Genomic DNA, 43,324 nt, shown 5'->3' with positions numbered 1-43,324 from the left:
TTGGGGCCAGGCCCGATTTTGCCTCTTGACAATGTCCTGCTCATATTAAAAGGGACAGGTTTATTTCGACAGGTTTTATCTGGGCAAACGCCATTTCCACCACAAAGGGGCCAGGCACCTTTGTGGTGGATTTTGCTTTAGTAGATGTGTGGGACATGCCTTACAATCTACCAAGTAGTTCATACTGAGCGAAAAACGGAGAGAAGGGTCCTGATGCCTCCTTAATGTTTCATGCGGATAGATTGATTTGACAGACGGTGGCGAATACCCACCGCCCGTATTCGTATGAAACAAGGAGTCTCCATGCTCGCATCTCTTCTCTCAAAACCTCAACCTTCGCTGTCCATGCAGGCCAAGCGCCTGGTAGCGATGCGCTTTCTCATCTACACCGGGTTTCAGACCAGCTACTTTATCGGCGTCATCGGAACGCTTACCTATGCGGACGATGCCTCGGTCGTCGCGACATCGCTGGCCGTCCTGTTCATGAACGTTTTCGTGATCCTGGGATCCTTTGCGGGCGGCGCTGCGCTCGACGCATGGGGTCCGCGCCGCCATTTCTTGCTGAGCATCATCGGCGCTCTCGCAACTGGCACGGCAATCATCGCCTTTGGCAGCGCGACCGGCGTCGTCCTACTCGGCGCGGTGTTTCTGGGCTTTGTGATGGGATTCGCCCAGCCCATCGCCACATCCTATCCGGCTTACCTCACCGACGATCCTGTCGAGCTCAAAGACATCAACTCCGCCATCGCCATGTTTTCAAACGTGAGTATCATCGTTGGCCCCACGCTGGGCGGCTTTGTCGCGGCGGCTGCGTCGTCGCGCGCGGTGTTTGTGCTCATGATGCTCTTTACCGTGCTGGCGCTCGTCGCCGGTTGGGGCTTTAGGCCGCAGACCAGCCATGTCGCCGGGCATGCGGATGCCGATTCGGCAGAGGAAGGGGAGCGTGCGGGACAAAGCTCCAACCCCAGCGCATCCTCCCGTGCCACCTTCGCAGCCAGCATCAAGACAGTCTTCACCAACAGCGTTCTCGCCCTGCTGTTTTGCATCATCTTCCTCTCGAACTTTGGCTACGGTGCCTTCGATCCGCTCGAGTCGTTTTTCTATCGCGATGTTCTGCACGTTGGCGTTGAGTGGATGGGCTGGCTCTCGTCTGCCTGCGGTGTCGGCGCGGTGCTGGGTGCCGTGCTCGCGCTCCGCTTGCCGCCGCACCTGGTCAACCTTAAAACGCTGCTCGTGGCGCTTATGTCCGTGGGCCTGGGAAGTCTGCTCTATGTGGGGACACCGTACGTGGGCGTGGCCCTTGTCGGCCAGATCGCCCTGGGTATAGCTTGGGGTGTCGTCAACCCGCTCCACAACACCATTGTGCAGACGACGGCTCCGCTCGAGCAGCTTGGTCGCGTCAATTCGGTCATGGGCTTTGGCAATATGTTCGCTGGTGTGGCCCCTCTGGCGATTGCCCCGTGGCTGGCGGCAACATTTGGCGTACAACGGACACTCGTGGGGGCAGGCATGGTCGTGACGGCGGTTCCCGCGGCACTGCTGCTGTTTGGACGCAATCACTTGGAACGTGCCGTAAAGCAGTAAGAAACCATCACAACATTCGGTAAAAATCGCGATTTTGCCGAAAAACGTCGAATGTTGTGATGGTTTGGCCCGTAGACGCCGCGATCACCACAAAGGGGCCAGGCGCCTTTGTGGTGGTTTTTGCTTTGACAGGCCGCGCCTGCGCCTTGGTATACCATGTACACCATTTCTGACCTCATCCAGCACCGCCGCACAACCCAGAAAGGCCCCCATGGACACCACCTTCAGCCATATCAAAGCCGTGTTCTGCGATATCGACGGCACGCTGCTCACGAGCCAGCACACGGTGTCCCCGCGCACCGTGGCGGCGATCCGCTCCCTGCGCGAGCGCGGCGTGCTCTTTGGCCTGTGCACCGGGCGCGACGCCCACGCGACCGAGGCCATGTACGAGCTCTGGGGCATTGAAGGCCTGGTGGCCGTGCTGGTGGGCTGCGGTGGCGCCGAGGTCATCGACCGTGCGCACGGCATCAACGAGCTGAGCTACCCGCTGCCGGGCGAGACCATCGCGCGCATCTGCAAGCACATGGCGGGCCTGCCGGCAACGCCCGTCTGCCCCCGAAACGGCGTGCTCTATGTGCCCGAGAGCAACGCGTGCGTCGAGCACCTGTCGCGCGTCGACGGCGTGCCCTACCAGGTGGTCGATTTTGCCGAGTTTTTGCGCGATCCGCAGCCCAAGGTGATGTTTACCATGGCGCCCGAGGTAATGCCGCGGGTGATTGAGCGGGCGTCGACGTTTGCCGATGACACTGTTAAGGCGGCAGCTCTGCAAACCACGCAGCGGCTCTACGAGTTCATGGATCCGCGCGTGTCCAAGACGCGCGGTCTTGTGCGCGTGGCAGAGCTCAACGACATGGAGCTCCAGGACATCTGCGTGTTTGGCGATGCCGATAACGACACCTGCATGGTGGCTGACGTCGGCGTGGGCGTGGCCATGGCAAACGGCAGCGCCGCCACCCGCGCCGCCGCCGATTTTGTAACCGCCAGCAACGACAAAGACGGCATCGCGATCTTTATCGAGGAGCATCTGCTGTAGCGCAGGGGGAGAACCACCACAGGGAGGCAGGCACCTTTGTGGTAGTCTCAGGCGATTTAGGCGAATTGATGCCTAAAATCTGCGCGTAAATTCAAATATGGTTGTCTGAGCATTACGCTTCTAACCACCGATGAGTTAAAGATATTCCCATCAATTTGGTAGTCTATTCCTCCCGGTTAATGACCTACCGCTCACGGTCGATTATCGACCGTTCACAGGATGTTTGCTCTTGAGCAAAATGTTGTGCAAATAAATCTAATGCCATTAAAAAATAATACGCAACTAAATTACCAGCAGAAACAACAAATAGATAGCGAATAAACGAAGGCAAATCTGAGAAAATGTCAAGAGAATTAAGAACTTGCACAAAAATGTCGGTTTTGCTGCTCAGATGTTTAAACAATCGTTATAATTGCATCACTTAGCGAGCGCAATTACAGATTGCGCAGATACGTTTGATAGTGAAAGAGCAAGATCGCGGTCTCTTGGGGAGGAGACATCGATGACAGCAAATTCAGACAAATCTAAGCAGAGTAATAAAGCGACGCGCCGTGTACTGGCAGGCGTTAAGTGCGGGGCCTCCGTTTTGAGCCTGGTACTGTCGCTCGTCATGCCTCCGATCTCGCAGGCCATTGCCAATGATGCCCAGACGGTTTCTACCGAGGAAACTGTGATGGGGGGGGGTTCCTCAAGTGAGTCTACTGATGTAGACAGCGCCAACAACGGGGATACCGAAAACAAGAATAGTGACGAGACCGAGGACGGCGCGAGCGAAGACGCCGCTGCTGCGGGCTCGACTGCCGATAGCGTGGAGGCCAAGGGTGTCGTGCAGCCTTCCGACGCACAGCTTGCGGATGATGAGAATAACGATGAAAACGCGAACGCTCCCGCCACCGTCAGTGACGATGGCTATACCGAGGTAAGCAACGATGTTGCTAGGGCATTTACCAATGGCGGCAAGTTCCGACTGACGGGTTCTGTCTATTCGAATCAGCAGATTACCATCAAGAAAGACACCACCATTAATCTTGCGGGAAACATGCTCTACAACCGCTCCGGCGGCTTAGACTCCTTCTTTGTGGTCGAAAACGGAGCCACGCTCACTATCGAGAACACTATCGAGGACTCAGATAGTACAAAAGACGAAAAGACTCCGGTCAACAATGCGCCGGCGGGTCAGCCTGCGATTATGACATGGGAAAGGGGAGACGAGTCTAGCTCTAATGGCGCCGCACCCAAGAGTCTTACTTACTATGAGACTAAGAGCACGCCCAATACAGATAGACTTTGCACCACCGAGACTACGTACAAGCATGACGTTACGGGCTTTGGCGCTATCGTTGCGGCATCGGTCAGCGGTTCCGTAAAGCAAGTGGTCACCGTTAATGAGGGCGGCACGCTCGATCTCAAGGGCGGCATGATTACCACGGCCGCCAATCTGAGCGATAACGGCCATGTGATTCTTTCTATGGGTAAGGTCAAAATCGAAGGCGGTTACGTCACCAACGGCAACCGCGGTGGCTGGGGCGGTGGTCTGTGCATAACGGGCGCGAAAGCCAGCCTCGAAATGACAGACGGTGTGGTCGCGGGAAACAAGGCAGCTTCTGGCGGCGGCGTCTATGCTGACAACGGAGCCACCTTGAAGCTTACGGGTGGAATCATCTCTGGCAACGCTACGTACGGCGAGGCGGATGGTCTCGGTGGCGGCATCTTGGCTTCGGGCGGTAGTGTGACCGTTTCTGGTGGCTACATCACTAACAATAAATACGCCAAGTTTTGCGGCCGCGATGGCTGGGGTTGTCATGGCGGCGCTGGTCTTGCTGCCAATAACGGCGCCCATGTTGCCATTTCCGGTGGCCAGATTACCGGCAACTACTCCGAGGAAGCCGGCGGTGGCGTTTATGTCACGGATGTCAACCGTAATAACCAATCCCGTACGGGTATGGCGTGGCTGAATATCACGGGAGGAATTATTGCCTCTAACGTGAGCTACCGATCTGAAGGTGCTGGCATTCGAGTGGGCCAGATGGTTGACGCGATGATAAATGGATTGTCAAACGATAGCCCAGTCTACATCACAAATAATCACTGCATGTCTCGCTTTGACTGGGGCGGTGGCGGTATCTTCGTCCAGGGAAACTCGAATGAGGGTATGGAAAAGACCGCTGGTAGATTATTTGTATACAACTCGTACATTAGCAGCAATACCGCTGGTGGCTATGGTGGTGGCGTTGCAGTCTGCCCGACGGGCAAGACGTTGGTAACGAACACTAAGGGCACGGCAATCTTTGGCAATAAGTCTGCTGGCAGTGAGCAAAAAGCCACCGGGTACAATTCGGCAGAAAACAAGGGTAATGATGGTACGCCCCATCTTTCAGCTGGTGGTGCTGATGGTTTTGATAAGACTGAAGATCAAGATGCATACAAATCGGAGGTGTTTCGCAAGTACGGTCATGCCGATTTCTTCCTCGCAGCGCGGGGTCACAATACGCCGGTCGCAGTGGTAACCGGTAAGATGCTTGGCGGTGGAGACGCCCGGTACTCGGGAAGCATCGAACTTAAAAAAGCTATCACCATTCCCGTCAACGGTGCTGTTGGGGTAGAAAATAGCATCGGCCTGACCTCGGGTGTTAAGGACGGGGATGAGGCGGCGATTGATGCGCGGAATCGTGCGCAGAATGAAGCGACAACTTTCATCACGGGCAACTATTCCTGGGACCATGGTGGCGGCATCATGTCGAATGGCGACTTGTACCTAGGCGTGCCTGCGGATACGTACGTCTATCCAAGCCTTAAGTTGAAGGCAACCAAGGAGCTGGCCGGCCGCGACCTCAAAGATGGGGAATTCAGGTTTACGGTTTATCGTAAGAACTCGGATACTGCGAAGGCGCCTTCTTGGGAGAATGATAAATTCGACAATGGTGGCTGCGGGTTTGTCGAATCTGCCCAAAATGGCGCTGACGGCCACATCGCCTTTGACCTTAGCGAGAAGCTCGAGCGGCTTCTTAACGACAAACAGCTTCGCGAGCAGTTATTAGCGAATGGTACTGGCGAAATTACATACTACTTGGTCGAAGATACGGGCAATCTTCCTGGTGTCATATACGATCATGCTGTATACGAGATTAAGGTGACAGTCAAATGCACGCCGACTGTACTTATGTCTGTTCCGACACAGGGAAACCCGCATGATACTAAAGATCTTAAGGTCTATAACTTCACGATTGATAGGGTGGACGTGACTAAGAATCCCGGGGGTTCAGCTAACTCGCCGAGGACTGCGTCAGCAGATGCTAATGGGTATTATTCGATCGTCGACTCCAACAGCGCAACCTCCACCAACAAGGCAACCTTCACCAACACGTACGACTCTGAGGTTTCCTGGACTCCTAAGGCGACTAAGGTCGTTAAGGGTGGCGAGATGAAGGAGTTTACACTTCAGCTTGCGAAAGACAGCAAATTTCAACATATCATCGGTACTGCCGTGACCACCTCTGGTAAAGGTACGAAGCAGACGCTTTCGTTTAAGGGCACCGCTGATAAAGAGGTTGAGCTCAAGTATTCGCTCTCTGATATCAGGGATAATCCCGACGACTCGGGCGACTCCGCGGGTGGCCTTTTCAAGACCTTTACGTACTATGTGCGCGAGAAAACCGACGGTTCGCAGTTCTCGCACTACACGTACGACCACTCGGTCTATAAGATTGCGGCCAAGGCAACTGTTCAGCCTGATAAGACTATCAAATGTGAAGTGACCTACAAGAAGGGAACCGTTGACTCCGATGGCAACTGGAAAGCTGACGTCGGTGCCGAAGAACTGAACCTCACCGACGACTCCACCCCCACCTTCACCAACACCTACTCCACCACTCTGCCCCTTTCTGGTATGTCGGGCGTCACTCTGACGTACCTTGCCGGCGCGGCGGTGCTTTGCGCTGCTGCGGTCTGGATGCACATTCGTCGCAAGGCGAATGCGAAGGGAGGCGAGCGTCGTGAATAAGAAAGTTTGCTCCTTCCCGATCTTGTTTGCGCTGCTTGCCCTCCTGATCGGCACCTGCGCGGTTGTGTTCCCCGCTTCCGCGCAGGCCGCGCCGACTTCGACCGGTTCCATCACGGTGAGCGGCACCGTGGCGAGCAGCTACGATGCCTACCAGATCTTTAGCGCCAACGTCGTCGACGGCGACAGCGACGCCAAGACCTTCACCGACCTTGTCTGGGCAAGCGACGCCGTGCGCGACGCCGCGCTGCCTGTGCTGCACAGCGCCGGCATGCCCAATTCCCAGACCACCGCGCAGAAAGCTGCCGAGTGGCTCAACACCGATTCCCACCTTACGGGCGCGCTGAGCGCACAGCTCGCTCGTTCCCTCCAGAGCTCTGGCGCCGTGTCCGTGGCCCTTAACGCGGGCACGGCGGCCAAGCTGCCTAGCGGCTACTGGCTCATCGTCGCCGACGACGACGCCATCGCCCAGGGCGAGGTCGGCACCGCGCCGATCATGGCCCTGGTGGGCGGCGGCGCCGTCACTGTCAAGCCCAAGGCCGCGACCCCCAAGGTGTCCAAGCATGTGCTGGAGGACAGCACCGCCGCCTGGCAGAAGGCCGCCGACGCCACGGTCGCAGACGACCTGTACTGGCGTCTCTCTGCCACGGTCCCGGCCGGGCTCACCGCCTACGACACCTATGCGGTGCGGTTCGTCGACACCATGGGCGCGGGGCTCGACCCCTCCAAGGTGGCCGCGAGCATGCGCGTGTACGTGGCGGCGGGCGCGGACGGCGGCTTCGACGCCGTCTCGGCCGACAAGGACGGCCGCGTCGGCACCGAGCCCGCGAAGGGTTGGACCGACATCACGGCCCAGTGCGCCACCAAGATAGCGGCGGACGGAACCTTCACCGTGCGCACCGGCGACCTGATCGCCGCGCTCGGCGGGGCCGACGCCTTCACCGCGGGCGCCCGCGTGGTCGCCGTGTACAACGCGCCGCTCAACAGCGCATGCAACCACGGCATCGCGAAGGGCAACCCCAACGAGGCCTACCTGTGCTACCCGCGCTCTCCCTTTGCCGACCAGTCCGGCGACGCCGGCTTCACCCGCACGCCGAGCGACGACGCGTGCGCCTACACCTGGGATCTCGCGCTCACCAAGCGCAGCAGCGACGGCGACAAGCCGCTTGCCGGGGCGGTCCTGAGCATCGCCGACGACCGCGGTCGCACGCTGGCGGCCGACGGCACGTGGGATGCGGAGGGCAAGGCCACCGTCACCACGGGCGAGGACGGCCGCGTGACCGTCTCGGGCGTGGACTCGGGCAAGCTGGAGGTCTGCGAGCTCAAGGCGCCCAAGGGCTACACCGCCTTCGAGGGCACGCGCTGCGTGACGGTCAAGGCCGAGAGCCTGGACGTCGACCAGGTGGCCGCCGCCAAGCCCAAACTCACCATTACGGCCGAGTCGCCCCTGCGCGCCGACAGCGCGGACGGGTCGACGGGCAGCCTGGAGGCGTCGCTCATCAACACGCCCACCGGCACACCCCCTAGCATTACCACCGGAGGCTTTATGCCCTCGACTGGCGATATGGCAATGTACGCCGCGGCCGCTGCAGCGGTCGCCGGAGCTGCACTGATCGTGGTCGCGCTCCTGGTCAAGCGGGGAGGTGGCAGCCATAAAGAGTAGCTGGCAGCCCCACAGAGAGCGGGGCGAGACGTAGCGAAGTAGATGCTAAGACACAGACAGATGATGATCGATCGAATGAGAATCAAACGGAAAACGGAGGAAAAGAAGATGAGCATGAGCAAGAACATCGCACGCCTGGCAGTAACCGCCGGCCTCACGGCAGCGCTGAGCTTCGGCGGAGTTATGGCGCCGGTGACCATGGCGTTTGCGGCTGCGGGCGGCGCGGGCAGTATCACGATCAGCCAAGTTGAGGGTAACGCGAATACTACGTTCAAGGCGTACCAGATCTTTAAGGCCACGGTGACCGATACGAATGGAGTTAAGACTGCTCAGGACATTACGTGGGCGAGTAGTTCGGTTGGCCAGAAGGTAATTACAGCCATTAGGAATGACTGGAAGGCTTATAACAGTTTAAGTGATTCTGAAAAGCTTCCTGCGAAGCCTACGCCTCAGGAAGTCGCGGATTTCATCACTGCGCATGCGGGAGTCTGCACCGCGGGGTCGGAATCGACCAAAGGAACACGAATTGCGACCGATAATATTCTCTATGCAGTTGCGAATGCCATTAGGGGTGAGGAGCCGGTCAAGTCGGATATCGTCGCTGGCACCGCTTGGACTCCCGAAACTTCGAACGGTAGCGGTTATTACCTGTTTGTGACCAATGCTCTCAGCGATTCGTCCAAGAAGGATACCGGCACGTCCCCGATTTTTGCTGTTGTTGGCGGTAATGCTGTAACTGTAACTGAGAAGACCAGTATCCCTACCGTCGGCAAGCAGGTACTTGCTTCGGCGCCGAATGATCCCACGAGCGCAACTGGTTGGGCTGGCGTTATCGACTCCCAAATCGGCCAGGAAGTGACCTACAAGCTTACCGGATCGGTCGCCGATAACTATGCCACCTACGATTCCTATGCATATAAGTTTACGGATACTCTTTCGAGCGGCCTCGAATACGTAGATGGTTCGCTTAAGGTCTATGCGGTGAACAATGGCGCTTATACGCCCATCAATAGCGGCTATGACGTTACTTTTCCAAATGAGAGCAGCCGCGTTTTGACAGTTAACTTTGCCGTTGACAAGGACAACAACAAAAAGGGCCTCAAGGATATCCAGAGCGTAGACGCCAACACCCAGATCGTTGTCTTCTATAAGGCGAAGCTCAACAAGAATGCCGTTACCGGTAACGGAAATGGGGAGAAGAAGGGTAATTTCAATACTGTTAAGCTCGAGTACTCCAACAACCCCTATGTCGAGGGAACGGGAACGTCCGTCGAGGGCAGTGCCGGAGACTTTACTTTCCAGCTCAACATTAACAAGGTCGATCAGGGCACCGAGAAGGGCCTTGGGGGTGCCGTCTTTACCATCAAGTCTAACAACAAATATGTTGCTTCAAAAGACGGGAATGGTTTTGTCGCAGGCGAACTTGTGGACGCTGCCGATAACAGCGACCTTCCCGAGTATGTAAAGTTCGCGTCTACGGACGAGGGCAAGATCGCTGTGAAAGGTCTCGATGCCGGTACCTACACAGTGACTGAGATTGAGGCACCGAACGACAAATATACCGTCGCTAATCCCTTCACATTTACTATCGAGGCAAAGTATAAGGATAATGCGGCGGAGCTTGAGAAGATTACGGTTAGTCCTTCTCAGAATGACGAGCGTCGTTCCGATGTCGCCCTCGGCACCCTTAACAACACTCCGGGTGATAATACGCTGACCGCTACGGATAATACCGCTGCCAATGTCCAAACTGGTGAAGTCAACATCACCATCGGCAACACCAAGCAGGTTGGCCTCCCGCTGACCGGTCTTAACGGCGTGACCTTCACCTGGATCGCTGGTGGCGCGGTGCTGTGCATCGGCGTGGCGCACCTCATCCGCAGCCGTAAGCAGGCTGAGGAGTCCGAGCAGGAGTAACGCTCGCTCACCCATCCCTTTGGCAGGTGGGATGTGATGGCCATGAGACTTGCGGACACTTTTCTCGTCCATCCACGTTCTTGCTTTGCCATTCTCTTTTCGGGGCAGACTCCGCACTGGAGTCTGCCCCGTTTTTTTTGGACATAGCAGCCGGGGCGCCGTTGCTTGCCGGATCGAGCGTATGATTAGCGAACAGATGTTTGCAAATATTGCGTTTACCAGCTGTGGGTGCATACGCTCGCAGTAAAATGGCTTTGCGACGCATCCCGTGCGCGGGCGGCCGACGACTCGATCGGAGGTCCCCAAATGCTGAAATTCCTTAACGCGCTCGCCGCCCTCGCGGCGGTGGGCACGTTCGTCATCGCGTTTCTTGACTCGTATGAGGTTCGGTTTAAGGTCCGTAGGCGCACGCGCGGTGCGGACGGTAGAAGGCATTTGCGCCGCAAGCGCAAATAAGAATGCCCGGGGTTCGGAGCCCGGGCATTTAACAAAAGCTGAAAACTAGGCCGCCCGCGCTCCCAAACATTTACGCGGGGTGCGTCGTTTTCCATTGATATTGTATCCCGAATCGCCCCGCCGATCCGGGACATTTTGAAAACTCAAATGCTGGCTTATCCTCGACTGGACGGTGCAGTCTAACTGCGTTGTCCGGCGCAGGGGCTCGCTAATCGGCTATTATTTGTTTAGACAACTTGAGTTGTAGAGGAGTGACCGGCGATGGTGCAGGGCGCCAAACATATGAAGAGCAATAACGCCGCGGACAACGGCGGCTCAAGCCCTCAGCCCAAACCTCAACCAAAGCCCAAACGGCGTCGCAAGCGACTGCCGCGCTGGGCCGACCGGCTCATCACCATCGTCATCATCCTTATTGGCGTGGGCCTTATGACCTGGCCGTGGATCTTGGACCGGCTCGAAGCCTCGGGCGTGTTCAACCAGATCAGCACGGTGTCCAGCACCGTGGACGCGCTGTCTGCCGAGGAGCGCGAGCGCATCCTGCTCCAGGCGCGCTCCTTTAACGAGCAACTTGCCGGCGAGGTCACCGAGCTTCCCGCCGACCAGATCGAGCCCTACGCTCAGCAGCTCATCTTTGACCGCGACCCCATGATGAGCTGGGTCGAGATCCCCTCCATCGACGTGAGCATGCCCATCTACCACGGCACGAGCGAGGAAGTCCTTATGGCAGGCGTCGGCCACCTGGAGGGCACGAGCCTGCCGGTGGGCGGCACCTCGACGCATTGCGTGCTCACCGCGCACTCGGGCATGCGCAACCTGAGCATGTTCGACGACATCCATTCGCTGGAGCCCGGCGACCTGGTGCTGCTGCACACCATGAACAAGACGCTCGCCTACAAGATGGTGGACTCCGAGGTGGTTCTGCCCGAAGAGATGGAGTCGCTGACCATTGAGCCCGGCGCCGACAAGGTGACGCTCGTTACCTGCACGCCCTACGGCGTGAACGACCATCGTCTGCTGGTGCATTGCATGCGCACCAAGTACAGCAAGAAGGACGTCGACAAGCAAAAGTCGCTGGCCGGCCGCCACTGGGGCAAGCGCGAGTTTGCCGTGCTCATTGTGGTCGTAGCCATTGTGCTGTTGCTGCTGGACATCGTGATCCACGCGGTCCGCAGGCGCCGCAAGGCCAAGGCCTCGGCATAAGACATTCTTCAGAACCACCACAAAGGGGACAGGCACCTTTGTGGTGGTCGGGGCTTCCAAACCATCACAACATTCGATGAAAATCGCGATTTTGGCGATAAGCGTCGAATGTTGTGATGGTCTTCGTTGTGGGCGGGACGGTTTTCGTTTCGGGCGAGATGCTTTTCGTTGTGGGCAGTACGGTTTTCGCTATGGACGGTGCGGTTTCGCTGCAGAATCGCCAGCCCGCCGCCTGCCAGCCGCCGTCCTCGTTACGTTTTCGCTGCATTTGGGTAAAGCACCTGCTCCAAGCGGCGTTGCCTTGTATACTAGAGCGGTTTATCTGTTATGCGGAAGGGAGCGCCTATGGCACTCAGCGAGAAAGACGTGCGCGGCATCGGCGAGTACGCAAAGATCGCACTGACCGATGACGAGCTCACCCAGATGACGTCCTATATGAACGACGCCGTCCAGATGCTCGAGCCCGTCTTGCAATATGACTTGCCCGACGTGGAGCCCACGTTCCATCCCATCGGAAGCCTGTCCAACGTGATGGGTGACGACCTGCGCGAGCCCGAGCGCGATCTGCCGCTCGACGTCGCGCTCGAAAACGCCGGCAGCGCGCGCGACCGCTACTTCCGCGTGCCGTCCATTTTGGGAGAGGGGGAGAGCGAGTAATGAAGCTCAATCTCGATCGATTCACGGCCGCGCAGCTGGCCGAGCACGTTGCCGCCGGCGATTTCTCTGCCACCGAGGTCGCGCAGGCCTCGCTCGAGGCCATCGAGGCGCGCGAGGGCGGAGTCCAGGCATTTCTGCAGGTAGCGCCCGAGCTCGCGCTTGAGGCCGCTGCCAAAATCGACGCCCGCCGCGCCGCTGGCGAGGCTCTGCCCCCGCTCGCGGGCGTGCCGCTGGCCATCAAGGACAACATGAACCTCGTGGGTACGCGCACCACCTGCGCTTCCCGCATGCTCGAGAACTACCAGAGCGTCTACACCGCCACTTGCGTCCAGCGCATGCTCGACGCCGGCTGCCTGCCCATGGGCAAGGCCAATATGGACGAGTTTGCCTTTGGCAGCTCCACCGAGTCCTCGGCGTTCCACCGCACCAACAACCCCTGGGATACCGAGCGCGTGCCCGGCGGCTCCTCGGGCGGTTCCGCTGCTGCCGTCGCTGCGGGCGAGATCGCGCTCTCACTGGGCTCGGACACCGGCGGCTCCATTCGCCAGCCGGCGTCGCTGTGCGGCGTGGTGGGCTTTAAGCCCACGTATGGCGCCGTGAGCCGCTACGGCGTGGTGGCCTTTGGCTCGTCGCTCGACCAGGTGGGCCCCTTTGGCCGCACGGTCGAGGATGTCGCGCTGGCCATGAACGCGCTTACCGGCGCGGGCCACGATCCGTACGACTGTACCAGCCAGGATTGCGCCGTCGACTTTACCGAGCATCTCAACGACAGCATCGAGGGCAAGCGCGTGGGTATCATCCCCGCGTTTATGGAGGCCGAGGGTCTGACGCCTGAGGTCAAGGCCGCTGTTCAGCGCGCCGCCCAGGAGCTGCAGAACCAGGGCGCCGAGCTGGTCGAGGTCGACCTGCCGCACCTGGACGCCGCCATCGCCGCCTACTACGTCATCGGCCCGGCCGAGGCGTTCTCCAACCTGGCTCGCTTCGACGGCATTCGCTACGGCTACCAGGAGGAGGGCTGTGCCAACCTGTCCGACCAGAGCTCGCTTTCGCGCGCCCACGGCTTTGGCGCCGAGGCCAAGCGCCGTCAGATGCTCGGCGCCTACCTGCTGAGCTCGGGCGTGTACGACAAGTACTACTACGCCGCGCAAAAGGCCCGCACGCTCATCATGCAGGACTATGACGCCGCGTATGCCAAGGTGGACACCATCCTCATGCCCGCCTCGCCGCGCACGGCCTTTAAGTTTGGCGAGATCAGCGACCCCACGCAGATGTACCTTTCGGACCTGTACACCATTTCGCTCAACATCTGCGGCAACGGTGGCATCTCGGTGCCGCTGGGCCTGGGCGAGGACACTCAACTGCCCGTTTCTGCCCAGCTGGTGGGTCCGGCCTTTAAGGACCGTCAGCTGCTCACGTTTGCCCGCGCCCTGGAGCGCGGCTTTGCCGATGCCGCCACGGGTGCGCCCGCGCTTTCCGTCGCGCCCGATTTTGCCGGGAAGGGAGGCGAGCTGTAATGAAGGAGCTTTCCGAGGTCCTGCAGGATTGGGAGGCCGTGATCGGCCTGGAGATCCATACCGAGCTCACCGCACTCGATACCAAGATGTTCTGCAACTGCAAGCTCAGCCATGATGACGAGCCCAACGCCAACGTGTGCCCGGTGTGCCTGGGCCTGCCCGGCGCCCTGCCGGTGCCCAACAAGCGCGCCATCGAGAGCATCGTCAAGGCCGGTCTCGCCACCAACTGCGAGATCCAGCGCCACTCGATGTTCTACCGCAAGCACTACTTTTATCCCGATATGGCCAAGAACTTCCAGACCACGCAGGGTCCGGTCGCCTTTGCCATGTACGGTCACCTGGATCTGGATGTGACCGGTCGCGGTGCCGCCGAGCGCCCCGACTGCGCGTTTGGTGAGGCCGAGGCCCAGAGCCTGGCGAGCGCCTCGGCCAACGCCGAGGGCCTGTCCACGTCCATGACGTCGACCATGCGCGAGGGCAACCAGCGCGCCGGCCACCTGGCCAGCTATGATGCGTCCAACTTGCAGATGCCCGAGCGTCGCGAGGACGGTTCCTACACGGTGCCCATCCGCATCCTGCGCATCCACATGGAGGAGGACGCCGCCAAGATGGTCCACGTGGGCGGTGCCGAGGGCCGCATTACCGCCGCGGCCGAGTCGCTCGTCGACTACAACCGCTGCGGCACGCCTTTGATTGAGCTCGTGACTGAGCCCGACTTGCGTACGCCCGAGGAAGCGCGCCTGTTTATGGAGAAGCTCCGTCGCATCTTTGTGACGCTGGGCATTTCCGATTGCTCCATGGAGAAGGGTTCCATGCGCTGCGACGGCAACGTGTCGCTGCGCCGCCGGGGCGAGACCAAGCTGGGCACCAAGACCGAGCTCAAGAACCTCAACTCGTTTAAGAGCCTGCACGACGGCCTTGCCTACGAGATTTGCCGTCAGGCCGAGGTGCTCGAGGAGGGCGGCATCATCTATCAGGAGACCCGCCACTGGGAGCCCAGCCGCAAGCGCACCGTGGTCATGCGTGTGAAGGAGACGGCCGACGACTATCGTCTGTTCCCCGATCCCGACCTGGCGCCGTTCGATCTGGATGACGAGTTCATCGACCGCTGCCGTGGCGAGATCCCCGAGCTGCCCGATGCCAAGCGCGTCCGTTTTGAGGCCGACTTTGGCATTAAGACGGCCGACGCCGAGCAGATCGCCGGCGACCCCGAGTTTGCCGAGTTCTTTGAGGCCGCCGCTGCCGGAATGGCTGGCAAGGAGGCTCAGACGGTCGCAAACTTGCTGGTCAACGAGATGATCGCCTACCTTAAGGGTGCGGGCGTCTCGCTGGCCGAGTCCGGCATCGCGCCGGCTCAGGTGGCAGCGCTGGCTAAGCTGCTGGCGACCGATGCCATCAGCTCCAACCAAGCGCACGAGGTCTTTGAGGCCATGGCCCAGACAGGCGACGATCCCAACAAGATCGTCGACGAGCGTGGTATGCGTCAGGTGAGCGATGCCGGTGCGTTGCAGCCGATCGTGGACGAGGTGCTGGCAAACTGTGCCGATCAGGCGCAGCAGTATCGTGACGGCAACCAGAAGGTCATCGGCTTTTTGGTGGGCCAGTGCATGAAGGCAAGCCGCGGCAAGGGCAACCCGAAGCTCTTCAACGAGTTGCTGAGAACGTCGCTCTCGTAAACGGGAACCCGGGAGCCCCGGCAGGGCGGGTGCTTCCTCAAAATTTCAAACAGTCCTGCGCAAGACGAAGGCCACATTAAGTGGCCTTCTTTGCGTGCGGAACTCATTTTGAGCAAGCACCCGCCCTGCCGGGGCTCCCGGGTTCTGCAACGACTCGGCCGTTCGGGTCAGGTGGGGCTGGATTGAATTTGGTGAATGAGGGCGCCGTTGGCGCTCTCATTTTTTGTGGATATGGTGCAGGGACGGTCCCTTGGTCACATTGCGCACCAAGATTTCCAAAAAGTTAACCTTTGTTGAACTTAATAGTTAGATAAACTAAACTATTTTCCAAAAGTGTGCTCGAGCAAACTTGTTTACTCGGGTGCTGAGGCACCGTGCCGCGTCCAGTGCGGCAAAAGGGAGAAGCAACATGAAGAAGTCGACGTTTAACACCCTGCTTGTCGGTGGCGGTTTTCTGCTTGGTACGGCCGGCATCAAGCTGCTTACCAGCGCTCCGGTCAAGAATGCCTGCGTGCAGGGCATTGCGTGCGGCATGCGCGTCAAGAACTGCTACCAGGACATGGTCGAGCAGGCCAAGGCTAATGTCGACGACATGGTTGCCGAGGCTGCCTACATCACCCAGAGCGAGGCCGCTGCTGACGAGGCAGCCGAGTAACGCTCCCAGGCACAAACTATGAGATTCTCGATTATCAGCGAGATCCCCGGCAGGACCCGTCTTCAATTGGCGGGTCCTGTGCCAGAGAGCGATCTCGACGCACTTCTTAAGCTCAGCGGCGATATCGACGGCGTGCACAAGGTACGCGTTTATGGCCGTATTGGCCAGATGGCACTCGAATACGACGAGTCGCGCCGCGATGCCGTGCTGGCCGCCGTCGGTGCGCTCGATGCCCAGGCCATTGCCGACGCAAAGACGGGTTACGTGATGCAGCTCGAGCCACGCAAGCACAAGCTCGTCATGGATCTTGCCACACTTATCGGCGCCCACTACGCGCGCCGCTGGTTCTTGCCGACGCCTCTGCGTGCGGTGTTTGTCGTGGCCGGTTACATGGCATTTTTGCGCGCTGCCCTTCATGAGCTCGCGCAGCCGCGCCTGACCGTTCCCGTGCTCGACGCTTCGGCCATCGGCATTTCGTTCGTCAAGCGTGATGTCGACACCGCGGGCCAGACGATGTTCCTGCTCAACGTGGGCGAGCTGCTCGAGGACTACACCCGCGCCATGAGTGAAAACGAGCTCATCAACTCGCTGCTCGATGTGCCCGACAAGGCGCAAAAGGTTGTCGGCGACACCGAGGTAAGCGTTGCCGCGACCGAGCTTGAGCCCGGCGATCTGGTCGCCGTGCGCACCGGCATGTCCATCTGCATCGACGGTGTTGTCGAGCAGGGGAGCGCTATGGTCAACCAGGCGACCCTGACCGGCGAGCCGCTGGCCGTCGAGCGCAGCGTGGGCGACGACGTGTTCGCCGGTACCGTCGTGGAAGACGGCGGCATCTTGGTGCGCGTGCGCGCCAATACGGCGCAAACCAAACTGCGCTCAATCGTCTCGCTCGTGCAGACGGCCGACTCGCTCAAGTCCGAGGGCCAGTCGCATATGGAGGACCTTGCCAACAAGATCGTCCCGTGGAACTTCCTGCTCGCGGGCCTAGTTGCGCTTACTACCCGCAGCCTCATCAAGACCTCGGCGGCACTGATGGTCGACTACTCGTGCGCACTCAAGCTCACGGGTTCCGTTGCCGTCATGACCGCTATGAGCGATGCTGCCAAGATGGGCGTCATGGTCAAGGGCGCGAAGTACTTTGAGTCGTTTGCCAAGGCCGACACCATTGTCTTTGATAAGACCGGCACGCTCACCGAGGCGCAGCCGCGTCTTGCCTGCGTACTCACCACCGATGGCTGGAGCGAGGATGAGGTCCTGCGCCTTTCCGCTTGCCTGGAGGAGCATTTCCCGCATCCGGTGGCGCGCGCCGTGGTCAATGCGGCATGCGAGCGCGAGCTCGAGCACCGCGAGCGCCATGCCGCTGTCGAGTACATCGTGGCGCACGGCATCGCTTCGTCCATTGAAGGACGTCGCGCCATCATCGGTTCCGCGCACTTTGTATTTGAGGACGAGGGCGCACAGCTCGAATCCGACATCAAGGAGCGCATTGAGTCCCAGATGCAGGGCCTGTCGCCGCTGTATCTGGCGGTCGATGGAAAGGTCGTCGGCGTGCTCGGCATCGAAGATCCGCTCAAGCCTGGGGTCCGTGAGGCCATCGCCGACCTGCATGCGCTGGGCGTCAAGCATGTCGTTATGCTCACGGGCGATTCCGAGCGCACGGCCGAGCGCATTGCGCGCGAGGCGGGTGTCGACGAGTTTAAGGCTGAACTGCTGCCCGAGGACAAGTACGCCTATGTGGAACGCATTAAGAGCGAGGGGCGCCATGTTGCCATGGTGGGCGACGGCGTCAACGATTCGCCGGCGCTCGGTTTGGCCGACGTGGGCCTGGCCATGGGTGGCGGAAGCGACATCGCCAAGGAAGTCGCCGATATCATCCTGACCGATACGGATCTGGCCGCGATCGTGCGCCTGCGCCGCATGAGCCAGGGTCTCATCGACCGTCTGACGAGTTCGTATTCCAAGGTGATGCTCACCAACTCGGCGCTGTTGGCATTGGGTATTACCGGCATGATCACTCCGCAGACGTCGTCACTGCTGCACAACGGCTCGACAATCGCCTATAGCTTGGGCAACTCAAAAGCGTACCTGCGTTAGCAGACGTGTTTGCCCACGTTATCTGGCCTGCGCCCAGACGGCATCGGTGTCGTCCGGGCGCAGGCCTTTTGCGTTTGAACATTTGCTAGCTTCTCTATATAGTGTTGCTAGCAAGGCTAGCAATTGAAGGGAGCGAGATCGACATGGGTGCTGTTAGCGGCATGGCGCAGGTGAACGTTCGCGTGGATCGCCAGGTCAAGGACCATGCGGAGGAAGCGTTGCGGCTTTCGGGCGGGTCACTGCCCGAGCTCATCAAAAAGGTGGTGGCCAAGGTCGCGCAGGGTGGCGGGCAGTGCGAGGAAGTGCTTGCGGCCGTCGACGACCGGCGGCAGACCGTCGCGCACGATACTCCGTTCGCCGCATCATGGGCGGCGGCGGATCAGCTTTACGCGGACCTGGGCATCGCTACGTCGCCCGTATCCGACAATCGCGATTGGGACACAATCTATTCCGAAGCCATGGACGAGCGCTATCGCCAAAAGGGGATGATCCTGTGAGCGGGGCTCCCCTCAAAATAATGGTGGATGCCAACGTATGGGTTGATTCGTTTTGCGTCGACCATGCCGAGTCGCTTGCCGCGCGTGCGTTTATTGGGCAGGCGACGGAGGCGGGGGCATTGCTGTTCTTTCCGGTGCATATCGCCAAGGACGTACTGTATGTTGTACAGCACGAACTGAAGCGCAGCGTTCTTGCCAGCGGGGGAGCGCTCGGCGAGGCTTCTGCCCGCGCGATTGGCGATGCGGCGCTGGCGTTTGTTCGGAACATGACCGAAAACGCCACGGCCGTGGGTGCAGATGCGTCGGACCTTTGGCTGGCCGACAAATACTTAGCGCTCCATCGCGATTACGAGGACAACTTGGTACTCGCCGCATGCAAACGCGCCCAGGTCGATTACTTGGTGACCAACGATCGAAAACTGCTCGAACATGCCGATCTTGCAGCAAAGACACCTCGTCAAATGATGCCGATTCTTGCCTTGGCCGAATGCGGCGGCGCGGCAATCGGTTGACGCGAACTGTTTGCGGGCCTCTTGGACGACGATGCGCCAAGGGGCCCGCGTCTGCTATTTACAAAAGCTCGGCCTTGATGGCGGGACTTTCTGCGAGCTGCTCGGCTGCCTTTTCGTCGGAGCTGTCGAGTGCTGCCAGACTGCGGTAGACCCACTCGTTGACCTGGGTGTTCTTGACGCCTGCGGTCTGCATAAGGGCGCCTACCTCGCGGATTGCTGCGAACAGATCGGCCTTGGGACCCGCGAGCTCGACCTCGATACCGTGGTAGGCGGCCACGCCGCGGTTCTCACTCACGTGGTCGATAAAGCCCTCGACGGTCTCAAGCTGCTGGGCGAGAGCTGCATCATCGTCAACGTCCAGCGCGACGAGTGCGTTCGATACCGTGAGGGCGGGATGTCCGCAGGGGACAAAACCCTCGATGACATCCATAGCTTCGGTAATGGTTGAGCCCAGGCCTGCGAGGGCATCGACGAGTTGCTGCTTGGTATCCATAACGGTCCTTTCGACGGGTCAATTTTGCTTGGCGAAAATATACGTGACGCGATCGGTAACAAAAGTGCGAAGTGCGGCGCACATTGGGGTCTTCACAGCTCGTGCATAGAACAGCTGTCCGCTTTCAGAACGTGGTAAGATAACACTCCACAAGCGGGGCTCGCCCCGTATGTTCCTTGAAAAGTCGACGGTTATCGGGTGTTTGCAGGCCCGATACCATCCAGACTTTCCCGACATTCGGGGGCGACTGGTTTCGACACGATAGCTCTGAGAGAGGAAGCAAGCCGAGGTCTCCTCGCCTCGTTAAACAGGGGTACCGTCAAATTGAATTGACAACAACTCTTCTTTTGAGCCTATGGCTCTCGCTGCTTAATTTATAGCGGCGCGTCAACCCGGTGATTTCCCCGACACCGGCGCGACGTCATCTTAGGGGAATGCTCCTGCGCACGTAATCGGTATGGCGTGGGCTAAGACCGAACCGGTTAGGACGTCACGAGCGTGTCGCTGCGCGCAAGGCGTCCGAGACTAAACCAGCGACTGAGCTTGGAGATGCCAATCAGGGGGCTTTCGTGGACCGGAGTTCGATTCTCCGCGCCTCCACCAACTGTTCAGTAGGCGAACACATACGTGTGTTCGTCGTTAGGCGGGCGTTCGTATTGCTCGTCAGATAGAAAGAAGCCGCTCCATACGGGGCGGCTTCTTTGCGTTCTAGGCCTGCGGCATGATCTCCTGCTCGCCGTCCTCGTCCATGTACGGCATGAGGAACACGCCGCCCTGCTCGGTGGTAAGCAGCAGGTACTCGCGGTTGTGCTCGTCGCACACGATTTCCTGGCCGATGCCCTCGGGCAGGTCGTATATGGGGCCGTCCGTGCGGGCTTGCCTCACGGTCACGTCTTGCGCTCCCATGGCCTGCGACGCGCAGCTGGCGGCGGCCAGGACGATGAACAGCAGGACGACCGCCGCGAGGATGGGGCCGCACCCGCCGTTGCGCTCCTCGTCTGCGGGGCTCGGGTACGGCATGGCCTATCCCACCTTCACCAGATAGTCGTCGGCCTCTGGCTTGCCCGTGGCCTTGCCCACGGCGATGTAGCGCGTTGCGCCGCTGTAGCCCGTGTATCGGCCCCACACGTAGCCGTCGGCGATCTTGTACCAGTTATCCAGCGTCACGGTCTCGCCGCTGGAATAGTGCGCCACCTCGGTGCCGCCCAGGCCGGGGGCGTCGCGCACGCGCAGGTAGTCCACAGTGCAGCGGTAGGTGCCGCCGAAATTCTCGGTCGTTTCCTGCTGCGCAGGCTGCGGCTGCGGGACGGCTGCGGGGGCGCTTCCAGCAGTGATGCCGAAGCATTCCAGGTAGATGCGCGCCAGCTCGTCCAGGTTGCCGTTGAGCTTCTCGCGGTCGCCGTCGTTGTCGATGAAGCCGTTCTCGCACAGGCGGTAGTTGATGCCGCGCGCGGCGGCTCGGTTCGGGTTCGCGAGGTCGGAACGGCGCGCCAGCTTCTCGGAGCGCCCGGGCATGAACGCCGCCAGCTTGTCGGCCAGCGCATTGTCGTACTCGTCAGGCTCAAAGCCCTCCTTGATGATGACGTGCGCGCCGTGGGCCGTGGCGATGCCGCTGGCGTCCATGTGCAGCTCCACCACTGGCGCGTCGGTACTCAGGCGGTTAAGCCCGCCGTCGGCGTACCAGTTGCGGGACGTATCGCCCAGCTCGACCTCGGAACCGCCCAGTTCCTTGATTCGCTGGCCCAGGGCGCGAACGCGCTCGGCCTCGGTGTAGCCGCCTGCGCAGCAGCCGGGGTCGCCAGCGCCGTGGCCGCAGATGATGAACAGTTTAGCCATTGCCTACTCCTTCCCGCCTACGGTCACGCCCAGCAGGGCGTCGAGCCACTTGGATGTGATGCCTACCGACTTGAACAGCGTGTAGGCCGCCTGCACGCCGCCTACCACGGCGAAGGCGCACGTGACCCATGCGCCCGGGTCTGCGGGCACGCCGCCCACGAAGCCGGTCACGACGCCCGCCAGGAGCGAGCAGCCCAGCGCCAGGATGCGCGCGGCCTTGCCGGTCATGGCCTCGGTCTTGATCAGCTGCACCGCGAACGGCACGGCGAAAGACAGCACGATGGCTGCGATTGCTTGCATTTCTGTCATTTCGGATTCCTTTCTATCGAGCCGATTCCTTGTAGAGCAGGTCAACGCGGTCGGCGATGTGGTCGACCTTCGCCGCCATGCCCTGGCTGCGCGCCTGGCTGTTCGCCAGGTCGGCGTGCAGCACCTCATTGGAGGTCACGACGGACTCCATGAGCGCCTTCATAGCCTCCATCAGCGCGTTGCTGCGCTCCATCTGCGCGGCGATGCGGCCCTCCATCTGGCTGCGCTCGCGGTCGCGCTGCGCCCGCTCGTTCACCTCGTCCTGCTTTCGCTCTTCGCGCTTGAGGTCGATGTTCGCCTTGCGCTCGTTCTGGGCCTTGAACTCTTCAAGGAACTGCTTGCCGAAGTACAGGACCACTAGGACGAGCAGTGCGCCGAAAAGCGACCCGGGGCCGTACGGCGCGAAGATTTCCAGCACGTCGGTCATTCGTTTTCTCACCTCCTCGAATCGCTGCCGCGATTGTCCGCGAGGTGTCGCCGGGCAAAAGAAAAGCGCCCCCGAAGGGGCGCTCGCTACTCCTGCGGCGCTTCCGGCTGGTCGGGCTCCATGGCTTCCAGCTCGTTGATGCGGTCGCGCCACGTCTGGCGCTGCGAGATGATCTCGGCCACCTCCTTGGCAGCTGCGGCGATGGCCGAGAGCAGGTCGGTGATGGACGATGCGGAGAAGATGCGCTCCACCGCCTTCATGACCTTGTAGTCGCTCTGCTCAAGCTGCTGCTTGTAGCCGTTGATCTCCCCGGCGATTTCCTGTTCCGTCATGGGTCGCTCCTTCCGTTGCTAGGGTAGGGGCATGTTCCCATCCGTGTCGCCTCCAGGTTTGGATTGCATTGAGCAACCCCCCCCGCGGGATTTCCGAACAGGCTGCGGTACAGCGCGTCCATGGCCCGCACGCTGCGGTGCGCGTCCAGCCGCTTCATGCCTCCGCGCCAGCTCTGGTAGCTCTGCTCCACCTGCTCGGGGGTCATGATGCCATCGGCGACCATGCGGGCCATCTTCTTGAGCTTGCGGCGCTCCCGCGTTATGGAGTCTCGGCACGGCTTCACGACTATGCGGCCCGTCTCCGTGTAGAAGATGCGCTTCTTCAGCCACGTGAAGCCGCGCGTCAGCTTCACCACGCTGGTCTTGCGCGGGTTCAGCGCGATGCCGAGCTTCGCGCACTCGTGCTCTATCAGCAGAAGGCACACTTGCAGGTACTCTTTGGACTCGTGGATCAGGTAGAAGTCGTCCATGTAGCGCCCGTAGGCCTCGGGGCGCAGCATCTCGGCCACGTAGTGGTCGATGCAGGTGGGGTGGGCCACGGCGCATATCTGGTTCGGCTCGCTGCCCAGCCCCAGGCCCACATCGCCCTGCGCGTCTATCAGGCGGTGCTCAAGGGCGACCACGCGCGGGTCGAGCAGCGCGTCGGCCACCTGCCGCTTGACCGGCTCGTGGGCAATGCGCGCGAAGTAGTCGGAGAAGTCGCCCAGGAGGATGTAGCCCTCGCGGCCGTGCCGTCTCCAGTGGTCGGCCAGGTGGCGCTTGAGCAGCTTCAGGGCGTAGTCGGTGCCGCGCCCCTTGATGTTCGCGGAGTTCGCGGCTATGAGCGTGGGGACGATGGCGGGCACGAGCGCGTTCTGGGACAGCGACTTCTGCACCACGCGCTCCGGGAAGTGCACCGCGCTGATGTGGCGCAGCTTCCCGCGCTCCCACAGGTCGAAGCGGATGAAGCCTCGGCATATGTCGCGGCCCTCCAGCAGGTCGCGTCGTGACTTGACGGCGTTTCGCAGGTAGTCCTTCATGTACCGCTGCGTCGACGACTTCCACATCACGCCGCGCGCGGCCTGCTTCGATGCCTCGCACAGGCTGTTGAGGTCGGCCACGGACTCAAGCGTGCACGCCTTCACGCGCTCGGCCTTGGCCCTCGCGCGCTTCTCCTCGCGGCGTTTTCGGCGCGCCGCCCGCCTTTGCTCGGAATTCACAGAAGGCACCCCGCACGGCTTCCAATGTGGCTCTGACAGCCGCTTGAGGTATGGCCATGAAACGCGGCGAAGCCACGGAGCGCCGCGCCATGCAAGCAGCGTCCGGCCACCCTCGCGGGGTGCGTATTTACGGGCGCATGCCCGACGGTCGCGCCTTCCTTCCTCTCCGCGCTCTGCTTTCGGCCGTAGGGCCTACTCGGTCTGGCAATAAGGGAATCCGGGGCGGGGGCGAACCCAGACGTTCGTCGCCGAGTTGTAGTTGGCATTTCCGTTGTTGTTGACGTAGCACACGTTGGACGAGGAGCCAGACGCAACGGAACGCAACCACCAATTGTACCGATAAACAAGGCGCGACCGCCGCCCATTATAGCGAACGCAGGCGCTCTAGCTCGGCCTCGGACTCGGCTATGCGCTCCTCGGTGGACTTCTTGCCCGTCACGCGCACGTTCTTGCGTGCGCCCTTCAGCAGCCTGATCTCCTCCTCGACCATGGCCGCCAGCTCCTCGAAGCGGTTGGCGTTCACCGGCAGGCCGATATCCATGAGGCACTGCATGTCCAGCATCAGCTGCTCGCAGTCCGCTATTGCCAGCGTCAGGTAGCGTTTCCTCTCCAGCGCGTTGAACGAGCTGTTGGGATAGAAGCAGTCGGCGCGGTTGACGTTGTACACGATGCTGCGCGCCGTCTCCACGGTCGGCACCGCGTTCAGCAGACGATAGGCCTTCGGAACCACGGAGGACGACGCCATCAGCTTGTTGACCTCCACGCGGATGGCGATGGCCTGCGTGAAGAACTTGTACTCTGAAACCTCGCGGTTTCGCTGGTAGACGCCGCTCATGGCACCTCCTGGGAAAACGTGGCAAAAAAACGGCCCGCTGCGCGGGCTTAGAGCGACCGCGCGAGGCGGTCGCCCTGAAAACAGAGTATAGAGCACTCGGCTGGCTAGCCGACGAGGAAGCCGGGGCGGGGGCGAACCCAGACGTACGTCGCCGAGTAGCAGGTGGCATTTCCGCCGATGTCGACGTAGCACACGCCGGACGAGGAGCCAGACGCAACGGAACGCAACCACCAACCGCACCGAGTTCCGTTCAAGCGGTGCGCGGTATCGCGGAACAGGTCGAACTGGCAGTCAAAGCCGACGCTGTAGCCCTTGGTGCCCCACACTGGGCAGCCGTACACCTCCATCTCGGACAGCGAGAACACCTTGCCGATATCCTGCCAGCTCCACGAGTTGGACTCGTTGAGCGCGCCGCTGGCGCTGTAACGCTCCTCAAGCAGGACGCGCTGGGTCAGCAGGTACTTGGTCAGGCTCTCGGGCAGGCACGCCTCGAAGGCCGTCTCCCATGCCTTGAGGTTGCTGTTGGGGTAGGGGCATTTCTGGTCGGCGGTGCCCTGGTTCGTGTTGGTCGTGTTCCACATCAGGAAGCTGTCGTTGGCAACGCCGGTCACGGTCTTGGCCACGGCGATGGGCGCGGAGGCCACGAAGGCGATGTGGTGGCCTTTGGAGCTGTCGCCGCAGCAGTAGTACGGGTCGAAGTGCGCCAGGAGGAAGCGCACGGACTGCTGGGCCGCCACGCCCGACGCGCTTACCAGCGGCACGTCGATGTAGTCTCCCACGCGCAGGCCCGCGAAGTTGCCGTTGGCGGCTCGCTTGTGCAGCGCGTCGTACACGCTGCCGCTGCCGATCTCTCCCGCCAGGATGGTGGCGATGTTCTGCCCGCCGTACTTGCCGATTTGGCCCTGGCGGTTGTACTCGGCGTTGTTGAGCGCCGTCTGCGCGTTGCTGCGCGCGGTATCGTCGATGACCTCGTAGCCGATGCCGCCCACCGACAGGGTTTTCGCTAGTGCCATTTCGTTGCCTTTCTACTTGAGGTTGAGGGTTGTGCCGGACGCCGTGCAGGTGCTCCCGAACGTGATGGTGCTGCCAGATGCACTGGCCTTGGAGGCGGGGCAGTACACGGTGCCGTCGTCGTAGATGAACGCGTCCGTGGCGTCGGCCAGCTTGCCGTACAGGTCGGCTATCTGCTGCTTCTGCTTGGCCATGTCCGAGCTGCCCGCGCTGCCCTGCGCCACGCTGTTGGCTATCTGCAGGGCGATGTTTGCCGCCGCGTCGGCGTTCGAGGCCGCGCCGTTTGCCGCAGCCGTGGCGGCTTGCGAGGCCGTCTTCAGCTGCGACGCCTCGGTCACGCGGTCGCTTTCCGCCGTGGCCCGCTTCTTCTCGGCCTCTGCGCGCTTGGTTTCGTCGGTCTGGCGTGCCTTCTCGTTCGTGGCGCGCTGGTTTTCCGCGCTCGCGCGGGAGGCCTCGGCCTTCTGCATCTGCGCGTTCAGCGTGCTCACGTCGGCTAGCTGCCCTTCGAGGTTCGCGATGATCGCCTCCACCGCATCGACGTACGGGCCGGATATCTCGCCCGACGCGCTCGCCGAGGGCAGCACGTTCACCAGGACGTTCTCGGTGGTGGCGTCCAGCCCTGCCGCGTTCCGCACGCGCACGTAGCACACCTTGAGCAGCCCGGCCACGCCGAAGACGGCGGGGTCGACCGTCACGGTGGCCACGTTGTCGCTGATGCCAGTGAACTGCTGCTCAACGTAGGTGTGGTCGGGCTTCGCAGCCATGAGGTGCACCTTGCAGCCCGTCAGGGCCGCCTTCTTGTCGCCGTCGTAGATGGCGGCCTTCAGGACCTCGGCGCTGTCGCCCTGGTGCACGGTGATGACGGGCGGCGCTATGTTGGTCTTCTTGAGGTTGAGCGTAAGCTCGTGCGTTGCCATGCCTCATTCCTTTCCTTCGGCCGCAAGTGTCCGCGATATGTCGCCGGGCTGCGCTCTGTGGACCCCGCATATCTCCTCGTCGGTGAGCGCCGAGAAGTCCACGGCGTTAGCCTCGCCGCCTTCCGCGTCCATGACGGCCACGGGGCTGGACACGAGCGTGAAGCCGCCCTTGCCGTCGAACTCGAACACGTCTTCCGATTCCACGATGGCCCGCGCCGTGGCCGGGTCGCTGATGCACTCGAACACCGGAAGCGCCTCGGGCGGCTTCGGCGCACCGTCGAGCGCCTGCGGCGCTTCGGGCTGCTGCACAAGGTGGTAGAACATTCCGTTTCCTCTCTCGCTGGTCTAGTTTCCCGTGATGCTGCTCATGCCGGTGATGATTCCGTTCACCACGTTGATGGTGCCCCACGTCCAGTTGTTGCCGTTGTTGGTGATGCACCCGATGAACTGCGTGGAGCCCGTGTACCCGTAGGTGCCGCCGCCGCTCGGACTGGTTCCTATGGCGAACTTCGGGGCGAGTATCCTGGCGGTGCCCGACGACCCAATGTCTGCGCGGCTGCTATCCAGGTACACGTAGTTGTTGGAGTTCTCCTGCAGCTTCACGTACGCCGAGCCGCCCGCGTTGCTGTTGCCGCTCCTCATGTACAGCTGCTCGTCGGGATGGCTCATGTAGCCCGCGTAGTAGGGGGTCGTTAGCCACGTCTGGCGGTAGTAGCGGTTGACTGCCAGGAAGCCGTAGCCGCAGGCGGACATGCCCACGCCGTCGGTCGAGCTCGCCGTGGGGCTGTCCTTCGCGTGGACGGCCTCGATGGTGCAGTACTCGGTCGAGCCGCTCACGAACGACGCTCCCGGGTGGTTGTTCGTCGTCGTGCCGGTGGTGATGTAGTTGGTTGACGACGTGCCGACCATGTTGCAGCGGAACATGGAGGTGCCGCCCACCAGCACGGTGCCCGCGATGATGGAGCCGTTCTTGTCGTATATCTGGAAGCCGTTGGTGGCGTTGATATAGACCCTGTTGCCGTTGCTGTCGGTCATGAAGATGGAGCCGTCGCGCAGGTAGAAGGCCCCGCTGTCGAGGTCCCAGTACGAGTTCCCGCCTTTGATGCGGCCCGTGGTCAGCTCGTCGGCGGTCACGCCGTCGCCGGTTATGGCCGTGCGCCACTTCCACGCGCCGCTGGAGTACTTGGAGTTGGCCACGCCGATGATTCCGCCGCCTATCTTGACGCACTTGGTGGCGCTCTCGGGCTTTTTGTCGTACACCAGGATGCCTTGGCCGGGCTCCTCGTACACCCAGCCACCCGTGGTGTTCACCTCGCTGTTGAGCATGTCAACGATCTTCTTGCGGATATCCGTCGGCAGCTGGTCGAGCTGTTTCTGCAGCCCATCCACCTCGCCCTCGGCGCTCGTCAGCCGTTCGTCCAACTTGCCCGTGACGCCTTCCAGGTGCTCCTTGTTGGCCTCGTCTATCTGCTTGAGCACGCTCTCGCTTTGCTCTATCGACGTGTCGGTGTACAGGCGCAGCACCTCGTCCAGGGACAGGTTGCCGTCGTCGGAGTACTTCTTCAGCGCCTCCTCCAGCGTGGTGTCCCCGTTGTCGGCGTACTCCTTGAGGGCCTTGTCCAGCTCGTCCCTTATCTGGTCGGTGTAGTCCTGGGCGGCGCCGCCGACCTCCTTGGCGTACGCCTTCTGGCGCTCCTCGGCGGCCGCCAGGCTCTCGCCCCATTTGCCGGTCGATGCCTTGTTCGAGGCGTTCACGGCCTCGGTCACGGTCGCCCGGATGGTCGAGGCGGTGGACTTGGCGGCCGACTTCTGCGCGGCCATCAGCTCGGCGACCGTCTGGTAGTTGCCGAACGTGTAGGTGACCTCGCCGGGGCGCAGCTGGTCCTCCACCACCTTGGTGATGCGAGTGCGCACGCGCAGCGGCGGGTCGTACACCTTGTCCACCACGGTCACCAGGTCGCCCTCGTCCGCGCCCTCGAAGCCCTCGCCGGCGCGCGCAAGCGCCACGGCGTCCACAGTGTAGGACACGGTGGGCACGCACGACTTCGCCAGCTGCGCCTCGGTGAGCTTCTTCAGCTCGGCGGCGTCCTCGCAGTCGGAGAACTCCACGTCGCCGAACACGTGCGCCTTGCCGCCCTTGCCGTCGGGCCGTCCCCAGCGCGCCAGCGCGTCGGCCGACCCCACCCAGTTCTGCCCGCCGTTCACGCCGCCGAAGGTCAGCTTGCGATCGTAGCCGCCCGTCAGGTTGCCGTCCTCGTCGGCGGTCTGCAGGGACTTGCCGTAGCCGTACAGGGCGGTACACACGTTGCCCTCGTCCACGCTGCGCTTGACGCTCACGAGGTCCTTGGCGTAGGTGAAACGCTTGCCGTTGTCCTCGCCGACCTGCTTGGCCATGCACACGCGGCGTGCGGTCACCTTGGTGCCGCTCACCTGGATTTCGAACGACAGCTCGCCGCCCCAAGTGTCTGCCACGTCGTGGATGGCCGCCCATGCGTTGGTGTGGTAGAAGTTCGTGCCGGCCTGCCCGAGGTCGGCCACGGTTCCGACCTGCCAGCGCGAGGAGGACAGCGCCGAGGCCAGCGCGGCGTAGGCGCTCACGTCGTAGGGGCGCTTGTCCTCCAGGTAGTCGCCCAGGAGCTCGATTTGCGCCGAGGTCGGGCAGTAGTACGTGTAGAGGATGCCCGCGCTTGCGCGCTCCTCCTCCACGCCGTCCACGATGTTCTCGTGCCAGCGGCCCTTGAGGTCGCGCCACACCAGGCGGTCGCCCTTGTCCAGGCGCGCCAGCGTTGTGATGCTCAGGGCGTTCTCGCCGTTGACCTCGCGCGTGTCCTCGCACTCGAACAGCGTCTTGATGGGTCCCTTGTACGCCTCCCAGCGGTCGCATGCCCACAGAACCATCAGCCCACGTACCTTTCCGTCCACTGTACCGTCGCGGTGCCGCTGGACAGCTTGAGGCTGTTGGCCCCCGGCTCCAGCGGGAAGAAGTCACTCTCGAAGGTCACGGGCGCGGGGCTGCCGTCCACCGTGGCCTGCGGGGCGGCCATGTCGATGACCACCGTGCTCGATGCCGTCACCGCCTTGTCGATCTGCACGAACTCGCCCGTGCCCATGTTCGTCAGCCGCAGCGCCGACGTGCTGCCGCCGGGCCTGACGGTCACGGTGGGGTAGGTGCGGAACGTCCCGCCCACCTGCACGCCCGAGGTGCCCGACACGGTTGCGCGCCCCTCGGCCCCGTAGGCCACGGGGTCGTATGCCGTGAACGTCAGCGTGGCCTCGCCGGTGTGCCACAACGTGTCGAGCGCGCCCGGCGAGGTCAGCACGGCCATGTAGCGCAGGCCCAGGTGCCTCTCGTCGTCCAGCCACAGCTCAGCCTCCTTGAGGCACAGAAGGCGCGAGGCCATGAGACGGCGCAGAGCCGCCATGTCGTCGGTGGGACGCGCCCTCCAAGCCGCCGCCACGTCTATCGTCAGGGGCTTCAGCTCTGCGCGCATGAAGCGCGAGCCGGGCTGCCCGGGCACGTCGCGCGTGGCGATTTCGTACTCGGGCAGCAGCGAGCGGGTCACGAGCCGGGTGTCGAACCACGGCGCGAAGTCGAAGCCGTTGTATATCATGCGAAGCACTCCTGCCGTTTGATTTCCTTGGCTATCTGGCGGGAGATTTTCTCTATGTCGGCCTCCTCCCGCACGGTCGCGTACATGTTGATTGTCACGTTCGTGTCGCCGTGGCCCGCGCCGCCCTTGCCGTCGAGCAGCTTGGCGATGCCCTCGGCCAGCGGGCGCGCGCCGCGCTCGTTGAACGGCACCACGCCCTCGGGGCCCGCCTCGCCTACGCCGATGACGCTGGGGCCGTTGAACACGCCGCCCTTCGCGTACCAGTCGATTCCAAAGTGCGGCACGCTCGGCGGGTCGATGCTGAACCCGCCGGAGATGGACAGGTGCGGCAGCTTCAGGTGGGGAAGCGACCACGAGAAGTTGAAGAACCCCTTGATGGAGTCGATTACGTTTCGCACGGTGTCGCGGGCGCTGTTTATCGGCGTCTCGATGGCGCTCTTGATGGAGTTCCATATGCCGGCCACGGTGTCGCGGGCGGCGTTGAACACGCTGGAGATGGTGTCGCGGATGCCGTTGACGATGCCGGATATGGTCGAGCTGATGCCGTTCCACACATTCGACGCCGTGGTGCTCACGGCACCCCAAACGGAGTCCCACACGGCCTGTATCGCCGACAGCACCGCCGATATGGTGGAGCTGATGGCGTCGATGGCCGCGCCTATCGCCGAGGTGATGGCATCCCACACGCTGGAAGCGGTTGAGCTGACGGCACCCCACACCGTGTCCCACACGCCCTGAATCACCTCAAGGGCCGCGCTTATCACGTCGCTCACGTATTGGATGTACGTGCCGACCGCGCCACATATGAGGTCCCACGCCGCCGTGAGCACGCCGCCGAAGTTCTCCCAGACGAAGTTCCAGGGTATGAGCAGCGTCTCGATGGCTAGGTTGAGTATTTCCGCGAGCAGCATCACGGCCACCTGCACAACGTTGCAGATGCCGTCCCACACGCCCGCGAGCGTCGCGCCCAGCCCGGAGAAGAACGCGCCTATCGACTCGGCGACCCCGCCGGCAACGCCGACGGCCACCTGGAACGCGGCGCACACGGCATCCCACACGGCGGTCACGGCGTCGCGGAACTCCTCGCAGTTGTTCCACAGCAGCACCACTGCGGCGATGATGGCCGCTATTGCCGCTATCACGGGGTGCGCGGCTATAAGCCCCAGCGCGGCGGTGCCCGCCTTGCCCACGGCGGAGAAGGCAGCCCCGATTTGCGGCACCACGCTGATGATGGTGCCGACGGTGGACAGCACCGGCCCGATGGCCGCCACTATGGCCGCTATGGCCAGCACGGCGGTCTGGCCGCCCTCGCCGATGCCGGCGAACCACTCGGAGAACGACTTGACGACGCCCGCCACGTTGGTGGCGATGTTGAGCAGCGGCTCGCCAAGCGGCTCGATGGAGCCCTGCAGCTCGCGCATGGCCTCCTGCGATTTCACGGCGAAGCTGTCGGAGGCGGCCTCCTGGGCCTGCTGCGCAGCGCCGGCGACGTCGCCGAAGCTGTCCTGCACGCCCGCCAGGGACTCGATCATTCCCATGGCATTGTCCTCGCCCAGCGAGGACCACAGGGTGGAGGCCAGCGCGGCCTTGTCGTACTCGTTTGGCATCTGCGTGAGGTCGCCCAGCACCGCCTGCAGCATGTCCTCGGCAGTGGCGCTGCCGTTCTTGAAGTTCTCGAAGACCTCCTGCGTGCCCTCGCTGAACGAGCCGATGGACTCCTCCATGCGTCCGTCGCTGAGCGCGGTCAGGAACTCGTTGAGATAGTCGCCCACCTTGTCGAGGTTGTACGCGCCGTTGGACGTTCCGGCCTCAAGCAGGCTGAAGTACTCGCTTGCGCTCATGCCGGCCTCGCCCCAGCGCACCGAGTACTCGCTGAGGTTGTCGCCAAGCTCGTCGGTGTAGTTCAGGCCGCGCTGCATGCCGGCGGTCAGCAGGTCGCTCGCCTCGGTTGCTGAGAGCCCGAAGCCCTCCATGAGGGCGTTGGTGCCGCGTATGGACTCGTTCACGTCTGCGCCGAAGGTGTCCGACAGCATGAGTGCGTTGGTGGTGACGGTCTGCAGGTCCTCGTCGGACACGTCGCGAAGGGTGGACTTGCACTGGATCAGCGCATCGTTGACCTCGTCCAGGGACTGGCCCCAGCCACCCTCGTATATGCGCTTGCCTATGCCGCTGAAACGCTCGGCCTCCTCGCCGGACACGCCGAACGCGGCGGCTATGCGGGCGTTGGCCTGCTCGTAGTCGCTGGCCACGCCGAATACGGCCTTGCCGGCGGCCACCACGGGCGCGGTCAGCGTCACCGTGGCGGCCGTGCCGGCCTTCTTGAACGAGGACGACAGCTTCGCGGCCTTCTCGTCGCCCTCGGTTATGTTCTTCCAGGAGATGCCCTGGAGGTCGCGCTCCAGGGCCTTGATGTTCTTGGATACGTCAACGGTGTCGAGCACCGCTTTGATGATGACGTTGCCGTCCATGCTCACCTCGTCGCTCTCTTGAGCGCGGCGAACGCATCGCGCATCGCCGCGTCGCTTCCTTCCTCAGAGCCGTGTGAGCTGCGGCCTTTGCCGAGTTCGAACGCCTTGTGGGCGGCGTTCCAGGCCTCGACCTCCTGCCTGTTGTATTTGGTTGGCTTCGGCTTGGTAGCCGGGTTGCGGTAGTGGATGGCCGCGCCGAGCGGCGTGTCCTGCGGGCAGCCGCCCACGAGCGCCACGAACTCGGCGAAGCTGATGCGCTCGCGCACCTCGTCCCACTCGATGCCGTATGCCTGGCGGAAGCTGGTGCGGATGCGCGCCGCGTCCTCCTCAAGGTCCCACAGCGGTGCCTCGTGGGGGCGGTCCCCGGTCAGGTCGAGCCCGCACACGTCCCACACCGCCGCGTCACGCAGGCGCACGAACTCGGCCAGGTCGTAGTCGCACGCGCACCAGGCGTCCAGCCAGTCGACGAAGAAAAGCGCCAGGAACTCGTCCCGGCGCTGGTCGTCGGACTTGCCCTCGTCGGTCAGCACCTCGATGACGCGGATGACCGTGAGCGCGTCGTCGCGCACCAGCACCTCCTCGCCGTTCCACGGGTAGCGCGTGGCGCTCGTGCCATCGGGCAGCCGCACCCGCTCGGCCGTGAGCGCGGCCGGCAGCATTACTTGCCGCCCTTCTTCTTGCGCTTGGCCTTGGCGCGACGCTGGGCGCGGTTGAGCGCCTGGACCTGATCGGCGCGCTCGCTGTATGCAAGGCCGCACGCCATCAGCTGCTCGCTGGTCGCGTGGCGCGCCAACATGTTGAGGAACGTGGCGAAGACCTCGCCCAGGATGCGGATGTTCTCCTCGGGCGCGATGGGGCCATCGTCGCCGCCCATCCACGCGAGCAGCTGCTCCCAGCCCTCGGTGCCGATGAACGCCGAGATGGTGCGCTTCATGAGGCGGGCCTGCGCGGCGTTGGCCTCGGCCGCCTTCTCGGGGGTGTCGGCCTCGCGGGCCATCTGCTCGTTGGCCTGCGCGCGGTCGATGGCGTTGCCGACCTTGGCCAGGTACTCCTCGATGTGCTTGTCGTCGAACCACACGCGGAAGCGCGGCGTGTCGGGGTTCTCCTCGGGGTCCTCGAAGAACACGTCCTCGTACGCGCGGATGTTTTTCAGAAGTTCCATTTGTTGCCCCTTTCGTGAGCGGTGAGCGTCGGGCATAGAAAAGGGGCGCGGGCCGCTCACTAGCCCGCGCCCCCATGCCCAGGAGGTTATGTCTGGTGTCGCCTGCGGCTACTTTGCCGCCACGGTGACCTTCACCTGCGTGCAGATGCTCGGCTTGGACGCGCAGCGCACGGTGATGACCGCCTCGCCTGCGGCCACGCCCGTCACGTTGCCGTCGCTGTCGACGGTGGCCACGTCGGTGTTGCCCGATGCGAAGAAGCACTTGGCGTTCGCCTCGGCGGGCGTGACGGTCGGCGCGAGCTTCATGGACTTGCCCACGGCCGGGCCGGTCGGCGCGGTGCAGGTGACGCCCGTGGGCTGCTTGAGCTTGTTGGCGGGGATGTAGCGCATAGCGCCAGCGCCCGAGATTGTGCAGGAGAACGCGCCGGGGTCGGACGCCGCGCCCTGCTGCGAGCCGACGGTCAGGCCCAGGTAGGTGCAGTCGCCCTCCACCACGTCGCCGTTGGGGTCGGTGTGGCGGAAGTGGCCCTCGCGGCCCTCGCCGGTCTCAAGCGCCAGGCTGGACACGTAGTCCTGCGCGGGGTCGCCGTAGCAGCGGTCGCCCGTCACCTCGTACTGCGGCTGCACGCTCTTCACCTTGTCGGTCGGAGTGCCGTAGCCGTCGTAGTAGTCCTTGGTCTCGGTCGTCTCGTTGGTGGTCGGCTTCACCTCGGTGATGCCGCGCGAGAAGATGGCCCACGTGGGGCTGGCCGCGTCTGGCGTGGTGTCGATCTCCAGCGCGCTCATGTAGTTGGGCGCGAAGCCCAGGTCTTGGTTCTTTGCCATCGTTATCCCTTCTCTATGGTTATGGTCGCTTTGATTCGGAACTCCCACAGGTACGGCCCGCCCTCGGGCGGCGTTATCTCCTGCGGCTCGGTGTACAGCGACGCGCTCGTGAAGCCATAGGAGCCTGTGGGCGAGGATAGGTCGGCCCCGTCCAGCGCGTCGGCCAGGTCGTAGGCGTCGCCCATGGCCTTGGACTCGGAGGTGTCCTTCACGATGACCTGCAGCACGTATCCCACGCGGCGGGTGCCGTCCATGTGGCGCACCACGTCGGTGGTGGGCATGGGCCGCAGCACCACCGCGTCGTCGTGGCCGCGCGAGGCGGCCAGGCGGGTGAGGAGCACCGGGCCGTAGCCCAGGGCCTCTATGGCGGCCTTCGCCGCCTCCATCACGTCCGGCGCCATATCACGCCTCCTCGGTCAGGAGGTCGACGGCCAGGCGCTTCCAGTCCTCGCCGTGCGCGTCCTTCGCGGCCTTCGGCCAGTCGGCCTTGGCCCTCGGGTTCTTGCCGTGCTTGATTCTCGAATCGGGCAGGTCTCGAACGTATGCGGCGTAGTCGGGGTCCCATATCACGAGGCCCTGCCTGAAGTCGGAGGCCGCCTTCATGGAGTTGTGCAAGTCTTGGGAGTCCTCGGGCGTGTACACGTTCATGTCCTCGGCCACGCTCATGGCGAACTTCACCTGCTTGGCCTCCAGCTCCTTCGCGCTGAAACGCTTCATGAGCGCGGTCAGGTCGACCGTAACTGCTGCCGGCATCTACCTCACCTCCAGTTCCCAGTGGTGGGGGCGTGTGCCGAACGCGCGGCGGGGCGTGCACCTCGCCACGTTCATCCACTCGCCCCCGTCGATGCTCACGCGGCTGCCCACTGGCACGTCGAACATGCCGGGGCTGTCCGCGCCGTCCGCTATCACGAGGCCCTGCGCGCCGTCGCCCAGGGCGTACTCGCGCACGAGCCACGCCGAGACGGGCTCGAAGCGCACGCGGCGCACCTCGACGGGCTGCTCGAACTCGCCGCCGTAGCCGCCCTCCCTGGGCACCTTGACGGACATGGTGGAGGGCCGCGCCGAGCGCGGCACCCGCATCATCTGGTACCCCCGATGCCCGCGTAGAGCAGCGGCGTTCCAAGCAGCTCGCGGCGGACGGCGGCCTCCATGTCGCTGCGGTAGGTGCTGGCCCCTTCGGTACCGGGGTTCCACGAGAACGAGCCGACGGTGAAGCCGCCGCCCTCCATGATGCCGCCCGAGCATCCGTACGCGGCGTCGACCTCGCAGGCCGCCATGACCGCGCGCGCCCACTCCTCGGAGCCGTCCGGCTCGTTGGGGAAGATCAGGTCGCGCACGGCTGCCGTGGCGTGGGGGAGCGCCGCCTTGAACTCCTCGGCGGACAGCTCCCCGCGCCCGGCTGCCAGGTAGTCCTCGTGGGTCGGGGCTCTAGTTTCCATCGTCCTCGGCCGCCTCGGGCTTTTCCGCCTTGCCCTTGGCGGGCTGCTCGTCTGCGGCCTTCGCCTCGGGCTTTTCCGCCTTGCCCTTGGCGGGCTTGGCCTTCTTCGGGGCCTCCTTCTCGAAGGCCAGTCCAACGGTGCGCATGTCGCGCCTCCTTCCTACGCGGCCTTCATGCCTGCGGTGATGTAGTGCGCCAGGTTCTCGCGCACGCCGCACACGCCGTACTTGCGGTACTTGAACAGGTGGCCGAAGCCATGCTGGTTGTCTTCGGCGTCGATGACCTTGCCGTGCGCGAAGTTCCAGCGCAGCACCACGGCGTCCTTGTGGACGATGAGGAAGTTCATGTCCACCGCGCCGGTGCCCTTCTTGTAGTGGCCGATCTCCTCGTCCTTGGTGGTGCCGTCCAAGAGGTCGATGGCGCTGTAGAAGCGGGACTGCGGCACCTTCACGATGGAGGAGAAGCCGTCCAGCGCCTCGCGGGACTTGGTGGTGTCCAGGTCCTTCACCATACCCAGCAGGGTGGGGGTGATGAACAGCACGCGGCCCTCTTCCGGCACCTCTTTCTCGTCCATGTCGCACATGGCGGCGTTCAAGCCCTTGAGCATGTCCGCGCCGTCGGCGTAGGTCTTCTGCTCCTTGGTGATGCCGGTGCCTGCGCACAGCGTGGAGAACACGAACGCGTCTCCCTCGGGCACCACCTTGGTGCGGTTGAAGTGCGCGGCGGCGTTGCCGAACGCCAGGTTGAAGGACTGGGCGTCCACTTTCTGGTCGATTTCAAGGATGGTGCCTCGGTCGTAGTTCGCGCTGATGGGCTTCCAGGTCAGTGACGCGCCGCTGTTCTGGGGCAGTCGCCCGTTGGCCTGCACGTCTCCCAGGCCGCCCATGGAGTAGACGGGGTAGTAGAACTCGCCCAGCTGCTCCATCTGCGCGATGTTGCCCTGCGGTGCCGCGCTCTCAAGCACGGCGGTCAGGGACTCCTTGCGGTATGCCTCCATGAGCACGTTCTCGTAGCCCTTGGGCAGTTCGATGCTGTTTGGCATGATTTACTCCTTCGTGGAATTGTCGGTGAGTCCGAAAGCTGCGCGGAAGTCGGCCAGGCCGTCGGTGCCTGCGCCGCCCTTGGGGTCGCCGCCCGCGCTCTCGCGGGGCTGGTCGGTGAACATGTAGGCGTTGTCCTTCTTCAGGGCCTCGAAGTCGATGCCCGTTAGGTTGCCCTGCTCGTCCAGCTTCGCGTCGGCGATGTTCGGGATGATCGCGCGCGCCGCCTTGGCGTTGCGCACCCCCATCTGCGCCAGCTTGGTGTCGATGGCGAAGTCGCGGCGCATGTCGGCCTCGCGCTTCTCGGCGTCGGCCTTGTACGCCTCGTTGTCGGCCTTGGCCTTGTCGAGCGCGGCCTGCAGCTCCTCGGCGTTGCCCGCCTTGGAGGTGAACTCCTCGATCTGCTTGTCGCGCTGCTCCAGCTCGGCCTTGAGGGCCTTCACCTGCTCCTGGTACTCGTCGGTCTCGCGCTTGTACTTCGCGTAGGACACGACCTCCTTCTGGGGCTCGGTCTGCTGGCCTTCGCCGCCCTCGTTTCCCTGGGGCTTGTTGTCTTCAGCCATCGCTTGCTCCTTCCGTGTTTGGTTGTCGCGCTTCCCTGCGCGCTTGGATGGCCCACCGTTGTCGCCGTGGTCGCGTGCGGGGCCGTTGTCGCCGCCCCATCGCGTGACCGCATCTTCCCCGAGGTGTCGCCAGGCAAAAGAAAAGGCCGCCCGTTCGTGGGCGGCCTTGATGCCGTGTCGCTGTTCGGTTGTCGGTGATGCCTAGTGCATCAGGCCCTCGTCGCGCAGAACCTTGCGGCACTTGGCGAAAAGTTCCTCGCGTTCTTTTTCGCTCAGCTTCTCGTCCTCGCTCAACTCGGGCACGTGGTCGTCGATGACTAGAGCCCAGTCCTCGGGGGTCACTTCTTTTTTGTCAGCCTGAACCATTTCGCCTCCTCGTTCTGCTTGTAGAGCATTTCCGTCGTGTAGTGGTCGATGGCAGCGCCGCCCGCGTTCGGGTAAAGCGCCTTCATCTGCTGGCGTATTCTCTCGTACGCCTTCACCACGCCGGGGTCGTTCACCTTGATTTCGTAGATTGTACCATCGTGGCACGCCACCACCGAGCTGCGCACCCAGTCGTTTTCCGCCACCGTGCGTATGTCGGTCCACGACGGCGGCGAGCTCATGGGGTGGTTGTGTATCAGCACCACGCCGCCCTCGGTGCGCCTGCACGCCTCCACCTGCTTTGCGGTCAGGCCGCACGCCTGGCTCTTCAGGCCGTGCCCGAAGGTATCGGTGACGCGCTCGCCCTTCTTCCATGAAACCACGGACATGCGTTCGTAGCCCGTGCCGTCGCGGTCGCGCAGGATGCGGCGGCTCTCGGCGTACACGGCCTCGCTTGCGCGCTTCGGGATGGGAAGGGACGCCACCTTGTCGTGGTAGGCCCTGCCGTTCACGGCCCGGCGGCTCACGTCTGCGGCGGTGCCCGCGCCCTTGCCCGGCATGAACTTCTCGCGCACCCAGGTCTTGTCCGTGGCAAGCGGGTAGATGCGCGCCTTCGATTCCATGGCGGCCTCGCGCGTGCGCTCGCGGGACAGGTAGGGGTGGGCGGCTATGTGCTCGCGCTGGCGCTTCTGCAGCTTGCCCAGGCGCAGGCGCTCCTTGGTATTATCGAGCCCGGCGGCCTCCAGGGCCGTTGCCTCGCGCTTGGCGGCGCGTATGCCGCGCTCAAGCTCGCGCTGCTTCTGCTCTGCCTGGTATCGCTCCTCGCGCTTCTCGTCGCCGCCGTCGGGGTCGCGCTCGTAGCGCAGCGGCTGGCCCTCGACGTATATGCCGAAGTCGTGCTTGCAATTCGCGCCGCACAGCCCGTCCACCGAGCCGTAGCCCGTCTCGCGGTAGAACGGCGGGTACTTCTTGGACTTGCCCGACAGGCTGAACACGCGGCCCTGCCACTTGGCGTGGCTCTCTCGCGCGCCGCCGTGCGAGGAGGTCTGCACGAGGTCGTGCCCGGTCTCCTCAAGCAGCTCCAGCGTGTTGCGGCTGCCGGCCTGCACCGCCTGCGTGCGCACGTGGCGGCGCATGGCCACGTCGGCCTGCGCCCACGCGCCGCTCTTGTAGTCCACGACGGACACACCGCGCCAGGCCAGCTTCAGCACGGCCTCGCGGGTGGCCTGCTCGTAGCCCGCCATGCCCGAGTTCACCCGAGCCACGGCCTGCGCCACGACTTCGAGGTAGGCGCGCTGCACGTTGGCGGGCATCTTGAGGTTGTCGCGGCTCACGACGTCCTGCACGCCTGCGGCGGTCGCGCGGGCGGAGTTGTGCAGCCTCCACTGCATGGCCTTGGACAGCGCGCCCATGGCCGTGCCGAGCGTGCCAAGGTCCGTCTCGGCGCTCTTGGCCACCGCCTCGGCCGCAGCCTTGGCGGCCTCGCGCGCGGCTCTGCGGCCCTCCTCGTTCATGGCCTTCTGCACGTCCTTGGCGGCAAGCGCCGCCTTGCGGGCGGCCTGCGAGTAGGCGCTGTCGCCCTCGAAGTCGATGGAGCCTATGAGCGCGGCGTAGATGCACACCAGGCGCAGGGTGTATTCGTCCATGGCCCCCTGCGCTGCGTCGGTGAAGTGCTCTATGTAGTCCGGCCCCAGCATCAGGCGAGCCCGTCGCCCAGCATGTCGAACGCGCCGCCCTGCTGCTCGGGCACGTTGGCCTTGGCCTCGTTGCTGGTCTCGCCGTAGAAGCGGCGGCGGTACTCCCACGGGGCCATGATGCCCGCGCCGACCTCGCTCATGGCCATCTCGCGCGCGCTCTGCGTGTCGCTGATGATGGAGTCGTCGAAGTCCACGGTGACGTCGCCGTAGGGCACGGCCTCACCCTTGATGCTGCGGCACGCGTCGGCCATGCCGTTCACGAGGCGCACGATGGACTTGCGCAGGGCGTTCTCGTGCCGGTGGATGGATCGCATCAGCTGCGAGTTGTCGGCCGCCACCTCCTTGGCGGTCTTCAGGCCCGTGTGCGACTCCCAGGAGAAGTAGCCGTTGCCGAAGCCGCACGCCACCGACAGCAGGCGCAGGCCCGTGTTGATGGCGCTGGCGTTCTCGTCGGCCTTGAGGTCGCTCTGAACGGTCTGAATCTTGGCCGACCCCTCGTCGCCGGGGTTCATGCTGAAGATGGTGTCGTCGGCCTCGCCGAAGGCGTAGTAGGTCTTCGTGAGGCTGCCGTCCGGCCCCTTGTCGGTCTTGGACTCTATGAGGGTCTTGTCCACGAACGTGCGCGGGCGGCCCACGCGAATGTGGTCGAGCAGGGAGGTGGCGGCCTCGTCGACCACCTTCATGGCCCCCACGGCGTTGCAGTACACGCTCGCGCCCATCGCGCAGTAGTCGTAGAAGCGGTTCGACACGGCGGGGCGCACCAGCGCGAAAAGCGGGCGGGTGCAGCGCGTGTCCATGTCGGCGCTGATGCCATCGACCGCCACCTGCTTGTGCGTGCGGGTATCGAACAGCTGCGTGAGGATGTGGTAGGTGCCGCCCTTGAGCACGTGGGCCTGGCACTGGTCGTAGTCGCGCCCCGCGACCTCCACGCGGCCCACGAACGCGCACTGCGTGCAGTCGTCGGCGCTCCACGTGAGCGGGATTATCTGGCTTGCGTCGTATCTCACGATGCGCAGTTCGGCGTCCGGCGTGTAGGCGCTGTCGGTCACGCCTCGCGGCTCGATGACCCACGCGCCGGTGCCCATGGCGAACGCGCGGGCTATGAAGTCGGCGTTGTCCATGGCGAACGATGTGGGCGCGTCGCCGTCCTCTGTCGGCTGCGGCGCGGCCTGGCCGTCCTCGTGCCCCTCGTCGCCGACGCCGCCCGTCGCCGTGGGGTTGGCGAAGTAGCGCGCCATCCAGGCGCGGCGCTCGTCGCTCGTGCTGGAGATGATCGTGCTCTCGTTCATGAGCAGACTGGCCCACTCGTCGGCCACGAGCGCCGCCGGGTGCAGGCTGGCGCGCTCGCGCTTGTACACGCGGAAGCCGCGCCGCTCGCTGTAGTGGTACCAGCCGTTGTTCGCCGCGAACCAGCCGAACCAGACGCCCACCATGCCCTGCATGCGGGTGTCCGGCTGGCATCCCATGCGGCGCAGCCACGCCTCGGCGTAGCCCGTGCTCCCTCGTTTCTCCATCAGAGATTGCTCCTTATCCACAGTCCTGCGGCGTAGCCCGCCGCGTCTATCGCGTCGTCGTTCACCTTCGGCAGTGTCTCGGTTATGTCGCCCTGCCCGTTCGACACGTACTCGAACTCGGGGAACTCCTTGGCGGCGAGCGGGCAGCGGTCGGGGTCGATGACTATGCGCGTAAGGTTCTGCATCCACCTGATGCGGCTCTTGGGCGCGTTCAGGCCCTGCTTGAGCGACTTTTGCGCGCTGATGCCCTGCTCCTGGTAGTAGAGGATCATGCCGCGCGCCGCGCTGTCGCACCACACGTCGGCGGCGGGGTCCTCGGCCGCCTGCAGCTTGGCCGCCACCAGCTCGGCGGTCTTGACGTCGATGGCCTCGGTTCCCTGGCGGCTCTCCTCGTCCAGCAGGTACAGCACGCGCTCGTTCTCGTCGTAGCCCGCCTCCATGAACACCCAGGGGTGCACGCTGCCCGCGTCCACGCCGAACGAGCGCAGGGCGATGGACGCGCGCTCCTCCGCAGTGATGGGGCGTATGTCCAGCAGCTCGTCGGGGAACACCTCGGAGCCCGTGCCGATGACCTCGCCGAGCCATTGCCAGCGGTAGGAGTCGGGCGTCTTGCGGCGGCTGCGCTCCGCCTCCGCCAGCGCGGTGGCGCTTATCCATTCGGGGTGCTCGTCTATGACGTCCAGGTACGTGGTGTGGCATATGAAGCGCCCGTCCTCGCCCGGGTGGGCCTCCAGGTCGCGCGCCTCCTTGTTCACCCAGTTGCGCGCCGAGCGCGGGGGGTTGTAGCTGTAGAAGACCCAGAACACGTCGCCGCCGCGCAGGAACGTGGCCAGCACGCTGCGCACCTCGTCCATGCCGTCGAACTCGTCTACCTCCTCGAACCACACCACGGCGCAGTAGCCGGTGCGGAACTTCGCGGACTTCAGCTTCTTCGGCTTGTCGCATCCCACAAAGCGTATGACCTGCCCGGTGGGGCGGTACGTCACCTCCATGGGGGACAGGCCGAAGTCGAACAGGTGCGCCACGCCCAGCACGTCGCACGCCCAGCCTATCTGCTCGTACACGGACGTGCGCAGCGTGTTGCCGACCTTGCGCAGCACGACGGCGTTGGCCTCCGAGTTGAGCATGATCAGCAGCACGATGGCGATGGATATGAACGAGGACTTGGTGGAGTTGCGCCCGCCCTTGAACCAGTAGTGCGTGAACTCGTGCGTCTTGATGGAGCGCCACACGCCGGCGAACACGGCGGCCACGACGTCCGAGAGCCTAACCGAGGTCGTCAACGATGGTCACCCCCGCCTCGGCCATGGCGGCCTTCGCGCCGTCCACGCCGAACATGTCGTTGAGCAGCTTCACGCTCTCGGTTATCGCGAGGCGCGCGTCGCCGTTGATGCTGCCCTCGGCCGCATGGCGGCGGAAGATGGGCAGCGCGCCGTCCAGCACCTCGAACAGCGGGGCGGCGGCGTCCTGCAGCTCCCATCGGCAGTCCTTGGCGGCCGCGTCGCGTATTTCCTGGATTCTGTGCGCGATTCGTGGGTCGCGCATCAGCTTGGACGCGGCGCAGCTTATCGAGTTGTAGTTCATGCGCTTGCAGTCGTAGGCCGCGCGGTACGCGTCCTGCTGCTTGGCGCGGGGCTTGGCCATCTCGCGGGCGAACGCCTCCTGCTTCGCCGTGAGCGGCTTGTCCTTCTTGGGCACCTGCGGCCTCCTTCCTGGTAAGTTTCGCGCTAGCCCAGCGACGCGATCACATCGCGCTCGCGCGGCGAAAGCGCGAAACGCTCTGCGGCTGCACGCTCTGCGGCTGCACGCTCTGCGGCTGCACGCTCTGC

The 43,324-nt window shown here is 63.2% G+C and carries 42 protein-coding genes, 1 other RNA gene and 1 pseudogene; 14 read left to right on the top strand and 30 right to left on the bottom strand.

Translation table 11 applies throughout. The annotated features are described in order from the left end of the window. Positions 1-303: 303 nt before the first annotated feature. The 13 genes from DWX63_RS07735 to DWX63_RS07680 all read left to right on the top strand — a co-directional run bounded on the left by DWX63_RS07735 (position 304) and on the right by DWX63_RS07680 (position 19,455). Positions 304-1,584 carry an MFS transporter gene (locus DWX63_RS07735; RefSeq protein ID WP_158559650.1) on the top strand — a complete coding sequence of 427 codons (1,281 nt, stop codon included), beginning with the start codon at positions 304-306 and terminating at the stop codon, positions 1,582-1,584. Between the two features lie 211 nt (positions 1,585-1,795). Further along, positions 1,796-2,617, top strand: coding sequence for an HAD family hydrolase (locus tag DWX63_RS07730; RefSeq protein ID WP_117843316.1), 822 nt, complete (start codon positions 1,796-1,798; stop codon positions 2,615-2,617). A gap of 502 nt (positions 2,618-3,119) precedes the next feature. After that, positions 3,120-6,617 carry a Spy0128 family protein gene (locus DWX63_RS07725; RefSeq protein ID WP_117843315.1) on the top strand — a complete coding sequence of 1,166 codons (3,498 nt, stop codon included), beginning with the start codon at positions 3,120-3,122 and terminating at the stop codon, positions 6,615-6,617. Continuing rightward, positions 6,610-8,277, top strand: coding sequence for a SpaA isopeptide-forming pilin-related protein (locus tag DWX63_RS07720; protein WP_158559649.1), 1,668 nt, complete (start codon positions 6,610-6,612; stop codon positions 8,275-8,277). Before DWX63_RS07725 ends, DWX63_RS07720 begins: the two co-directional genes overlap by 8 nt. A gap of 114 nt (positions 8,278-8,391) precedes the next feature. After that, positions 8,392-10,194, top strand: a complete 1,803-nt coding sequence (locus tag DWX63_RS07715; RefSeq protein ID WP_158559648.1) for an isopeptide-forming domain-containing fimbrial protein — start codon at positions 8,392-8,394, stop codon at positions 10,192-10,194. Between the two features lie 738 nt (positions 10,195-10,932). Then, a complete protein-coding gene (locus tag DWX63_RS07710) occupies positions 10,933-11,850 on the top strand; it encodes a class C sortase (protein WP_158559647.1) in 918 nt (305 codons plus the stop codon). Positions 11,851-12,195: 345 nt separating this feature from the next. Next, positions 12,196-12,507: an aspartyl/glutamyl-tRNA amidotransferase subunit C gene (locus tag DWX63_RS07705; protein WP_117843311.1), complete on the top strand. Its 312-nt coding sequence runs from the start codon at positions 12,196-12,198 to the stop codon at positions 12,505-12,507. Next, the gene (gene gatA, locus DWX63_RS07700) at positions 12,507-14,021 is read left to right on the top strand and encodes an Asp-tRNA(Asn)/Glu-tRNA(Gln) amidotransferase subunit GatA (protein ID WP_117843310.1); all 1,515 of its coding nucleotides are present in this window, start codon (positions 12,507-12,509) and stop codon (positions 14,019-14,021) included. The genes DWX63_RS07705 and gatA overlap by 1 nt, the downstream gene beginning before the upstream one ends. Next, positions 14,021-15,697, top strand: coding sequence for an Asp-tRNA(Asn)/Glu-tRNA(Gln) amidotransferase subunit GatB (gatB, locus tag DWX63_RS07695; protein WP_117843309.1), 1,677 nt, complete (start codon positions 14,021-14,023; stop codon positions 15,695-15,697). Before gatA ends, gatB begins: the two co-directional genes overlap by 1 nt. Before the next feature lie 409 nt (positions 15,698-16,106). Beyond that, on the top strand, positions 16,107-16,352 hold the full coding sequence (locus DWX63_RS07690; RefSeq protein ID WP_022094642.1) for a DUF6110 family protein: 246 nt from the start codon (positions 16,107-16,109) through the stop codon (positions 16,350-16,352). Between the two features lie 78 nt (positions 16,353-16,430). After that, on the top strand, positions 16,431-18,446 hold the full coding sequence (locus tag DWX63_RS07685; RefSeq protein WP_233514509.1) for a heavy metal translocating P-type ATPase: 2,016 nt from the start codon (positions 16,431-16,433) through the stop codon (positions 18,444-18,446). A gap of 143 nt (positions 18,447-18,589) precedes the next feature. After that, entirely contained in the window at positions 18,590-18,943 is a 354-nt protein-coding gene (locus DWX63_RS11265) for a hypothetical protein (protein ID WP_158559646.1), read from the top strand. Then, positions 18,940-19,455, top strand: coding sequence for a PIN domain-containing protein (locus DWX63_RS07680; RefSeq protein WP_158559645.1), 516 nt, complete (start codon positions 18,940-18,942; stop codon positions 19,453-19,455). The genes DWX63_RS11265 and DWX63_RS07680 overlap by 4 nt, the downstream gene beginning before the upstream one ends. Before the next feature lie 58 nt (positions 19,456-19,513). Here the strand turns inward: DWX63_RS07680 and DWX63_RS07675 are convergent, their stop codons facing one another. Continuing rightward, a complete protein-coding gene (locus tag DWX63_RS07675; RefSeq protein WP_117805967.1) occupies positions 19,514-19,948 on the bottom strand; it encodes a hypothetical protein in 435 nt (144 codons plus the stop codon). Between the two features lie 239 nt (positions 19,949-20,187). Here DWX63_RS07675 and ssrA point away from each other — a divergent pair. Continuing rightward, positions 20,188-20,551: a transfer-messenger RNA gene (gene ssrA, locus DWX63_RS07670) on the top strand. Between the two features lie 105 nt (positions 20,552-20,656). Here ssrA and DWX63_RS07665 read toward each other — a convergent pair. The 29 genes and pseudogenes from DWX63_RS07665 to DWX63_RS07545 form a co-directional block, all read right to left on the bottom strand. Continuing rightward, positions 20,657-20,968: a hypothetical protein gene (locus DWX63_RS07665; RefSeq protein ID WP_117637894.1), complete on the bottom strand. Its 312-nt coding sequence runs from the start codon at positions 20,966-20,968 to the stop codon at positions 20,657-20,659. Between the two features lie 3 nt (positions 20,969-20,971). After that, entirely contained in the window at positions 20,972-21,784 is an 813-nt protein-coding gene (locus DWX63_RS07660) for an N-acetylmuramoyl-L-alanine amidase (protein ID WP_117843306.1), read from the bottom strand. A 3-nt stretch (positions 21,785-21,787) separates the two neighbouring features. Continuing rightward, positions 21,788-22,093 carry a hypothetical protein gene (locus DWX63_RS07655; RefSeq protein ID WP_117637892.1) on the bottom strand — a complete coding sequence of 102 codons (306 nt, stop codon included), beginning with the start codon at positions 22,091-22,093 and terminating at the stop codon, positions 21,788-21,790. Positions 22,094-22,106: 13 nt separating this feature from the next. Then, positions 22,107-22,532, bottom strand: a complete 426-nt coding sequence (locus tag DWX63_RS07650; protein WP_233514508.1) for a hypothetical protein — start codon at positions 22,530-22,532, stop codon at positions 22,107-22,109. A gap of 74 nt (positions 22,533-22,606) precedes the next feature. After that, a complete protein-coding gene (locus DWX63_RS07645) occupies positions 22,607-22,852 on the bottom strand; it encodes a hypothetical protein (protein WP_117637890.1) in 246 nt (81 codons plus the stop codon). Beyond that, positions 22,849-24,051 carry an RNA-directed DNA polymerase gene (locus DWX63_RS07640; RefSeq protein WP_233514507.1) on the bottom strand — a complete coding sequence of 401 codons (1,203 nt, stop codon included), beginning with the start codon at positions 24,049-24,051 and terminating at the stop codon, positions 22,849-22,851. The genes DWX63_RS07645 and DWX63_RS07640 overlap by 4 nt, the downstream gene beginning before the upstream one ends. Positions 24,052-24,243: 192 nt before the next feature. Continuing rightward, positions 24,244-24,381 (bottom strand): annotated as a pseudogene (locus tag DWX63_RS11515) (DUF6273 domain-containing protein); the annotation flags it as partial. Positions 24,382-24,415: 34 nt separating this feature from the next. Next, positions 24,416-24,886: a hypothetical protein gene (locus tag DWX63_RS07635; protein ID WP_233514506.1), complete on the bottom strand. Its 471-nt coding sequence runs from the start codon at positions 24,884-24,886 to the stop codon at positions 24,416-24,418. Between the two features lie 104 nt (positions 24,887-24,990). Next, the gene (locus tag DWX63_RS07630) at positions 24,991-25,899 is read right to left on the bottom strand and encodes a DUF6273 domain-containing protein (RefSeq protein WP_117843305.1); all 909 of its coding nucleotides are present in this window, start codon (positions 25,897-25,899) and stop codon (positions 24,991-24,993) included. Between the two features lie 12 nt (positions 25,900-25,911). Then, a complete protein-coding gene (locus tag DWX63_RS07625) occupies positions 25,912-26,814 on the bottom strand; it encodes a BppU family phage baseplate upper protein (protein ID WP_117843304.1) in 903 nt (300 codons plus the stop codon). A gap of 3 nt (positions 26,815-26,817) precedes the next feature. Continuing rightward, entirely contained in the window at positions 26,818-27,138 is a 321-nt protein-coding gene (locus DWX63_RS07620) for a hypothetical protein (RefSeq protein ID WP_117637887.1), read from the bottom strand. A 21-nt stretch (positions 27,139-27,159) separates the two neighbouring features. Beyond that, positions 27,160-29,712 carry a phage tail spike protein gene (locus DWX63_RS07615; protein WP_117843303.1) on the bottom strand — a complete coding sequence of 851 codons (2,553 nt, stop codon included), beginning with the start codon at positions 29,710-29,712 and terminating at the stop codon, positions 27,160-27,162. After that, positions 29,712-30,425 carry a distal tail protein Dit gene (locus DWX63_RS07610; protein ID WP_117843302.1) on the bottom strand — a complete coding sequence of 238 codons (714 nt, stop codon included), beginning with the start codon at positions 30,423-30,425 and terminating at the stop codon, positions 29,712-29,714. Before DWX63_RS07610 ends, DWX63_RS07615 begins: the two co-directional genes overlap by 1 nt. Further along, complete coding sequence (locus tag DWX63_RS07605; RefSeq protein WP_117843301.1) at positions 30,422-32,893, bottom strand: phage tail tape measure protein; 2,472 nt, start codon at positions 32,891-32,893, stop codon at positions 30,422-30,424. Before DWX63_RS07605 ends, DWX63_RS07610 begins: the two co-directional genes overlap by 4 nt. Before the next feature lie 2 nt (positions 32,894-32,895). Continuing rightward, positions 32,896-33,552 carry a Gp15 family bacteriophage protein gene (locus DWX63_RS11260; RefSeq protein ID WP_158559644.1) on the bottom strand — a complete coding sequence of 219 codons (657 nt, stop codon included), beginning with the start codon at positions 33,550-33,552 and terminating at the stop codon, positions 32,896-32,898. Then, positions 33,552-34,055 (bottom strand): hypothetical protein, encoded by a 504-nt coding sequence (locus DWX63_RS11255; protein WP_158559643.1) that lies wholly within the window; start codon positions 34,053-34,055, stop codon positions 33,552-33,554. The genes DWX63_RS11260 and DWX63_RS11255 overlap by 1 nt, the downstream gene beginning before the upstream one ends. A gap of 108 nt (positions 34,056-34,163) precedes the next feature. Then, positions 34,164-34,880 carry a phage tail tube protein gene (locus DWX63_RS07595; protein ID WP_117843299.1) on the bottom strand — a complete coding sequence of 239 codons (717 nt, stop codon included), beginning with the start codon at positions 34,878-34,880 and terminating at the stop codon, positions 34,164-34,166. Positions 34,881-34,882: 2 nt separating this feature from the next. Continuing rightward, positions 34,883-35,281, bottom strand: a complete 399-nt coding sequence (locus DWX63_RS07590; protein ID WP_117843298.1) for a minor capsid protein — start codon at positions 35,279-35,281, stop codon at positions 34,883-34,885. 1 nt (position 35,282) lies between these two features. Continuing rightward, positions 35,283-35,633 (bottom strand): minor capsid protein, encoded by a 351-nt coding sequence (locus tag DWX63_RS07585; protein ID WP_117843297.1) that lies wholly within the window; start codon positions 35,631-35,633, stop codon positions 35,283-35,285. Next, positions 35,634-35,927, bottom strand: a complete 294-nt coding sequence (locus DWX63_RS07580) for a putative minor capsid protein (RefSeq protein WP_147336073.1) — start codon at positions 35,925-35,927, stop codon at positions 35,634-35,636. 32 nt (positions 35,928-35,959) lie between these two features. After that, positions 35,960-36,319: a hypothetical protein gene (locus tag DWX63_RS07575; RefSeq protein ID WP_117637878.1), complete on the bottom strand. Its 360-nt coding sequence runs from the start codon at positions 36,317-36,319 to the stop codon at positions 35,960-35,962. Continuing rightward, positions 36,309-36,464: a hypothetical protein gene (locus DWX63_RS11250; RefSeq protein ID WP_158559642.1), complete on the bottom strand. Its 156-nt coding sequence runs from the start codon at positions 36,462-36,464 to the stop codon at positions 36,309-36,311. The genes DWX63_RS07575 and DWX63_RS11250 overlap by 11 nt, the downstream gene beginning before the upstream one ends. Before the next feature lie 14 nt (positions 36,465-36,478). Next, entirely contained in the window at positions 36,479-37,360 is an 882-nt protein-coding gene (locus DWX63_RS07570; protein WP_117843296.1) for a hypothetical protein, read from the bottom strand. A 3-nt stretch (positions 37,361-37,363) separates the two neighbouring features. Next, entirely contained in the window at positions 37,364-37,921 is a 558-nt protein-coding gene (locus DWX63_RS07565) for a phage scaffolding protein (RefSeq protein WP_117843295.1), read from the bottom strand. Positions 37,922-38,122: 201 nt separating this feature from the next. Then, positions 38,123-38,287 (bottom strand): hypothetical protein, encoded by a 165-nt coding sequence (locus DWX63_RS11245; RefSeq protein ID WP_158559641.1) that lies wholly within the window; start codon positions 38,285-38,287, stop codon positions 38,123-38,125. Next, a complete protein-coding gene (locus tag DWX63_RS07560; protein WP_158559640.1) occupies positions 38,260-39,930 on the bottom strand; it encodes a phage minor capsid protein in 1,671 nt (556 codons plus the stop codon). The genes DWX63_RS11245 and DWX63_RS07560 overlap by 28 nt, the downstream gene beginning before the upstream one ends. A 50-nt stretch (positions 39,931-39,980) precedes the next feature. Beyond that, complete coding sequence (locus tag DWX63_RS07555; protein WP_117843293.1) at positions 39,981-41,495, bottom strand: phage portal protein; 1,515 nt, start codon at positions 41,493-41,495, stop codon at positions 39,981-39,983. Beyond that, the gene (locus tag DWX63_RS07550) at positions 41,495-42,778 is read right to left on the bottom strand and encodes a PBSX family phage terminase large subunit (protein WP_117843292.1); all 1,284 of its coding nucleotides are present in this window, start codon (positions 42,776-42,778) and stop codon (positions 41,495-41,497) included. The genes DWX63_RS07555 and DWX63_RS07550 overlap by 1 nt, the downstream gene beginning before the upstream one ends. After that, on the bottom strand, positions 42,762-43,193 hold the full coding sequence (locus tag DWX63_RS07545) for a hypothetical protein (protein ID WP_117843291.1): 432 nt from the start codon (positions 43,191-43,193) through the stop codon (positions 42,762-42,764). The genes DWX63_RS07550 and DWX63_RS07545 overlap by 17 nt, the downstream gene beginning before the upstream one ends. Positions 43,194-43,324 lie beyond the last annotated feature (131 nt).

The sequence above is a fragment of the Collinsella sp. AF20-14LB genome (genome assembly GCF_003459505.1).
Lineage (GTDB): Bacteria > Actinomycetota > Coriobacteriia > Coriobacteriales > Coriobacteriaceae > Collinsella.
The sequence above is the reverse complement of the archived record's forward strand: the minus strand, read 5'-3'. Positions and strand labels throughout refer to the sequence as shown.

Excerpts from the sequence above, each read along its gene's own strand:
- DWX63_RS07735 (WP_158559650.1), top strand. The coding sequence starts at position 304 with ATGCTCGCATCTCTTCTCTCAAAACCTCAACCTTCGCTGTCCATGCAG.
- DWX63_RS07730 (WP_117843316.1), top strand. The coding sequence starts at position 1,796 with ATGGACACCACCTTCAGCCATATCAAAGCCGTGTTCTGCGATATCGAC.
- DWX63_RS07725 (WP_117843315.1), top strand. The coding sequence starts at position 3,120 with ATGACAGCAAATTCAGACAAATCTAAGCAGAGTAATAAAGCGACGCGC.
- DWX63_RS07715 (WP_158559648.1), top strand. The coding sequence starts at position 8,392 with ATGAGCAAGAACATCGCACGCCTGGCAGTAACCGCCGGCCTCACGGCA.
- DWX63_RS07710 (WP_158559647.1), top strand. The coding sequence starts at position 10,933 with ATGAAGAGCAATAACGCCGCGGACAACGGCGGCTCAAGCCCTCAGCCC.
- DWX63_RS07705 (WP_117843311.1), top strand. The coding sequence starts at position 12,196 with ATGGCACTCAGCGAGAAAGACGTGCGCGGCATCGGCGAGTACGCAAAG.
- gatA (WP_117843310.1), top strand. The coding sequence starts at position 12,507 with ATGAAGCTCAATCTCGATCGATTCACGGCCGCGCAGCTGGCCGAGCAC.
- gatB (WP_117843309.1), top strand. The coding sequence starts at position 14,021 with ATGAAGGAGCTTTCCGAGGTCCTGCAGGATTGGGAGGCCGTGATCGGC.
- DWX63_RS07690 (WP_022094642.1), top strand. The coding sequence starts at position 16,107 with ATGAAGAAGTCGACGTTTAACACCCTGCTTGTCGGTGGCGGTTTTCTG.
- DWX63_RS11265 (WP_158559646.1), top strand. The coding sequence starts at position 18,590 with ATGGGTGCTGTTAGCGGCATGGCGCAGGTGAACGTTCGCGTGGATCGC.
- DWX63_RS07675 (WP_117805967.1), bottom strand. The coding sequence starts at position 19,948 with ATGGATACCAAGCAGCAACTCGTCGATGCCCTCGCAGGCCTGGGCTCA.
- DWX63_RS07665 (WP_117637894.1), bottom strand. The coding sequence starts at position 20,968 with ATGCCGTACCCGAGCCCCGCAGACGAGGAGCGCAACGGCGGGTGCGGC.
- DWX63_RS07660 (WP_117843306.1), bottom strand. The coding sequence starts at position 21,784 with ATGGCTAAACTGTTCATCATCTGCGGCCACGGCGCTGGCGACCCCGGC.
- DWX63_RS07655 (WP_117637892.1), bottom strand. The coding sequence starts at position 22,093 with ATGACAGAAATGCAAGCAATCGCAGCCATCGTGCTGTCTTTCGCCGTG.
- DWX63_RS07645 (WP_117637890.1), bottom strand. The coding sequence starts at position 22,852 with ATGACGGAACAGGAAATCGCCGGGGAGATCAACGGCTACAAGCAGCAG.
- DWX63_RS07635 (WP_233514506.1), bottom strand. The coding sequence starts at position 24,886 with ATGAGCGGCGTCTACCAGCGAAACCGCGAGGTTTCAGAGTACAAGTTC.
- DWX63_RS07630 (WP_117843305.1), bottom strand. The coding sequence starts at position 25,899 with ATGGCACTAGCGAAAACCCTGTCGGTGGGCGGCATCGGCTACGAGGTC.
- DWX63_RS07625 (WP_117843304.1), bottom strand. The coding sequence starts at position 26,814 with ATGGCAACGCACGAGCTTACGCTCAACCTCAAGAAGACCAACATAGCG.
- DWX63_RS07620 (WP_117637887.1), bottom strand. The coding sequence starts at position 27,138 with ATGTTCTACCACCTTGTGCAGCAGCCCGAAGCGCCGCAGGCGCTCGAC.
- DWX63_RS07615 (WP_117843303.1), bottom strand. The coding sequence starts at position 29,712 with ATGGTTCTGTGGGCATGCGACCGCTGGGAGGCGTACAAGGGACCCATC.
- DWX63_RS07610 (WP_117843302.1), bottom strand. The coding sequence starts at position 30,425 with ATGATATACAACGGCTTCGACTTCGCGCCGTGGTTCGACACCCGGCTC.
- DWX63_RS07605 (WP_117843301.1), bottom strand. The coding sequence starts at position 32,893 with ATGGACGGCAACGTCATCATCAAAGCGGTGCTCGACACCGTTGACGTA.
- DWX63_RS11260 (WP_158559644.1), bottom strand. The coding sequence starts at position 33,552 with ATGCTGCCGGCCGCGCTCACGGCCGAGCGGGTGCGGCTGCCCGATGGC.
- DWX63_RS11255 (WP_158559643.1), bottom strand. The coding sequence starts at position 34,055 with ATGGAACTTCTGAAAAACATCCGCGCGTACGAGGACGTGTTCTTCGAG.
- DWX63_RS07595 (WP_117843299.1), bottom strand. The coding sequence starts at position 34,880 with ATGGCAAAGAACCAAGACCTGGGCTTCGCGCCCAACTACATGAGCGCG.
- DWX63_RS07590 (WP_117843298.1), bottom strand. The coding sequence starts at position 35,281 with ATGGCGCCGGACGTGATGGAGGCGGCGAAGGCCGCCATAGAGGCCCTG.
- DWX63_RS07585 (WP_117843297.1), bottom strand. The coding sequence starts at position 35,633 with ATGCCGGCAGCAGTTACGGTCGACCTGACCGCGCTCATGAAGCGTTTC.
- DWX63_RS07580 (WP_147336073.1), bottom strand. The coding sequence starts at position 35,927 with ATGTCCGTCAAGGTGCCCAGGGAGGGCGGCTACGGCGGCGAGTTCGAG.
- DWX63_RS07575 (WP_117637878.1), bottom strand. The coding sequence starts at position 36,319 with ATGGAAACTAGAGCCCCGACCCACGAGGACTACCTGGCAGCCGGGCGC.
- DWX63_RS11250 (WP_158559642.1), bottom strand. The coding sequence starts at position 36,464 with ATGCGCACCGTTGGACTGGCCTTCGAGAAGGAGGCCCCGAAGAAGGCC.
- DWX63_RS07570 (WP_117843296.1), bottom strand. The coding sequence starts at position 37,360 with ATGCCAAACAGCATCGAACTGCCCAAGGGCTACGAGAACGTGCTCATG.
- DWX63_RS07565 (WP_117843295.1), bottom strand. The coding sequence starts at position 37,921 with ATGGCTGAAGACAACAAGCCCCAGGGAAACGAGGGCGGCGAAGGCCAG.
- DWX63_RS11245 (WP_158559641.1), bottom strand. The coding sequence starts at position 38,287 with ATGGTTCAGGCTGACAAAAAAGAAGTGACCCCCGAGGACTGGGCTCTA.
- DWX63_RS07560 (WP_158559640.1), bottom strand. The coding sequence starts at position 39,930 with ATGGACGAATACACCCTGCGCCTGGTGTGCATCTACGCCGCGCTCATA.
- DWX63_RS07555 (WP_117843293.1), bottom strand. The coding sequence starts at position 41,495 with ATGGAGAAACGAGGGAGCACGGGCTACGCCGAGGCGTGGCTGCGCCGC.